General features: G+C 36.5%; 52 protein-coding genes (2 of these 52 cut by a window edge). 32 read left to right on the plus strand and 20 right to left on the minus strand.

Annotated features, from left to right (window positions below):
* On the minus strand, nucleotides 1–2,530 hold the 5' portion of the coding sequence (gene leuS, locus V7S76_RS07705; protein ID WP_459509488.1) for a leucine--tRNA ligase. 293 nt of this gene lie to the left of the window's left edge; 2,530 of the gene's 2,823 nt are visible here — the first part of the coding sequence; its start codon is at nucleotides 2,528–2,530; the stop codon falls past the left edge of the window.
* A 129-nt stretch (nucleotides 2,531–2,659) separates the two neighbouring features.
* Between leuS and V7S76_RS07710 the strand changes: the two genes are divergently transcribed.
* Nucleotides 2,660–3,619 (plus strand): sulfite exporter TauE/SafE family protein, encoded by a 960-nt coding sequence (locus V7S76_RS07710; protein WP_459509489.1) that lies wholly within the window; start codon nucleotides 2,660–2,662, stop codon nucleotides 3,617–3,619.
* Between the two features lie 313 nt (nucleotides 3,620–3,932).
* Here V7S76_RS07710 and V7S76_RS07715 read toward each other — a convergent pair whose 3' ends face one another.
* The gene (locus V7S76_RS07715; RefSeq protein ID WP_459509490.1) at nucleotides 3,933–6,023 is read right to left on the minus strand and encodes an FG-GAP-like repeat-containing protein; all 2,091 of its coding nucleotides are present in this window, start codon (nucleotides 6,021–6,023) and stop codon (nucleotides 3,933–3,935) included.
* Nucleotides 6,024–6,124: 101 nt separating this feature from the next.
* Between V7S76_RS07715 and V7S76_RS07720 the strand changes: the two genes are divergently transcribed.
* The 9 genes from V7S76_RS07720 (at nucleotide 6,125) to V7S76_RS07760 (ending at nucleotide 16,574) form a co-directional block, all read left to right on the plus strand.
* On the plus strand, nucleotides 6,125–7,414 hold the full coding sequence (locus V7S76_RS07720; RefSeq protein ID WP_459509491.1) for a UDP-N-acetylmuramoyl-tripeptide--D-alanyl-D-alanine ligase: 1,290 nt from the start codon (nucleotides 6,125–6,127) through the stop codon (nucleotides 7,412–7,414).
* 103 nt (nucleotides 7,415–7,517) lie between these two features.
* Nucleotides 7,518–8,834 (plus strand): adenosylhomocysteinase, encoded by a 1,317-nt coding sequence (ahcY, locus tag V7S76_RS07725; RefSeq protein ID WP_459509492.1) that lies wholly within the window; start codon nucleotides 7,518–7,520, stop codon nucleotides 8,832–8,834.
* 93 nt (nucleotides 8,835–8,927) lie between these two features.
* On the plus strand, nucleotides 8,928–10,514 hold the full coding sequence (locus V7S76_RS07730; RefSeq protein WP_459509493.1) for a M1 family metallopeptidase: 1,587 nt from the start codon (nucleotides 8,928–8,930) through the stop codon (nucleotides 10,512–10,514).
* Nucleotides 10,515–10,576: 62 nt separating this feature from the next.
* Nucleotides 10,577–11,269, plus strand: coding sequence for a phosphoribosylformylglycinamidine synthase I (gene purQ, locus V7S76_RS07735; protein WP_459509494.1), 693 nt, complete (start codon nucleotides 10,577–10,579; stop codon nucleotides 11,267–11,269).
* Nucleotides 11,270–11,298: 29 nt separating this feature from the next.
* Nucleotides 11,299–11,739, plus strand: a complete 441-nt coding sequence (locus V7S76_RS07740; RefSeq protein ID WP_459509495.1) for an FKBP-type peptidyl-prolyl cis-trans isomerase — start codon at nucleotides 11,299–11,301, stop codon at nucleotides 11,737–11,739.
* A gap of 4 nt (nucleotides 11,740–11,743) precedes the next feature.
* Complete coding sequence (locus V7S76_RS07745; protein ID WP_459509496.1) at nucleotides 11,744–14,188, plus strand: hypothetical protein; 2,445 nt, start codon at nucleotides 11,744–11,746, stop codon at nucleotides 14,186–14,188.
* Nucleotides 14,185–15,075, plus strand: coding sequence for a YicC/YloC family endoribonuclease (locus V7S76_RS07750; protein WP_459509497.1), 891 nt, complete (start codon nucleotides 14,185–14,187; stop codon nucleotides 15,073–15,075). The genes V7S76_RS07745 and V7S76_RS07750 overlap by 4 nt, the downstream gene beginning before the upstream one ends.
* Nucleotides 15,076–15,126: 51 nt before the next feature.
* Nucleotides 15,127–16,065 (plus strand): SPFH domain-containing protein, encoded by a 939-nt coding sequence (locus V7S76_RS07755; RefSeq protein ID WP_459509498.1) that lies wholly within the window; start codon nucleotides 15,127–15,129, stop codon nucleotides 16,063–16,065.
* A 116-nt stretch (nucleotides 16,066–16,181) separates the two neighbouring features.
* Nucleotides 16,182–16,574: a GlcG/HbpS family heme-binding protein gene (locus V7S76_RS07760; protein ID WP_459509499.1), complete on the plus strand. Its 393-nt coding sequence runs from the start codon at nucleotides 16,182–16,184 to the stop codon at nucleotides 16,572–16,574.
* Between the two features lie 104 nt (nucleotides 16,575–16,678).
* Here the strand turns inward: V7S76_RS07760 and V7S76_RS07765 are convergent, their stop codons facing one another.
* The 7 genes from V7S76_RS07765 to V7S76_RS07795 all read right to left on the minus strand — a co-directional run bounded on the left by V7S76_RS07765 (nucleotide 16,679) and on the right by V7S76_RS07795 (nucleotide 25,396).
* Nucleotides 16,679–17,551, minus strand: a complete 873-nt coding sequence (locus tag V7S76_RS07765) for a helix-turn-helix domain-containing protein (RefSeq protein ID WP_459509500.1) — start codon at nucleotides 17,549–17,551, stop codon at nucleotides 16,679–16,681.
* 66 nt (nucleotides 17,552–17,617) lie between these two features.
* Entirely contained in the window at nucleotides 17,618–18,484 is an 867-nt protein-coding gene (locus V7S76_RS07770; RefSeq protein WP_459509501.1) for an EamA family transporter, read from the minus strand.
* A 2-nt stretch (nucleotides 18,485–18,486) separates the two neighbouring features.
* On the minus strand, nucleotides 18,487–19,497 hold the full coding sequence (gene hemH, locus V7S76_RS07775; protein ID WP_459509502.1) for a ferrochelatase: 1,011 nt from the start codon (nucleotides 19,495–19,497) through the stop codon (nucleotides 18,487–18,489).
* Between the two features lie 34 nt (nucleotides 19,498–19,531).
* Nucleotides 19,532–20,680 carry a DUF4249 domain-containing protein gene (locus V7S76_RS07780; RefSeq protein WP_459509503.1) on the minus strand — a complete coding sequence of 383 codons (1,149 nt, stop codon included), beginning with the start codon at nucleotides 20,678–20,680 and terminating at the stop codon, nucleotides 19,532–19,534.
* Between the two features lie 2 nt (nucleotides 20,681–20,682).
* On the minus strand, nucleotides 20,683–23,091 hold the full coding sequence (locus V7S76_RS07785; RefSeq protein WP_459509504.1) for a TonB-dependent receptor: 2,409 nt from the start codon (nucleotides 23,089–23,091) through the stop codon (nucleotides 20,683–20,685).
* A gap of 46 nt (nucleotides 23,092–23,137) precedes the next feature.
* A complete protein-coding gene (locus V7S76_RS07790) occupies nucleotides 23,138–24,229 on the minus strand; it encodes a complex I subunit 1/NuoH family protein (RefSeq protein WP_459509505.1) in 1,092 nt (363 codons plus the stop codon).
* 3 nt (nucleotides 24,230–24,232) lie between these two features.
* Nucleotides 24,233–25,396 carry a trans-sulfuration enzyme family protein gene (locus V7S76_RS07795; RefSeq protein WP_459509506.1) on the minus strand — a complete coding sequence of 388 codons (1,164 nt, stop codon included), beginning with the start codon at nucleotides 25,394–25,396 and terminating at the stop codon, nucleotides 24,233–24,235.
* 228 nt (nucleotides 25,397–25,624) lie between these two features.
* On the opposite strand from V7S76_RS07795, the gene V7S76_RS07800 reads away from it, so the two are divergent.
* The 4 genes from V7S76_RS07800 to V7S76_RS07815 all read left to right on the plus strand — a co-directional run bounded on the left by V7S76_RS07800 (nucleotide 25,625) and on the right by V7S76_RS07815 (nucleotide 29,617).
* Nucleotides 25,625–26,986 carry a 3-keto-disaccharide hydrolase gene (locus tag V7S76_RS07800; RefSeq protein ID WP_459509508.1) on the plus strand — a complete coding sequence of 454 codons (1,362 nt, stop codon included), beginning with the start codon at nucleotides 25,625–25,627 and terminating at the stop codon, nucleotides 26,984–26,986.
* 16 nt (nucleotides 26,987–27,002) lie between these two features.
* On the plus strand, nucleotides 27,003–28,343 hold the full coding sequence (locus tag V7S76_RS07805) for a Gfo/Idh/MocA family protein (protein ID WP_459509606.1): 1,341 nt from the start codon (nucleotides 27,003–27,005) through the stop codon (nucleotides 28,341–28,343).
* 198 nt (nucleotides 28,344–28,541) lie between these two features.
* Nucleotides 28,542–29,315, plus strand: coding sequence for a PASTA domain-containing protein (locus V7S76_RS07810; protein WP_459509509.1), 774 nt, complete (start codon nucleotides 28,542–28,544; stop codon nucleotides 29,313–29,315).
* Between the two features lie 11 nt (nucleotides 29,316–29,326).
* Nucleotides 29,327–29,617, plus strand: a complete 291-nt coding sequence (locus tag V7S76_RS07815) for a rhodanese-like domain-containing protein (protein ID WP_459509510.1) — start codon at nucleotides 29,327–29,329, stop codon at nucleotides 29,615–29,617.
* 44 nt (nucleotides 29,618–29,661) lie between these two features.
* Here V7S76_RS07815 and V7S76_RS07820 read toward each other — a convergent pair whose 3' ends face one another.
* Nucleotides 29,662–32,946, minus strand: a complete 3,285-nt coding sequence (locus tag V7S76_RS07820; RefSeq protein WP_459509512.1) for a PAS domain S-box protein — start codon at nucleotides 32,944–32,946, stop codon at nucleotides 29,662–29,664.
* Nucleotides 32,947–33,016: 70 nt separating this feature from the next.
* Here V7S76_RS07820 and rsmA point away from each other — a divergent pair, with 70 nt between their 5' ends.
* The 6 genes from rsmA (at nucleotide 33,017) to V7S76_RS07850 (ending at nucleotide 37,659) form a co-directional block, all read left to right on the plus strand.
* Nucleotides 33,017–33,799 carry a 16S rRNA (adenine(1518)-N(6)/adenine(1519)-N(6))-dimethyltransferase RsmA gene (gene rsmA / locus V7S76_RS07825; RefSeq protein ID WP_459509513.1) on the plus strand — a complete coding sequence of 261 codons (783 nt, stop codon included), beginning with the start codon at nucleotides 33,017–33,019 and terminating at the stop codon, nucleotides 33,797–33,799.
* 36 nt (nucleotides 33,800–33,835) lie between these two features.
* Complete coding sequence (gene mgtE, locus V7S76_RS07830; RefSeq protein ID WP_459509515.1) at nucleotides 33,836–35,215, plus strand: magnesium transporter; 1,380 nt, start codon at nucleotides 33,836–33,838, stop codon at nucleotides 35,213–35,215.
* Nucleotide 35,216: 1 nt separating this feature from the next.
* Nucleotides 35,217–35,666 (plus strand): D-aminoacyl-tRNA deacylase, encoded by a 450-nt coding sequence (gene dtd / locus V7S76_RS07835; RefSeq protein ID WP_459509517.1) that lies wholly within the window; start codon nucleotides 35,217–35,219, stop codon nucleotides 35,664–35,666.
* Between the two features lies 1 nt (nucleotide 35,667).
* Nucleotides 35,668–35,997, plus strand: coding sequence for a nucleotide pyrophosphohydrolase (locus tag V7S76_RS07840; protein WP_459509518.1), 330 nt, complete (start codon nucleotides 35,668–35,670; stop codon nucleotides 35,995–35,997).
* The gene (locus tag V7S76_RS07845) at nucleotides 35,994–36,938 is read left to right on the plus strand and encodes an NAD(P)-dependent oxidoreductase (RefSeq protein ID WP_459509519.1); all 945 of its coding nucleotides are present in this window, start codon (nucleotides 35,994–35,996) and stop codon (nucleotides 36,936–36,938) included. Before V7S76_RS07840 ends, V7S76_RS07845 begins: the two co-directional genes overlap by 4 nt.
* 268 nt (nucleotides 36,939–37,206) lie before the next feature.
* On the plus strand, nucleotides 37,207–37,659 hold the full coding sequence (locus tag V7S76_RS07850; RefSeq protein ID WP_459509520.1) for a hypothetical protein: 453 nt from the start codon (nucleotides 37,207–37,209) through the stop codon (nucleotides 37,657–37,659).
* Between the two features lie 38 nt (nucleotides 37,660–37,697).
* Here V7S76_RS07850 and V7S76_RS07855 read toward each other — a convergent pair whose 3' ends face one another.
* Nucleotides 37,698–38,372: a hypothetical protein gene (locus tag V7S76_RS07855; protein WP_459509521.1), complete on the minus strand. Its 675-nt coding sequence runs from the start codon at nucleotides 38,370–38,372 to the stop codon at nucleotides 37,698–37,700.
* 190 nt (nucleotides 38,373–38,562) lie between these two features.
* Here V7S76_RS07855 and V7S76_RS07860 point away from each other — a divergent pair, with 190 nt between their 5' ends.
* Nucleotides 38,563–39,078 (plus strand): hypothetical protein, encoded by a 516-nt coding sequence (locus V7S76_RS07860; RefSeq protein WP_459509522.1) that lies wholly within the window; start codon nucleotides 38,563–38,565, stop codon nucleotides 39,076–39,078.
* A 57-nt stretch (nucleotides 39,079–39,135) separates the two neighbouring features.
* Here the strand turns inward: V7S76_RS07860 and V7S76_RS07865 are convergent, their stop codons facing one another.
* From V7S76_RS07865 to V7S76_RS07900, 8 genes are all read right to left on the minus strand, one after another.
* Nucleotides 39,136–39,684 (minus strand): LutC/YkgG family protein, encoded by a 549-nt coding sequence (locus V7S76_RS07865; protein ID WP_459509523.1) that lies wholly within the window; start codon nucleotides 39,682–39,684, stop codon nucleotides 39,136–39,138.
* Nucleotides 39,681–41,042, minus strand: coding sequence for a lactate utilization protein B (locus tag V7S76_RS07870; RefSeq protein ID WP_459509524.1), 1,362 nt, complete (start codon nucleotides 41,040–41,042; stop codon nucleotides 39,681–39,683). The genes V7S76_RS07865 and V7S76_RS07870 overlap by 4 nt, the downstream gene beginning before the upstream one ends.
* The gene (locus V7S76_RS07875) at nucleotides 41,035–41,751 is read right to left on the minus strand and encodes a (Fe-S)-binding protein (RefSeq protein WP_459509525.1); all 717 of its coding nucleotides are present in this window, start codon (nucleotides 41,749–41,751) and stop codon (nucleotides 41,035–41,037) included. The genes V7S76_RS07870 and V7S76_RS07875 overlap by 8 nt, the downstream gene beginning before the upstream one ends.
* Nucleotides 41,742–43,127, minus strand: a complete 1,386-nt coding sequence (locus tag V7S76_RS07880; protein ID WP_459509526.1) for an FGGY-family carbohydrate kinase — start codon at nucleotides 43,125–43,127, stop codon at nucleotides 41,742–41,744. Before V7S76_RS07880 ends, V7S76_RS07875 begins: the two co-directional genes overlap by 10 nt.
* 18 nt (nucleotides 43,128–43,145) lie before the next feature.
* Nucleotides 43,146–44,417: a TIM barrel protein gene (locus tag V7S76_RS07885; protein ID WP_459509527.1), complete on the minus strand. Its 1,272-nt coding sequence runs from the start codon at nucleotides 44,415–44,417 to the stop codon at nucleotides 43,146–43,148.
* A gap of 15 nt (nucleotides 44,418–44,432) precedes the next feature.
* Nucleotides 44,433–46,556, minus strand: coding sequence for a bifunctional aldolase/short-chain dehydrogenase (locus V7S76_RS07890; RefSeq protein ID WP_459509528.1), 2,124 nt, complete (start codon nucleotides 46,554–46,556; stop codon nucleotides 44,433–44,435).
* Nucleotides 46,557–46,633: 77 nt separating this feature from the next.
* Nucleotides 46,634–47,974, minus strand: a complete 1,341-nt coding sequence (locus V7S76_RS07895; RefSeq protein WP_459509529.1) for an amidohydrolase — start codon at nucleotides 47,972–47,974, stop codon at nucleotides 46,634–46,636.
* A 76-nt stretch (nucleotides 47,975–48,050) separates the two neighbouring features.
* Nucleotides 48,051–48,974, minus strand: a complete 924-nt coding sequence (locus V7S76_RS07900) for a sugar phosphate isomerase/epimerase family protein (RefSeq protein WP_459509530.1) — start codon at nucleotides 48,972–48,974, stop codon at nucleotides 48,051–48,053.
* Nucleotides 48,975–49,100: 126 nt separating this feature from the next.
* On the opposite strand from V7S76_RS07900, the gene tsaE reads away from it, so the two are divergent.
* Genes tsaE through V7S76_RS07915 form a run of 3 tightly spaced genes read left to right on the plus strand, consistent with a single transcriptional unit; the run spans nucleotide 49,101 to nucleotide 51,146 of the window.
* The gene (tsaE, locus tag V7S76_RS07905; protein WP_459509531.1) at nucleotides 49,101–49,535 is read left to right on the plus strand and encodes a tRNA (adenosine(37)-N6)-threonylcarbamoyltransferase complex ATPase subunit type 1 TsaE; all 435 of its coding nucleotides are present in this window, start codon (nucleotides 49,101–49,103) and stop codon (nucleotides 49,533–49,535) included.
* Complete coding sequence (locus tag V7S76_RS07910; RefSeq protein WP_459509532.1) at nucleotides 49,517–50,740, plus strand: alanine dehydrogenase; 1,224 nt, start codon at nucleotides 49,517–49,519, stop codon at nucleotides 50,738–50,740. The genes tsaE and V7S76_RS07910 overlap by 19 nt, the downstream gene beginning before the upstream one ends.
* 4 nt (nucleotides 50,741–50,744) lie before the next feature.
* On the plus strand, nucleotides 50,745–51,146 hold the full coding sequence (locus V7S76_RS07915) for a hypothetical protein (protein WP_459509533.1): 402 nt from the start codon (nucleotides 50,745–50,747) through the stop codon (nucleotides 51,144–51,146).
* A gap of 32 nt (nucleotides 51,147–51,178) precedes the next feature.
* Here V7S76_RS07915 and xerD read toward each other — a convergent pair whose 3' ends face one another.
* Nucleotides 51,179–52,084: a site-specific tyrosine recombinase XerD gene (gene xerD, locus V7S76_RS07920; protein WP_459509534.1), complete on the minus strand. Its 906-nt coding sequence runs from the start codon at nucleotides 52,082–52,084 to the stop codon at nucleotides 51,179–51,181.
* A gap of 93 nt (nucleotides 52,085–52,177) precedes the next feature.
* On the opposite strand from xerD, the gene aroQ reads away from it, so the two are divergent.
* The 8 genes in view from aroQ to mog are tightly spaced (at most 48 nt apart) and all read left to right on the plus strand, a layout consistent with a single transcriptional unit that may run on beyond the window.
* Nucleotides 52,178–52,603 carry a type II 3-dehydroquinate dehydratase gene (gene aroQ, locus V7S76_RS07925; protein WP_459509535.1) on the plus strand — a complete coding sequence of 142 codons (426 nt, stop codon included), beginning with the start codon at nucleotides 52,178–52,180 and terminating at the stop codon, nucleotides 52,601–52,603.
* Between the two features lie 3 nt (nucleotides 52,604–52,606).
* A complete protein-coding gene (locus V7S76_RS07930; RefSeq protein ID WP_459509536.1) occupies nucleotides 52,607–53,677 on the plus strand; it encodes an aminotransferase class V-fold PLP-dependent enzyme in 1,071 nt (356 codons plus the stop codon).
* Nucleotides 53,674–54,243, plus strand: a complete 570-nt coding sequence (locus V7S76_RS07935; RefSeq protein ID WP_459509537.1) for a MarC family protein — start codon at nucleotides 53,674–53,676, stop codon at nucleotides 54,241–54,243. The genes V7S76_RS07930 and V7S76_RS07935 overlap by 4 nt, the downstream gene beginning before the upstream one ends.
* A gap of 2 nt (nucleotides 54,244–54,245) precedes the next feature.
* Nucleotides 54,246–54,866, plus strand: coding sequence for a ribonuclease H1 domain-containing protein (locus tag V7S76_RS07940; protein WP_459509538.1), 621 nt, complete (start codon nucleotides 54,246–54,248; stop codon nucleotides 54,864–54,866).
* Entirely contained in the window at nucleotides 54,853–55,569 is a 717-nt protein-coding gene (locus V7S76_RS07945; protein WP_459509539.1) for a tRNA1(Val) (adenine(37)-N6)-methyltransferase, read from the plus strand. The genes V7S76_RS07940 and V7S76_RS07945 overlap by 14 nt, the downstream gene beginning before the upstream one ends.
* A gap of 48 nt (nucleotides 55,570–55,617) precedes the next feature.
* Entirely contained in the window at nucleotides 55,618–56,571 is a 954-nt protein-coding gene (locus V7S76_RS07950; RefSeq protein ID WP_459509540.1) for a glycosyltransferase family 2 protein, read from the plus strand.
* A 2-nt stretch (nucleotides 56,572–56,573) separates the two neighbouring features.
* Nucleotides 56,574–57,368 (plus strand): tRNA threonylcarbamoyladenosine dehydratase, encoded by a 795-nt coding sequence (locus tag V7S76_RS07955; RefSeq protein ID WP_459509541.1) that lies wholly within the window; start codon nucleotides 56,574–56,576, stop codon nucleotides 57,366–57,368.
* On the plus strand, nucleotides 57,368–57,671 hold the 5' portion of the coding sequence (mog, locus tag V7S76_RS07960; RefSeq protein WP_459509542.1) for a molybdopterin adenylyltransferase. It continues 221 nt past the right edge of the window; only the first 304 of its 525 coding nucleotides appear in the window; the start codon lies at nucleotides 57,368–57,370; the stop codon falls past the right edge of the window. The genes V7S76_RS07955 and mog overlap by 1 nt, the downstream gene beginning before the upstream one ends.

Genomic DNA, 57,671 nt, shown 5'->3' on the forward strand with positions numbered 1-57,671 from the left:
AAGGAGATAATAAAATAACTAATTCTCGTAAAACTGATTTTTTAGCACATTTCAACTGCGTTAAATCATTTACACAAATCATCAATGTGGAAACAACCGTATTGAAAGAATACCGTTCTAAATCATCTTGAACCTTTCGAATGGCAGTATGCAAGACCTTTAATTCTTCTGGTTTTGCCGCTTCATCACTAAGCTTCAATTTAAAATTAACATCATCAAAAAACAAACGCCAAACCTTTCTCAAGAAATTATGTGAACCCGAAATACTATTGGTATTCCAAGGTTTAAATTGCTCCAATGGTCCCAAAAACATTTCATACACCCGCAAGGTATCAGCCCCATATTTGGCGATTAAATCGTCTGGATTAACTACATTGAATTTAGATTTCGACATTTTCTCAACTTCCCAACCACAAATATATTTTCCATCCTTTAAAATGAATTCCGCATCCGCAGGCACATCATTTCGGCTAGATTTGAATGCTTCCACATCCAATAGGTCATTTTCGACAATATTTACATCGACGTGCAAAGCGGCCACATCATATTGATCTTTTAATCCATGAGATACAAAAGTCACCTTGGCTGCATCTTTCACTCGGTAAACAAAATTTGACCGACCTTGAATCATACCTTGATTGATCAATTTCTTAGCAAACTCCTCTTCTTTCACATAGCCCAAATCTTTCAGGAATTTGTTCCAAAAACGCGAATACAACAAATGACCTGTAGCATGTTCAGAACCTCCAATGTATAAATCGACCGCTTGCCAATATTCAATGGATTCTTTACTAGCAAAGAAATCCTTATTTTGAGCATCCATGTATCGATACCAATACCAAGAAGAACCCGCCCAACCTGGCATAGTTGACCATTCATAATCATATTTACCTTGGTACTTCCAAGACTCAGCAGCTCTTCCTAAAGGTGGCTCACCGGTTTCTGTAGGCAAATATTTATCTATTTTGGGCAATTCCAAAGGTAATTCTGATTCCTCAATTAAATAAGGCAATAATTCACCAGTAGAGGTAGGTTTGAAATATACAGGAACAGGCTCTCCCCAATAACGCTGACGAGAAAATACTGCATTACGCATTCTGAACTGAATTTTACCTTTCCCTATTCCTTTTTCTTCCAACCAAGCAACTAATTTCTGAGTCGCAGCTTTATAGCCCAAACCATTGATCATACCAGAATGAATGTAAAGTCCTTCTTTGGTATTATCTGCTTGAGAATCAATTCCAACTTGCGCATCTAAAATGGGGATAATGGGCAAATCAAAATGTTTAGCAAAATTCCAATCGCGTTGATCACCAGAAGGAACGCCCATGACCGCACCCGTTCCATATCCCGCCAATACATAGTCTGCTAAGAAAATAGGCACTTTTTCATCATTCAAAGGATTGATGACATAAGACCCTGTAAAGACACCCGAAACTTGTTTTACTTCCGATAAACGATCTAATTCGGAACGAGATTTTGCCCAATTTATGTATTCGTCGACAGCTGATTGTTGCTCAGGCCTTGTCAAATCCAAAGCCCATTCATGTTCAGGAGCTAAAACCATGAAGGAAACGCCGTAAATCGTATCCACACGAGTGGTAAATACTTTAATTTTCTTTCCTTGCAATGATGTTGGAGCCTGATCAATATCAAATTCTACTTCAGCGCCTGTCGACTTACCAATCCAATTTCTTTGTTGTTCTTTCAATGAATCTGACCAATCAATTTCATCTAAACCACGCAACAAACGATCAGCATAAGCGGTAATCCGCATGGACCATTGTCGCATTTTCTTTTGCTCAACTGGATAGCCTCCTCTTTCAGAAAGACCATCTTTGACTTCATCATTAGCTAAAACGGTTCCTAAAGCTGGGCACCAATTTACCACCGAGTCATCTAAGTAGGCCAATCTAAAACCTAACAAATAAGCATATTTTTCTTCTTCGGAATAACTGTTCCAAGTCAAAGCATCAATGCGAGGCAATTCTTCGTCACAAACTGCTTTTAAACCAACAGAACCCTTTTGAGATAATATTATTTTCAAAGAATCAATGGATTCCGCTTTATCCGCTTCTTGGTTGTACCAAGAATTAAACAATTGCATAAATATCCATTGCGTCCACTTATAATAAGAAGCATCGGATGTACGAACTTCCTTTGACCAGTCGAAAGAAAATCCCATATTTTTCAGTTGCTCAATATAGCGAGTGATATTTTGCTCAGTAGTAATAGCGGGATGTTGGCCAGTTTGAATAGCATATTGTTCAGCTGGTAAACCAAAGGAATCAAATCCCATTGGATGCAAAACTTGGTATCCTTGCAATCGTTTGTAACGTGCCACAATATCAGAGGCAATGTATCCTAGCGGGTGTCCAACATGTAGCCCTGCACCTGAAGGATAGGGAAACATATCTAACACATAATATTTGGGTTTATCCGGATTGATATTGGCTTGAAAGGTTTGATTACTTTCCCAAAACTGTTGCCATTGCTTTTCGATTTCACGAAACTGATACTCTGTACGCATGCGATTCTTCTAAATTTTTAAAAAGGATTGCAAATTACGGCTTTTTATTGAAAAAATATTTACTCTACTTTAATGATAGATTAAGTAAAGTCTATTAACTTTGTAGGTAAATATCAGAATCAACCCTTTATGTCGGCTGAATCCAACAAAGAACAGAACGAATCTAAATCGCATTTTCCAAGTGTATTTAAGGCATTAAATACGATTTGGAGCAGAGAAAGAAGCATCACAGAAGTGATTATTCACATCAGCAATGCGATTGCTTTGATGATTGTTGGACATTTATTGTTTACCTACTTTACTCCAGAAAAAATATCCGGATTATGGACAGAACTTACCCCGGACGTTTTGTATTATGTCATGGGTGGATTTATCGCGCAAATGATTGATGGTGCATTGGGGATGGCTTATGGTGTAACGGCTACAACTTTTCTATTATCGGTTGGCATAACGCCTGCGGCTGCATCGGCGAGTGTACATGCGTCTGAGGTTTTTACTTCTGGAGTTTCGGGCTACATGCACTTGAAATTTGGAAATGTGAATTCCAAATTATTCAAGACTTTGGTAATTCCAGGAATCATAGGAGCCATTTTAGGGGCTTATGTCCTTTCCAGTTTAGAGGATTATGCGGGTTATATCAAACCCATCGTATCGGTGTATACCTTAATTCTAGGCGGAATTATTATTAAAAAAGCTTTGATCAAACGTATTCAAAAGAAACCTACCAAACGTTTAGGTATTTTAGCCTTGTTTGGCGCCTATTTAGATTCCATCGGTGGTGGCGGCTGGGGGCCGATTGTTTCTTCTACCTTGATTGCATCAGGCAGACATCCTAAATACACCATTGGTTCAGTTAATTTAACCGAGTTTTTCGTTTCTCTAGCCAGCTCAATTACCTTCTTTACCGTTATCGGTTTAGGTTATTGGCAAGTTATTTTTGGTCTTATTCTTGGCGGAGTAATCGCGGCACCGATTGCAGCTAAATTGGCTAATAAAATCCCCGTTAAATCGATGATGATTTTGGTGGGATTAGTAGTCATCATTGTGTCCATCAGACAAATTGTTTTAGGTATACCGAAGTTTTTTTAATGTAATTGTCTAATCATTTCGATGGACAATTTCTAATCTATTTAATGCCTGCTGGTAAACCTCTTCCGGTCTAATGAGTTTAATTTCCATTGTTTAAATTTTAAAATACCAAGACTTTAATTATTGTTCAGAGACTGGATATTTTATCCAAAAATCTTTTAAACCTTTTTTAGAAATCAACCTCAAAATCTAAGATGTTTAAAAATAAATAAACAATTCCCAAAACGGGAACAACTTATTTGCCTCTATAAGGACTAATAAATTATTTCGATTTTGGGAATTATCTTATCAAGAAATTGATGAAAAACGGATACTATTCTAGGAGTAATTTTTGCGAGACTCGATGACCATTTTCTCCTAAAAACTCGACAAAATAGACTCCTTTATGGATAGGATTAATTTGCAAGCTTTTTGACTCATTCGCCCTTATCCTAACGTTTTCTAGAATTATTCTACCTAATAAATCAACCATTTTTAACTGCCCATTTTCATAAGTACGGACATAAAATTCACCTTGATTGGGATTAGGCCAGATTTGTATGTCTGCTTCCTTTTTTTCAAATATGGGAGAAGTTGAAGTGTTTTGAATGAGTCGAACTCCTCCTCCACCTGTCCCTATCACCAAATCTGCTTTTCCATCTTGGTTCCAATCCACCGATTGAATAGACGAATTTCTACCGACATTGCCTGATAAACCAGTAGGCATTTGTTTTTCTACTATTCGATTGTTAACCAAATCCATTTCGGCTATATGAAAAAAGCCCAATTTGTCGGTGCCAATCCATTGTTTTTTTCCGTCTCCAAATTCATCAACCAAATCAAAACTTTGTAAAGACCAGTTTTTTATATTGGTCATCGACAAAAAATCAGGGTTAATCAATTCCCATTCCAATTCTCCTAAAATATTTTCCTTGAGTTGAAAACGTTGAATTTGTCCGGTTTTAGTTAATAATAACCCATCCAATATTCCATCTTGATCCACATCTTTAAAATATGGAATTGTACCAGGATTCAGGGATTTTAAATCATAACTTTTCAGAATGGTTTGGCCTGCTAAAAGAACCTGCATTTGAGGATTGACAAAAGTTTCATAGTTGATTAACAAATCATTTTTTCCATCTGAATTCCAATCAGCTAATTGTAAACGAAGATCAGTTGCCTGTGTTTTTTCCGAAAATTTCAAAAAGTCATTGCTTCGAAATACAAAAGAAGATGAACTTTTACTCCCAACATTTTCATAGAAAAAGATAGACGCCCTCACTCCTTTTTCGCCTCTAATTCCTGAATTGCCTATCAATAAATCTAAATCTCCATCTTCATCCATATCCCAAAATACCGGACTTGCATTTTCCCCCACATCTATCATATCTTGTTGCAAAAATCCGTTCGACATTTTCGATAATTGAGTTCCATCCTTTTGAAAATAGACCAAATTTTGTTGAAAATTTTGAGTATAATTCACATTATCAGTCGTATTGGTAGAAACCAACAAATCCATATTTCCATCAAAATTCACATCCAGTGGACTAGCATAAGCGAAGGCACTTACTTGAATAGCTTGTCCGGAAGGAAAATTATACAAAGGAATAGAAAAAGAAGGGGTCAATCCAGATCCTTGGTTTTCTAAATGCACAAGATTTGAGCAAGAAATATGACCAAACAACAAACCAAATTGACCGTTTTTGTTGGTATCCCAAAGCGATACCGCATTTCCTACATGAAGAATTTTCTCTACACTTTTCAGGGATTGAGTCTGAACTGTATTACTTAGTGGTGAATTAAAAACGATATCTCGACAATCATTGTGAATAAAATTACCCCATCCTTGAACCGTCCGTTTAAAAACAAGTCCTGCTTTCGCCCCATTTTCAACACTAAAATTTTGATGTAATTCCAAGAAATGGCCGCCAGGCTCAAAGGCTAAAATATCGATGTCTCCATCCTTATCTAAATCGCCAATGGCAGGAATATCACTTGGTGCCACGTACAAATTAATTTTTCCGGAAAAACCTTCCGAATAAAGAGGATCCTGAAAAAGGGTAAATTGATTGACTTTACCTTGTCCCGTATTCCTAAATACTTTGATGCCCGCGGCTGTATAGGTAAATAAATCTTTCTTTCCATCACCATCAAAATCAATCAAATGCATCCAATTTTCCAAGAAAGGGAATGCATTTTCATAGATAGATGAATATTGGTAAGTGATGGATGAAGCCGTTATTTGTACCAAAAAAGTACTTAATTTTTGACAAGTCCGATCAAAAACCACTAAATCCTCAACACCGTCACCGTTCAAATCGATAGATTCTACTTGTGCTGAATTAAAACTACCTGAAAAAGGCATCTGTAGTGTTTTTCCATTTTGCTCGACTGGGAAATTGGGTATTTCTTTCCACTCTGCCATTTGAGAGAAAATTTTCGTTGGCAAGAGCAAGAAAAGAAGAAATACTAAAATTTTCATTCGATATTTGTGAACAATTTTGGAATAGGCATTGTAAAATTAAAATGAAGATCAACAATTCAACACTTTTATCGAAATTTTTATCCTGTACAGGAGTATCAACAGATACAAGAAAAGTTCAAAAAGGAAATCTCTTTTTTGCCTTAAAAGGGCCTAATTTCAATGCCAATCAATTAGCTGAGGAAGCAATTCAGAAAGGAGCTCAATTTGTTGTGATTGATGATGCGGAATTTGATGTATTTCCTGAAACCTTATTGGTAGAGGATAGCTTGAAAGCCTTGCAAGATTTAGCGAGTGAATACCGAAGAACACTAAAGATTCCTATTATTGGTTTAACAGGTTCCAATGGTAAAACAACTACAAAAGAATTGATTTTTTCAGTTTTGTCTCAAAAATTCCATTGTTATGCCACTATTGGCAATTTAAATAATCACATTGGTGTCCCCCTATCTATTTTAGCTATTCGACCTGAACATCAAATCGCTGTGATTGAAATGGGTGCAAATAAGCAAGGTGACATAAAAGAATTAGTCAATATCGCACAACCTACTCATGGCTTAATCACTAATATTGGGAAAGCTCATTTAGAGGGTTTTGGAGGAATAGAGGGTGTTAAAAAAGGCAAAGGTGAATTGTTCGAATATTTAGCTGAACATAATTCCACGGTTTTTATTCCTAACAATCAAAATGCCATTAGGGAAATCTTTGACAAATTCAGATTCTCGACAGTGGTGGAAGTAAATGAGGGAATACCTACTGAATTGATTGAAGCCAAACCTACTGTTGTTTATCAAACATCCACAGGCGAAAAAGTGACCAGTCATTTACCTGGCATTTATAATTTTGAAAATATTCAAATGGCTTTGACCGTTGGTCACCATTTTGGAATAAATGAGGCAGCATGCCATGAAGGCGTATCGGGCTATGCCCCAACTAACCATAGAAGTCAATTTTTAAAAATTGGAACAAATCAGGTTTTGATGGATGCCTACAATGCCAATCCATCCTCCATGGCGGCGGCAATTCAACATTTCAATGAAACGGACCATCATCCCAAAATTGTAATTTTAGGTGATATGTTCGAATTGGGAGAATCTTCTCAGGAGGAACATCAAGCCATTGGTCAACTTCTAGCCACATGTCAATTGGAAAAAATATTGTTAGTTGGCACCCATTTTCAACATGCATTGGTTCATTTACCTCAAGCATTTTATTTTCCAGATAAATTTGGCTTGCATAATTGGTTACAAGACAACCCAATTCATAACAGCTTTATATTAGTAAAGGGATCCAGAGGTATTCAATTGGAAAGCGTATTGGCTTTTTTGGAATAGGTAATAGGTAATAGGTAATTTAAAAATCTTACATCTTACATCTTACATCTTACATCTTTTTTGTATTTTTGCACTTTATTAAGAAATCGACATAAAAATCAATATGGCAAATTCATCCGGTACTTACGTACCATTCAAAGTAAAAGACATTGCATTGGCTGATTGGGGCCGCAAAGAAATTCAATTAGCCGAAGCAGAAATGCCAGGTTTAATGGCTCTTAGAGCAGAATTTGGAGCAGCACAACCCTTAAAAGGTGCAAGAATTGCAGGTTGCTTGCACATGACAATCCAAACAGCCGTTTTAATTGAAACCTTAACTGCTTTAGGTGCTGATGTAACATGGTCATCTTGTAATATTTTCTCTACTCAAGACCACGCAGCAGCAGCCATCGCAGCAGCTGGAATTCCTGTTTATGCTTGGAAAGGTATGAACGAAGAAGAATTCAACTGGTGTATTGAGCAAACTTTATTCTTTGGAGAAGAAAAACAACCTTTGAATATGATTTTGGACGATGGTGGCGATTTAACCAACATGGTTTTTGATGAGTATCCAGAATTGATCGAAGGTATTAAAGGGCTTTCTGAAGAAACCACAACCGGTGTACACCGTTTATACGAACGTATGAAAAACGGCACATTGCATTTACCCGCTATTAACGTGAATGACTCGGTTACTAAATCGAAATTTGATAACAAATATGGTTGTAAAGAATCATTAGTCGATGCGATTCGTCGTGCTACCGATTTAATGTTAGCTGGAAAAGTGGCTGTGGTAGCAGGTTATGGCGACGTTGGAAAAGGTTCAGCTGAATCGTTACGTGGGGCAGGTTGCCGAGTTTTAGTGACAGAAATTGACCCAATTTGTGCTTTACAAGCAGCAATGGACGGGTTTGAGGTTGTGCCGATGGATGAGGCCGCTTCTCGTGCCAACATTTTTGTTACAGCGACAGGTAATGTTAAAATTATCCGTGATCGCCATTTCAAAGCGATGAAAGACAAAGCGATTGTTTGTAACATTGGTCACTTTGATAATGAAATCGACATGGCATGGTTAAATGGAAACTATGGTTCTACCAAGAATCAAATCAAGCCACAGGTAGATATGTACACCATTAATGGAAAAAATGTCATTGTTTTGGCTGAAGGACGTTTGGTAAATTTAGGTTGTGCGATGGGTCACCCTTCATTTGTAATGTCAAATTCATTCTGTAATCAAACATTGGCGCAATTGGAACTTTGGGCAAATTCAGCTAATTATGAAAACAAAGTGTACATTTTGCCAAAGCATTTGGATGAAAAGGTAGCCTTTTTACATTTGGCACATATTGGCGCTAAATTAGAAAAACTAGAAAAAGAGCAAGCTGATTACATCGGTGTAAACGAAAATGGGCCGTTCAAACCTGAACATTATCGTTACTAGTCTTTATATATCTGAAATAAGATAATGACATATTTTTAAAAGCCTTGGGAATCCCCGAGGCTTTTTTTATATTTAATTTTTAATTAAAAATAAATGAAATACCTTTTAACCTTCTTGTTAATACCCGCTTTCTTTTGCTCATCCGCTCAAAAATTTACTCATGCGGATAGTTTAAGAGGAAACTTGAGTCGGGAAAGATCTAGTTTTGATGTTCAACATTATAAGCTTTCAGTTCGATTAGATATACCGAACAAATCGATACAAGGAAGCAATGAAATTAGTTTTCAAGTTGTTCAAGCAACTCCAAAAATACAAATCGATTTATTTGCGAACATGGACATTAAAGGGATTTCAGAAGCTGGAAAACCATTGAAATACCAAAGAGATGGAAATGCTATTTTCATTGAATTTGGTAAAACCTTAGCAAAAGGAGAAAACCATAAAATCTTGATTCGCTATTCTGGTCAACCAAGGGCTGCCGTTAGGCCACCTTGGGATGGCGGTTTTTCTTGGACCAAAGATCCAGAAAATAATGATTGGGTAACGGTTTCATGTGAAGGATTAGGTGCCTCTGTTTGGTGGCCTTGCAAAGACCATCCGTCTGATGAACCCGAATCCATGGATATACATATTGAAGCACCTAAAAATTTAACAGCTGTATCCAATGGCAATTTAGTTAGTCGGACAGAAAATAAAGAATCAGCTAAGAGTCATTGGAAGGTTTCTTATCCAATCAACACTTATAACGTATCTTTAAACATAGCAAACTATGCCCATTGGCAAGAAACACTAACGCAATACAATGGGAAAGATCTAAATTTAGACTACTACGTTTTAAAACCCAATTTGGACAAAGCACGAGCACATTTCCAACAATCAAGAGAAATGTTATTGATTTTTGAAAAATATTTTGGCCCATATCCTTTCCCACGTGACGGTTATGCTTTAGTAGAAACAGATTATTGGGGAATGGAACATCAAAGTGCTGTTGCTTACGGAAATCACTACAAAAACAATTCCTTTGGATTCGATTTTATCATCATACATGAATCGGCACATGAATGGTTTGGCAACTCTATTTCTTGTAAAGATCATGCGGATTTATGGATCCATGAAGCCACAGGTACATATGCAGAAGCTGTTTATTTAGAGGAAAAATCTGGAAAAGATGCTGCTCAGCGCTATTTAAATGGCCAAAAAAATAGCATCAAATATCGATTCCCAATCGTTGGACCTTATGGTGTCAATTATCAGAGTCCAGATTCAGACATGTATTTCAAAGGCACGTGGATGTTTCATACCTTAAGGAGTATTGTGAACAATGATGAATTATGGTTCAAAACAATTAAAGGATTCTGCGAAAAATTTTATCATAAAAATACCGATACCAAAGAGGTGTTGGACTACTTTGACAGCCAACTACATGCCTCTATCAAAGCCATTATGAACTTTTATTTATTCCGAACGGATTTACCTCAATTGGAATACAAAAGTGAACAAAAAGAAGGCAAATGGACATTACAATACCGTTGGGCAAATTTGGATGACAGCATAAACTTCCCTATCATTTTAAAAAATCAAAAGCAAATTACTCCGAAATCCAGTTGGCAGGAAATTATAATGGATCAAGAACCTAAAATTGATGTAGAACATTATTTAATAAATGTAGAAAAGCAATAATATTCGGCGGAATAATAAACAAAAAGCCGTATTTTTGCTCAAATTTTTAAAAAATTAGCATAATGAAATTTGGTGTAGTAGTTTTCCCAGGGTCAAATTGTGATGATGATACTGTAGGAGTGATTGAAAGTTTAGGTCATCAAGCTGTTAAGCTTTGGCACAAACAAACAAGTTTAGAAAATTGTGATTTTATCATAGTTCCAGGAGGCTTTTCCTATGGCGATTATTTGAGATCAGGAGCTATAGCTCGTTTTTCACCCATCATGGACAATGTCATTAAACATGCCAATGAGGGTGGTTATTTAATGGGTATTTGCAATGGCTTTCAAGTATTAGTAGAGGCGCATTTAGTACCTGGAGTTTTATTAAGAAATAATACTCAAAAATTTATCTCTAAAAATATTTATTTAAAGGCTGCTACCAATCACTCCTTGTTAACCCAAGAATTAGATTTAACAAAAGCCTATAAAATTCCGATTGCTCACGCAGAAGGAAGATATTTTACCGATGAGCGCACTTTGGCATCCTTAAAAGACAATGATCAAATCTTGTTTTATTATTGTGATGAAAATGGCCAAGTGAATGAAGCATCCAATCCCAATGGAAGTTTATTGAACATCGCAGGAATTTGCAACGAAGGCCGCAATGTATTTGGTATGATGCCACATCCAGAGCGTGCAGCAGATCCAGATTTAGCTAATACCGATGGTTTAGAAATCATCAAGCAATTGGTTATTTCTCATCAATTAGTTTAATTAATTTTTAACATTCAGATATTACAACAATGGATTTAGCGCAACAAACTGCAAAAACAGGCGATAAAGTAGCAGTACATTATACAGGAAAACATTCAGATGGTTCTATTTTCGATTCATCCGTAGGACGTACACCTTTAGAATTTCAATTAGGTTCAGGTATGGTCATCAAAGGATTTGATGATGGAGTAACAGGAATGAACATTGGCGACAAAAAAACCATTATTATTCCCGCTGTAGATGCTTATGGAGAACATTCTCCAGAAAATACGGTTACGATTGATCGTAATCAAATTCCTGCACATATGGAAATTGAAGTTGGTATGTCATTAAATATGCACCAAGATGGAGGTCAAGTGATTGAAGTTTTAATTACGGATTTGACAGAAACTCACGTTACTTTAGATGCAAATCACCCTTTAGCAGGAAGAGACTTAACTTTTGAATTGGAATTAGTTTCCATCAACTAATAAAATGAAAATAAATTGGCGTTCATTGGTACCTCATGCTTTGGTACTGATTGGTTTTTTGGCGATTGCATTTATTTATTGCAGTCCCGTATTACAAGGAAAAGTGTTGGTCCAACACGACGTAATGCAAGCACAAGCAGCAGCTCAAGAAAACGTTCAATTTAAAAATGAAACAGGTCAGGATGCTTGGTGGACCAATTCCATGTTTGGAGGTATGCCAAGCTACCAGATTGCAGGCTCCTACCCTAATAGCATTTCTAGTCGCTTAGGCGCCTCTATTACACCAATTTTACCCAATCCAGTTAACTTAATTTTCCTACAACTCATCGGAATGTATCTCTTTCTTTGGGCCATGGGTGTGAGTCCCTTGATTGGATTTGCAGGAGCCATCAGTTATGCTTTTGCTACCTATAATATGGTCATTATTCCAGCGGGACATACATCCAAAGTGTTAGCTTTAGCCTATGCACCCGTTGTTTTAGCCGGATTACGCTTATGTTGGGGGAACAAAAAATGGATGGGTGCGGCTATTTTTGCCTTAGGAATGTCTTTAGAATTATATGCCAATCACATTCAAATTACCTATTATTTATTTTTCATCATTGCTGCTTTCCAGATTTACACCCTGATTCAAGCTTTTCAAAACAAGGCACTAAAAAATTGGTTTGGAAGCGGACTGTTGTTGGCCTTGGGTTTAGTTCTAGCATTGGGAACCCATTCGATGCGTTTATTGAACAATTATGTTTACAGCAAAGAAACGACCAGAAGTGCGTCCGAATTAATTGAAAATAAGGCAAAGGGCGATGGATTAGACAAAAATTATGCCTTCGATTGGTCATACGGAATTGCTGAAACAGGGACCTTGTTAATCCCAAATTTCATGGGTGGAGCTTCGCAAGGTAATTTAGGAGGCGAAAAATCAGCCACTTATCAAGTCATGACGGAGGCTGGAATTCCAGGAGAACAAGCTTTAGGATTTGTTGAAAAAGCGCCAACCTATTGGGGAGAACAAAGTTTTACCGCAGGACCAGCCTATGCAGGAGCTTTGGTCATTTTTCTATTTTTATTTGCAGCATTGTATGTAAAATCCAAAGAAAAATGGTGGATTATTGCTCCTACCCTATTGTTTATAAGTTTTTCTTGGGGAAAGAACTTTGGATTCAACAGTTTTCTTTTTGATTATTTCCCAATGTTCAATAAGTTTAGAGCCATCACCATGGTTTTATCTTTCGTTCAATTTGGATTTGTTGCATTGGGTTTTTGGGGACTATTTAATTTTGTCAAAGAAAAGCCAAGCTTTCAAGAAATCAAAAGACCTTTATTTATATCCGCAGGCCTAAGCGGTGGTTTATGTTTGCTTTTCGGTTTACTACCTGATCTATTTTTAAACTTCAAAGGCTTACAAGATGGTGTTCAAATCATTCAGGATAATGCCTTAAATGATGCCATTTGGAACGCAATTCGTCAAGATAGAATTCAACTCTTTAAATCCGATGCGTTTAGAAGTTTCTTTATCATTTTATTGGCATCAGCATTCATTTGGGCAGCTTCAAGTAAGAAAATCAAAGAATCTGTTTTGGTGATTGCCTTAGTCATTATTAGTGTTTTCGATGTAACCTTCGTAGCTAAAAGATACTTTACCAATGATGCATTTATCTCCAAAAGTGCAGCAGAAGAACAAATTCAACCCACTGCTGCCGATGCTCAAATCATAGCAGACAAGAGTCAATACCGAGTATTGAACTCAGCTGTATCTTTCATGAATGATGCTACCACCAGTTATTATCATCATTCCATTGGAGGTTATCATGCTGCCAAATTGAGAAGATACCAGGAGTTAATCGAAAAAGAATTCCCGAAGAATCCTGGACAAATGAATATTTTGAATATGTTGAACACCAAATATGTGATTGGAACAGATTCAATAGGTCAATATAATGTTCAAACAAACATGCAAGCATTGGGTAATGCTTGGTTTGTAAAATCCATTAAAGTAGCTAAAACAGCAGATGAGGCTCTAGGTAATGTCGGAACATTTGACCCGAAATATACGGCCATTGTTGAACAAAAAGATTTAACCAATATTACTCAAAAATCAATCGATTCAAGTCAGGTAGGATCCATTCAATTAACAAAATACACCCTGAATCATTTAACCTATTCAAGTGATTCTAAGCAAGATGGATTTGCTGTATTTTCAGAAATTTATTACCGAGGAAATAAAGATTGGAAATCCTTTATTGATGGAAAAGAAGTGCCGCATGTAGCAACCGATTACATTCTAAGAGGCTTATCCATTCCAGCTGGAAAACATCAAATTGAATTCAAATTCGAACCTGAAACAGTTATTTTGGGTAATAAAATCGATGCGATTGCTTCCATAGGATTATTACTTTTCATGGCATTAGCCTTAGGAATCACCTACAAACAAACGAAAAATACCCTATGATATATTCCATGACAGGATTCGGAAAATCCCAAAAAGAAACGGCCGATTTTCAAATCCGTGTTGAATTAAAAAGCCTAAACTCCAAATTTACTGATCTATTTTGTCGGGTTCCTCGTTCGATTTCATCCAAAGAAATTGAAATCAGAAATTACCTTACTCAGCAATTAGAAAGAGGTAAAATTGAGTTGAATGTCAATATCCAAAAGAATTCTGAAGCCGAAGGGACTACAAATATCCTTCAAGAAGCCAAGATTGAAAGTTATTATCAAGAATTAAAACGAGTGGCCATTAATTTGGGCATTACACCCAATGAAACGGAATTATTTCGGCAAGCATTAAGTATGCCGAATGCCATGCAAGCAGAGACATCTGCTGATCTAGAACCAGATGTAGAGGCCCTATACCAAGTTATTTTTGAAGCGATTGAAGAAGCCACCAAGGAATGTAAGGAATTTCGATTACGGGAAGGAAATGTGGTAGAAAACAAATTCAAAGAATACATTGCTTCCATCAAAACTGGATTATCGGAAATTATTGAACAAGATAAAATTCGAATGCCCAATATCCGTGAAAGAATGAAAAAATCATTATTGGATCTTGGTTTGAATGAAGATTTTGATCAAAATAGATTTGAACAAGAAGTAGTTTACTACATTGAGAAATTCGACATTTCGGAAGAAAAAGTTAGACTTTCCACTCACTTAGAATATTTTCTTGAAGTTTTGAAAGAAGGTAATGGAAAAAAACTTAATTTCATGTCGCAAGAAATTGGTCGCGAAATAAATACCATAGGTTCAAAAGCCAATGATTCCACCATTCAACGATTGGTCGTTAATATGAAAGATGAATTAGAAAAAATCAAAGAACAAACGGCTAATGTGCTATAATGAAGCATTCAAAAATTACTTAACCCATAAATCAACTCAACCTTTTATCTCATGATCACAAGCATTATTTTATTCGTAGTTGCTGGAGGAATTATCCTATCCGGCTTGGTAACTGTACAACAAGGAAACATAGCGGTAATAGCCATGTTTGGGAAATTCAGAAGGATTTTACATCCCGGATTAAATTTCAAAATTCCAATTATTGAGAATGTATTTAAAACCATTTCCATCCAAAACAGATCCATTGAATTAGAATTTCAGGCCATCACAATGGATCAAGCAAATGTATATTTCAAGTCCATGCTTCTTTATTCTGTCATTAATCAAGAAGAACAAACCATCATCAACGTTGCCTATAAATTCATTGATGAGAGAAGTTTGATGCAAACAATCGTTAGAACGGTAGAAGGTTCCATTCGATCTTTTGTGGCAACAAAGAAACAAAATGAAATTTTAAGTTTAAGGAAAGAAATTGTTGAATACGTAAAAGACCAAATTGACCAAGTAATGGAAGAATGGGGTTATCATTTACAAGATTTACAATTAAATGACATCACATTTGATGAAGTAATTTTGAAATCAATGAGTCAGGTGGTGGCATCGTACAATTTAAAAGCAGCCGCGGAAAATGAAGGACAAGCCTTATTAATTACCAAAACCAAAGCAGCAGAAGCAGAAGGAAATGCCATCAAAATTTCTGCAAATGCCGAAAGAGAAGCCGCTCAATTGAGAGGTCAAGGTGTGGCATTGTTTAGACAAGAAGTGGCTAAAGGGATGTCGGATGCTGCTAGAGAAATGCAGCAAGCCAATTTAGATACATCGGTTATTTTGTTTTCTATGTGGACAGAAGCGATCAAACAATTTGGTGAACAATCGAATGGAAACGTAATTTTCTTGGATGGCTCAGCTGATAATATGCAAAGAACCATGCAACAAATGATGAGTGTGAATCAATTAGAAACGATTAGAAAAAAATCGAACAGCAAATAGTTTTTTTTAAGCAACTAAAAAAGTTCAATAATTATGAGCCAATTTCATAATTACTTGAACTTTTTTAGTTAATACAACCATGTAGTTTTGTGCTATTAATTTCAACTCTTAATACCATGATAATTACATTAGAGCAAGCGATCAAAGCTGCTAAAGAAAAAGCTGAGGATTTAAATACCAAAATGAATATTTGCATTGTTGATGCTGGTGCGAATATCCTAGCCTTTATTCGAATGGACGGTGCCTGGTTAGGTTCAGCAGACATTGCACTTAAAAAAGCAAAAACAGCTCGTTTTTTTGACATGAATACAGGTATCATTGGAAATTTATCACAACCTGGTGCTGCACTATTCAACATTGAACATTCCAACAACGGCTTAATCACCTTTCCTGGCGGTATTCCAATCAAAAACTCAGTTGGTGAAATCATCGGTGCGATTGGAGTTTCCGGCAGTACCGTAGAAAATGATCAAATCGTTGCAGAGGCTGGAGCGGCTGCTATTTATTGATATTTATTTTTACCAACCACTAATGATAAAGCACATCACGCCTTTCAACATGACAGGTATGATGTGCTTTACTTACAAGATAGCATGTTCATCTAAAAAACAAATTACTTTTTACTTGCTAAGACATCTTTTGGATAAATACCAAATTCCTTTTTAAATGCGCTACTGAAATTCGATAAATTCTCATAACCATAATCTCGAAAAATTTCAGATGGCTTTTTGTTCTCCTCCAACAATCGAAAACGCGCGTGTTGTAATCTTTTTTGCTGAAACCATTTACCTGGACTTACTTGATATTCTTTAAAAAAATGTCTCTTAAAGGTCGATAAACTCATATTGCATAAAAATGCAATTTCATTTAGATTCAAATGAGTTTTATCATTTGCCTCGATAATTTTCCGAAACGAAATATTCTCCCAGTGACTATTACAAATCAGGGAGTGGATATAAGCTACAAATCGACTTTGGTATTTATTCAACAAATAGAGCATAATCTCTTCCAACTTTAACTGTAAAATGAGGGCATAAGATTTCGAATCAATCAACAAAATGGAAGATAAACTTTGAACAAAAGAATGGATAAAATCATCATTTTCAATGACAAATAAGGCAGGACTTCGGCTTTCAACGCCACACATGGTTGGCTTTTCTAATTGATATTTGGATACAAAATCAGAAACGTGCTGAGAAGTAAAAAACAAAAGTTTACAAAAATAAATTTGATCATTTTCTAGAAGTTCTGTCATTAAACAATTCCCTGATTTAATTAAAACAGATTGTTTATTATTTACTTCAACAAAAGAATCCTCTAAATGTACCTTTTTGTTTCCCGTTTGTAAAAAACTGAACATATGAGAAGTTAAATTGACCCTACTGTTGATAGCATCTTGAGTCATTTTAAAATCATAAATATAGATGTCATTTACATCGAATGGAGATCTTAAAAAAGATTCTGGAATGTTGGCAATTGACGACATATAATTTAATTAGTAACAAGGAACTAATTCCTTTGGTTAGGTATTGAACTCGAAAATTATTAAAAACTATTTATTTAGTAATAAAACTATGGCCATTATCCCAAACAATAATCCAATCAATTGTTTACTATTTAGCTTCTCCTTAAAAAATAACCAAGCGACTAAAGCAGTTGTTGCAATTACTCCAATGTTATAAACGGGCAACACAATGGCTAAATCATTTTGATAGAAATCGAGCGCCTTTAATAAAAAATAAAAAGAGAAAAAATTTGGTAAACCTAATGGTATAGCCGCTAAAACAGATTGCTTATTGAATACAATTTCATCTTTTGCGAACTTCACGTTTAATACAACAAAAGAGGTGACAATGGAACCCACCAGCAGCATTAAGGTAAAAGGGATTGTACCTCCTACGATTTGAGATAAAGAAGCATTAAGATAACTAAAGGCAGTATTGGTAATTCCATAACCAATAAAAACGGCTATCAAGGCAAGATAAGAACCCTTGGCCGAACTTGCCTGAATCCGTGGATTAAACATATAAATAGCTCCAAATGCCAACAATAATCCAAGCGAAATTTGCCAAGTTATGGTAGCCAATTGACCCATAAAAAACAAGCCAAATAATACTGGAATGACCAATGACAAATTATTTGCCAAAGAGGTTACGGCCATACCATTTTTTTGCGTTGAAATACCAGAAAATAAAAAGGTAATCACAAAACCTATTCCCAAAGCTAGAATGCCGAGAGATGAACCTAATCCAGGCCAATTAAATGGAATCGCGTCCAATTGATGAAACCAACCTGTCAAAAAACAAACAGGATAATTCAAAAGAATAGCAACGGTTGTATTTACTTTCCATTTTTCATGTAAACGAAAATTAACTAACAACAAGACGGAAAATAATATACTTAATAGTAAATAAACCATTTCTAAGATTTTTTGACCAAATCAGATAAAATTTCAACAAATTCCATTGAATTATTTAGGCATTCAACCAATTGCCAATGTTCTCCACCCTCCTCTTCAAATAATTCTTTGTATTCTTCTCCAACCTCGATAGTCGTTTCTAAACAATCAGAGACAAAAGCAGGTGAAAATGCTAATACTTTCTTTTTCCCTTCCTTAACAAGTTTCTTAATCGTATCATCCGTGTAAGGTTGCAACCAAGGATCTCGTCCTAATCGACTTTGAAAAGCAGTACCGTAAGTTCCTTCTTTCAAACCCATTTCTTTGGCAATTAAACGAGTCGTGGCAAAACACTGTGCGCGGTAACAAGCATGATTTTTATCCGTAATTTGATCGCAACAGGAACCCAAAATACATGTACTTTTGCTCACATCGCCTTTCCGAATATGACGCTCTGGCACACCGTGATAAGAAAAAAGGTAATAATCGAAATCAACTTCTTTTTGATATTTTTGAGCTTTTTCAGCAAAAAATTGAGCGTATCCTGGATGATTGTAAAAATAATTGACAATCGAAAAACTAGGCATTGTTTGCCACGTTGACATCAACTCCATAACTCTTTCATACACAGAACCTGTTGTAGCAGAAGCATATTGTGGAAAAAATGGCAAAACAATTAATTTATGTAAATTCAACTTTTCCATCTCCTTCATAGCAGTAGCTAAATCTGGATTTTGGTAACGCATAGCAAGTTTAACTACATATTCATTGCCCAAATGTTCTTGTAAGTCTCGGCAAATATCTTCCCCATAAAATTTTAAAGGTGAACCACGGTCTTCCCACAATTCCTGATAGGTTTTTGCCGATTTTGGAGCCCGAAAAGGTGCAATGATCCCATTGACCAATAGATATCTGAATGGATACGGAATATCAATTACTCGACCATCCATCAAAAATTCACGTAAATATCTTCTAACTGAAGAAGTATCAGGACCATCTGGAGTCCCTAGATTAACTAATAAAACACCTATCATATCAATATTTCAAAGCGCAAAGATGGCTAAAAACTTAGAATTTCCACTCTTCTGGAGTAATCTTTGTTCGAGTATTTGATTCAAAACATGGAACCAAATCTTGACAAGTATTACTGGCAGGTGGACAAACAAAAATATCACCGATTAATGGAGAAATAATGGCAGATTCACTAGCTGGAATATTGGTTTTACGATCAATGTAAAAAATCTTTTTACGTACAGAAAACACATTGAATAATCCCAAAATTCGTTCAGATGGATTGGCAACTGATTTCAAATTGACACTAAAACGTGTTTCCGCAGGAACATCAAATAAACTTCCACTGGATTGCACCGCTGAAATCAGTGATTGATAAAAAATATGGGCATTTTTGGTGATTGCTCTTTGTTCTAAACGAAAATAGTAAGAAGTATATCCATTAAACGGAGCTCTAGCCACTTGTCGACCCACTACCCGTTGTCCATTGGTTAGGACATCCGAGAATACATTCAAATCCACATTACGAGTGATGTCCCAACAATTACCATTGCAGCGATAATTCCAAATTTGTTCGGTAGGTGTTCTGGGTACTTGACAATCATTGGTTCTGAAATTATAGGTCCCTCCTCCCTCACAAGTTGCACAAATGTTAATTGGCTCATAATGTGTCCAATTCCACATATAAAAATCGCCTTCTGTAGGATTGTCTTTAAAATCTAAATAAACCGTAAATCCTGCTCTCCGATAATCCACCTTAGAGTATTGATCAAACGTTTCAAATCGAGTAATCACATTTTCAATTTCAGGAACGGCATTCATTTTTTCCGGACTACTTTGATATTCTTTCCCGTTCAAGGTTTTGATGTACAACTGATAGGTTGAACCCACTTTTCCGACAAATCCGGCAGGCTGTAAATAAACGCCAGCCGTCGTACTTTCTACAAACGTTGATTTAACATTGTTTTGATCGGATACAATCACAACAGCTTTAGAAACAGGCAAAGACAATGCCGATTGTATTTTATTCGCAGAGGTGGTAAGTTTGATTTTACACAATTTAGCATCATCGGCAATATCTGCCTCGATGGTCATAAAAGAAGTAGAATCGATTTGAACAAAATTTTCAACCGGATTAATACACGCCCAAGCGAAGAATCCAACGATCAAGGTTAAAAATATATAGGTAACTATTTTTTGAGGCATTTCTATAAAAATTTAAAATTATAGGTCAATGAAATAAACGGAGAAGCGAAAACGCTTAACTCATAAGGCCTTAAACCCTGTTTAGTGGATTTAAAGAACAAGGAATATGGGTTTTGACGGCCGTATAAATTATAAACGGTAAATACCCAACTTCCTTCCCAACGTTGTTTTTTCATGCTTGGATTGGTGATTGTCCAAGAAAAATCCAAGCGATGGTAATCCCTAATTCGATCATTGTTTCGTTCTGTATATACCGGATATTTTTTATCCGCAATCTCATAACTTCCAGAAGGAGATGAAAACGGACGACCTGTATTGTATGCGAAAGTGAAAGAGAAACTGTGGTGTGTTGTTGGCTGAATATTCAACATCATATTCACCGAATGAGGTTTATCATAATTGGTAGGAAACCAATTACCTGAATTGATGGATTGATATTCTGGAAAATCACCAATCATCTGATTAAAGGCTCTTGCATAGGTATAAGAAATCCAACCCGACATTTCACCTTTCTTCTTTTGAAGCATTAATTCAACTCCATAGGCCTTACTTTTTCCGGTTATTAATTGAGTTTCTATGTTGGGATTCAATTGCAAATTGGCTCCTGAAATAAAATCCAAGGTATTTCTAGTATCTCTGTAATATGCTTCCAAAGAAACCTCAAACACATTTTCATTGATGGTTTTAAAATATCCTAAAGATAATAAATCGCTTTGTTGAGGCTTGATAAACGAATCAGCTGATTTCCAACGAGATGTTGGTAGAGGTGTGGTATTATTGGATAGTAATTGGAAAAATTGCTGCATTCGATTGTAACCAAACTTGATGGTTTGATTTTCTCCAATGGAATATTTCATTGTTACACGAGGTTCAAATCCTCCATAACTTGCCATAACCTCCCCATCTTTATAGGTCTTTTTACTAATGATGGAATTAAGCGAGGGCATTTGTCCAGCGGTGTATTCATTGACAATTCCAGCACCAATTCGCCAATATTGAGCGTACCGAATTCCAGCTTGGATAGTCAGTTTCTCATTAATTTTCCACTCATCATCGACATAAATAGCCGCTTCTCTTGATTTTTCATCAGGTAAAATAACAGTGGCCACTCTAGACAAAACACCATCATTCAAAGCTCCTGGTTTGATATAATATTGTAAAAAAGAAGCACCAAAATTCATTTTGTGTTGATCATTCGGTTGATAATCAAAACTTGCATGTAAATTTTTATAATCGATCGAACTATTTAATTCAATCGTATTGACCGTATCAGGCGCATATGTTTTTGTTTTGTACAAACTCATAGTTGCACTCAACATCATGTTTAATTTGGGCGAAAAATAATGATTCCAATGGACTGCATAATTTTGGTGCCCATAATCGAAAGAGGTCCGTTTGGCCACCACATTTTCAATACTAAACAAAGAATCCACCCGGTAAAAATCCTGACTCAAATAATTAGAAAATGAGATGGTATTTTTGGCATTGGGACGATAATACACCTTGGTGGCCACATCCATAAAATTGGCTCGGATATTTTTCAAATAATCGGGGGCAAAAAGCTTGAACAAATAATCATTGATAGAAACACGCCCTGCAACCAATACGGAAAGTTTTTCTTTAATAATAGGAATCTCGGCCATAACACGATTGGATACGACACCAATTCCACCTTGCATTTTGAATTTTTCAGTATTGGGTTCAATCATCTTAATATCCAAAACCGCTGCTGTTCGACCACCAAAACGAGAAGGAACACCCCCCTTGTATAATTCCAAATCACGAATCGCATCGGAGGCAAAAACCGAAAATAAACCAAACATATGCGTTGGATTGAAAATCGGAGTATCATCTATGTAAATTAAATTCTGATCAACATTGGAACCTCGAATATTTAAGCCATTTGAGCCTTCTCCAACGGAAGAAACACCTGGTAAAGATTGTAAACTACGGATAACATCTACCTCACCCATCATTGTGGGCAATTTTTTGATTCCTTTTAAGCTCAACACCGTTACTCCCAAGGAAGGTGTTTGAATATCTCGTTTAGTCGCAGCACTGGAGACAATAACTTCTTCCAATTGTTTGGTAACGTTGTTCAATTCTACATCCAGTTTAATATCGGATTTTTTCATCAGAACTTTTGTCCGAAATGGATTATAGCCAACATAACTTACCTTAATGACATATTCACCCTGGGGTAGAAAAATTTCATACATGCCAAGAGAATCCGTAATCCTACCCGATTTCTTAAAATCAATTGAAATATCGGCTCCTTTTAAGGGTTCCCCAGTCTGAGCATCAATGACTTTACCAGATAAGGAAGGGATTGTAAAATTTTGTGAATAGCTAATATGGGATAGTAATAATACTAAAAACACATAAAAGACTCTAGTAAAGAGTTTAATCATTAAAATATTGGTTTAGAAAAATTCAAATTACTAATAATCGAATAGACTAACTATTCAATAGCGACCAAATGGCTGAAAGTGCGACGAAAAACAAAGCGATGGGAGTTAATACTTTCCAACAAAGGAACATCAATTGATCTACTCGTAAACGAGGTAAAGTCCAACGAACCCACATCTGCAAGGCAATCAATAAATAAGCCTTCAACATTAACCAAACAAAACCAATCACCGTACCAGATAATGTTCCTGGAACTCCATTTGTCCAATCAGCCAATTTCAAAACAGAAATATTTGGCAAGGGGGAATACCAACCACCGAAAAACAAGATAACTCCCAAAATGCTAACCAAAAGCATCATTCCATATTCAGAAAGAAAAAGCAATGCCCAACGCATCCCAGAATATTCCGTGTGAAAACCTCCAACTAATTCAGATTCTGCCTCAGGAATATCAAAAGGGGCCCGATTGGCTTCGGCCAGACTAGCTATAAAAAAAATGATAAAAACAACGAAAAAGAAGGGCATACGAACAATGTTCCATGTTAGAAACCCACCAATTTGACTGACATCTACTTGTAAAAATTTAATTCCAAATAAGAAATTCGTCTCATCTGTAAATATGCCTTGTTGAAGAACGATTGTTTGCAAATTCAAACTAGAACTGAGAATCACAACGCATAAAATGCATAATCCCAAAGGTATTTCATAAGAAATCAATTGAGCCGCCGATCGAATGGCTCCTAATAGGGAATATTTGTTGTTAGATGTCCAACCCGCTAAAATAATTCCTAAGCTATCCAATGAAACAATGCCCATCAACAACATCAAACCCATTTCGGTTTCTGAACCTTGTAACCATGAACCAGAACTTAAGGGAATAACCGAAAAACCACCAAAAATAGAAATGAAAATTATCCAAGGTGCTATCAAAAAAAGTTTTTTTTGAGCCATTTTTGGCACAATATCCTCTTTTTGAAACAATTTTAATAAATCAGCAAAAACTTGCAATACCCCCCATTTGCCTACCTCCATCGGCCCCAATCGATCTTGCATAAATGCGGAAAGTTTTCTTTCTACATAAACGCCAATGATCACATTGACCGATAATAATCCAAGACAAACCAGCAGGGCTATCCACATGAATTACAATTGGTTTAAGGCTTGTATAAAATCATTTTTCAAATCCTCAATCGCTTCCAATCCTACCGCAACACGCACCAATCCGTCGGTAATGCCAACGGCCGCTCTTTCCTCTTTACTCAACTTGGAATGCGTTGTAGAAGCTGGGTGAGTCAAAATGGTTCTTGTATCTCCTAAATTGGGAGAAATGGAAACGATTTTTAATAATTGACTTAATTTTTGAACCTTTTCAAAACCTCCTTTGATATCCAAAGTTAGAATTCCACCTCCATATTTCATTTGTTTTTTAGCTAATTCGTATTGTGGATGCGAAGGTAAAAATGGATAATTCACAGCCTGAATAGCTGAATGTCCTAACAATGCTTCTGATAATGCCATCGCATTTTCAGAATGTTTTTGCATGCGAAGATCCAACAATTCCAAACTTTTAGACATGACCCAAGCATTAAAAGGCGAAAGTGAAGGACCCGTATGACGAGCAAAAAAACGTATTTCTTGAATAAACTCTTTCTTACCACAAATAACACCGCCTAAAACTCGACCTTGACCATCGATGTATTTGGTAGCGGAATGTATGACTAAATCAGCACCTAAGTCCAAAGGCGTTTGTAAAATAGGCGTAGCAAAACAGTTATCAACAGCCAAAACAATATTTTTACCTTCTTTTACTTTGGCTAAGGCTTCTAAATCAATTAATTCTAAACCTGGATTTGAGGGACTTTCACAAAAGAAAAACTTGGTATTCGGCTGAATAGCAGCTTCCCATTCGGCTATATTTTGACCGTTTACAAAGGTGCAATCAATGCCCCATTTCTTGGTAATTTTAGTTAAAATTTGAATCGCAGAACCAAATAAAGCATTGGACGCAACCACGTGATCACCACTTTGTAACAATCCAGCCATGGATGCAAAAATGGCAGCCATGCCTGTAGAAAAGGCAATTCCGTCCTCTGCATTTTCCAACATACACATTTTGGATACAAACTCATCTACATTGGGATTCATGTAGCGAGAATAGATATTTCCAGAAATTTCTTCTGCAAATATAGCTCTACCTTGTTCCGCATCTTCAAAAGTAAAACTCGAAGTTAAATACAAGGGAACAGAATGCTCTCTATTTTGAGACCTTTCGGCCTGAATGCGTATCGCTTGTGTCTGTTTGTTCATAAAGGCAATTTTAGTCCACAAAAGTAATAGATTACCAAAGAAAACCCAAGTTTATTAGGCTATTCTCAGATTTAATTGGGATTTGTTCGAAGAGATATGGATGATGAATTTTGGGTTGTGGGTTAAGAATTATGAGTTAGGCATTCAAACTTTATAATTAGAATTTTTATTGAGTATAAATTCCAAAGCTCCTTCTTTTATATTATATTTAAAAATTCCTAAATAAACATGAAAAAATACTTACTTGGCTTATTAAGCATTTTGGTTTTCAGCCCCGCTTTTTCTCAAAAGCAAAATTGGACAAATCTTTTTGATGGCAAGACCTTAACTGGTTGGAAACAATTAGGTGGTAAAGCCACTTATGAGGTCAAAGATGGTGCCATTGTTGGCACAACAGTTGAAAAAACGCCCAATTCATTTTTAGCAACAGAAAAAATGTATGGCGATTTTATCTTGGAATTAGAATTAAAAGTAGATAGCAAAATGAATTCGGGTGTTCAGTTTCGTTCGAATTCTCTATCAGACTACCAAAATGGAACAGTTCATGGATATCAATGCGAGATAGACCCTTCAGATCGAGGATGGTCTGGCGGTATTTACGACGAATCGAGAAGAGGCTGGTTGTATACCAATGAAATTCACGCAGAGGCAAAAAAAGCTTTCAAACGCGATCAATGGAACAAATACCGTATTGAGGCCATTGGAAGTATCATTCGTACTTGGATCAATGACCAACCAGTGTCTTACTTGGTAGATGACATGACCGCTTCAGGTTTTATTGCTTTGCAAGTTCATGCAATATATGCCAACATGACTCCAGGCATGCAAGTAATGTGGAAAAACATCCGTATTCAAACAGGAAAAGATATACAGGCACGACCTTTAGATGGAACTACTCCTGTTGAAAATTATACCCAAAACACCATTTCTCCACAAGAACAAGCATTAGGTTACAAATTATTATTCAATGGAAAAGATTTGAACAATTGGAGATCTGCTTTTAAGGAAACCGCTCCTCCAAGTGTTTGGACAGTTGAAGACGGCATTTTACATGTAAATTCATCAGGTGGTGCGGAGTCAACGAATGGTGGCGATATTATTTCAAGAGATACCTTCAAGGCTTTTGAATTGGATTTTGATTTCAAATTAACCGAAGGCGCCAATTCAGGTGTAAAGTATTTTGTGAATGAAACCTACAATTCTGGTAAATCAGCAATCGGTTTAGAATTCCAAGTTTTAGACGATGAAAAACATCCAGATGCGAAATTAGGAACAGAGGGAAATAGAACATTGGCTAGTTTATATGACTTAATTCCTTCCATTAAAATTGAAAAACGTTTTCAAAAGAAAATTGGCGAATGGAACAAAGGCCGTGTAATTGTTTATCCAAACAACCATGTTGAACATTGGTTAAATGGATTCAAAGTATTGGAGTATGAAAGAGGGGGTCCAGCATACCGAGTTTTAGTTGCACATTCCAAGCACAAAGTATGGCCAGGATTTGGTATGATGGAAAAAGGACCTATTTTGTTACAAGAACATGGGGATTCCGTCTTTTATAAAAATGTAAAAATCAGAGAAATCAATTAATATAAAACCTATTATAATTATGCAAAGAAGAGAATTTATTCAAAAAAGCGCCATTGCTTCTTTAGGTTCTTTGGCATTTAGTCCAAAATCATACAGCAAGATTATCGGTGCAAATGACCGAGTTCGTGTGGCTTGTGTTGGATTTTCGGATCGACATAGAGCATCACATGTACCTCCATTCAAAGCCTTGGCAAAAGGCATGAACTTTGAAATGGTCGCTTTATCTGATCTTTGGAACAGAAGAAGAGAAGAAGGAAAAGCATTTTTAGAAAAAGAATTGGGTGGAAATATCACTACCTACCGAAATAACGATGAATTGTATGCTGCCAAAGGAATAGATGCAGTATTCATTTCTACAGCCGATTTCCAACATGCTTTACATACCATAGAAGCGGTAAAAGCAGGTTGCGATACATACACGGAAAAACCATTGGCTGAAACCATGGAAGATGCTAGAGCTGTGTTAAAAGCAGTGAAAGAATCTGGGAAAGTGGTCCAAATTGGTTCTCAAAGAAGATCAGGTGCCAATTATTGGGCAGCAGATGAATTTATCAAATCAGGTAAATTTGGAGATATCAAAATGGTTGAATTACTTTGGAATGTAAATCAACCCGGAAGATGGAGAAGACCTGCATTATGCAAAGATTTGAAAGAATCTGATATCGACTGGAAACGCTTCTTGATGAATCGCCCGGCTGACACCTTTGATCCAAGAAAATACTTAGAATATCGTTTATTCTGGCCTTATTCTTCCGGAATTCCAGGCCAATGGATGTCACATCAAATCGATACTGTACACTGGTTTTCAGGCTTAGCTCATCCACGTTCTGCGGTAGCTAACGGAGGAATCTATCAATGGAACGATGGTCGTAAAAATGCCGATACATTAACGGTTGTTTTTGATTACGGTCCAGCCAACGACTTAACTAAAGGCTTCCAAGTTCAATTTACATCTCGTTTCTCTAATGGAGCCGGTGGTACCAAAGAAATTTACTACTCGAACGGTGGTGAATTGAATTTAGATACCAACATGATTTCCCCTAATGGAGGATTGAGTGAAAGAGAAGCAAAAGCAATGGGAATGCAAGCCAATTTATTACCAAGCATGAAAATTGAGGGTGCAGCTCAAGTGGCAACAGATGCGAATACAGGCGGTGATGAATTAACGTTCAGCCATATTAAAAACTGGATGGAATGTGTGCGTTCACGTAAAACTCCAAATGCTCCAATTGAAGCTGGTTACCAACATTCTATCGCAACCATCATGTCCAATGCGGCTTACCGTACTGGTCAACGTGTTACTTTCAATGAAAAAACACAAGAAGTTATGGCGGGTGATAAGGTGTTTAAATACTAGAATTTAGGTAAAAGGTAATTAGGTAATAGGTAATAGGTATTAGGTAATAGGTATTAGGTAAAAGGTACTAGGTAAGTAAGAACAATTTTTCTCTTTTCTCTTTTCTCTTTTCTCTTTTACTTTTTACCTTTTAGCTATTACCTTTTACCTCTCATATCTTTTTATTATCTTGCCAACTGATTTTTGAAACACAAAAAAATGGCAATTATTCCTACTAAAACCAAGAAAGATTTATATACCCATCTCGGGATTATCGTTGCACTTTCGTTGGTATTATTCTTTGGTTTCTTTTTTGTTTATTTACCTTGGAGCACACATCACGGTGAAACGATCAAAGTGCCTAATTTAAAGGGAATGAGCATGGAGAAAATGGAAGAATTAGTAGATGCAAACGATTTGACCTATGAAATATCAGATTGTACCTACACAGCAGATCGTCCACCATTGACCATATTATCTCAATATCCTTTACCTAATTCTTTGGTAAAATCAGGGAGAAAAATTTACATCACCATCAATTCAGAAACCCCTCCTACCATCAAAATGCCCGGTTTAGTGGGTTTATCCGTACGTAGTGCGGAACAACAATTATTAATAGCCGGATTGAAAAAAGGAATTGTGCATGAAATAAATGATCCGAGAATCAAGGAGGTAATAGACATGCAAGTAGATGGCCGTAAAATAGAGGCCGGTTCAAGTATCCCAAAAGGATCTGTCATCGATTTATTTATCGGAAACGGAACAGCCAATGTAGAAATGGAAATGCCAGATTTAATTGGAAAGCCTTTAGATGAAGTGAATATTATTTTGGCAGGCATGACATTGAAAGTAGGCAAAGTGACTTACGAAGCTAATTCAGAACAGAGTCCTGGAACAGTATTTAAACAAACATGCGCATCATGTACAGGAACCAGCATACATCCTGGTGATATCATCGATCTTTGGATAGTAGGCGGAGAAGAAAATCAATAACAATATTTACCATGGATATTACTGTAGAAGAATTAAAAGATAGAATCGAAAAAAACGAACAATTAAACTTGATTGATGTTCGAGAAGAGCATGAGTATGATGAGTTTAATATTGGTGCTACTTTAATCCCTTTGGGAGAAATAGCTGATCGTTTGGATGAAATTGAACATTTAAAAAATGAAGAAATCATCATTCATTGTCGTTCAGGCGCCCGTTCTGGTAGAGCTCAACAATACCTCGAATCTGAAGGCTTCACCAATGTACGTAACTTAATTGGGGGGATGTTGGCTTGGCAAGGGTGATTATTAGGTAATAGGTAATAGGTGATAGATAATAGGTATTCCTATTACCTACCCACCACCTTCTCAAACCGCCCCAACGCACTACTCAACTCCTTTATTTCCGTTTCAAACAAACTGAATTCACAAACTTTGGCTTTTTTCTCAATGATTTCACAAAGGTGGTGAACTTCCGCTGCCCCGAGTGTACCTGAATTTCCTTTCAAGGTATGTAATTCTGATTGGACACCTTTACAATTGTTTTGCTTGTAAGCCTGTATCGCTAATTCAATTTGAGACTTTGCTTCTGAAATAAATTCACTTAACATTTCATCTACAAAAGACTGCTCCCCACCTACGGCATCTAATAAGGAATTTAAAATTTCTTGATCGACAACCGGGATTTTCACTTCCTTTTTCACGACTATTTGTTCCTCGGCTGACTTTCCTGAAATCCATTTAGCCACTACATCAATCAATTGCTTCGCTCTGATAGGTTTCGCTAAATAATCATCCATTCCAACTGCTAAAAACCGCTCTTTATCCTCCTTCATGGCATAGGCGGTCATCGCAATGATGGGTGGCAAATATTCCAATTCCGCCTTTTTCAAAAACTGAGTGGTCTCCATCCCATCCATCCCAGGCATCTGAATATCCATCAATACCAAATCATACGTATGCGCTACCGACAATTTATCAATCGCTTCTTGTCCACTTGCGGCCGTGTCTACCAAACAACCTGCTTTGATTAAAATCTGACTCGCCACTTTACGGTTCGTCGAATTATCATCCACCAATAGAATTTCTGGCTTTAAACGATCCAACATGCCCTGAATTGCAAATTGCTTTTTCTCCTTAGAAGATGCAGCAAGTGATTGATCTCCAATGGCTAATTTCATGGTAAACCAGAAAATACTCCCCTCTCCTATTTTGGATTCAACACCAATTTCTCCTAGCATCATTTTGCAAAATTCACGGGAAATGGCAAGGCCCAAACCCGTTCCTCCATAGACTTTTTTGGTAGAATTATCCAACTGCTGAAAGGCACTAAACAACTTATTGACATTCTCATCACTAATTCCAATACCTGTATCTTTTACTTTTACCAACAATTCAACCTGATCCTGAGTAATGGAAGTGGAACTCACTTCAATATCCACTCGACCATCTTCCGTAAATTTCAATGCATTAGAGGTCAAATTGGACAATATTTGCAATAAACGGGTTTCGTCAGCCACCAAAACTCGTGGAATATCTTTAGCAATTTGATAAGAAATTTGATTTCCCTTTTGTTGGGCTACCTGTGAGAATAAGGCCATTAGACGCTCAAAAACCTCTTCAAATACCACATCCGTTGGATGAAGGGCCATTTTGCCTGCCTCAATTTTGGCTAAATCTAAAATATCATTTAAAATATGTAATAGCGTTTCTGACGACTTTTTAATCGTTTGAACATAATCCATTTGCTCTTCCTCCAAAGAAGTTTCTGCCAACAAATCAATCATTCCAATAACACCATTCATTGGCGTTCGGATTTCATGGCTCATGTTGGCTAAAAATTGTTCTTTGACTTTCAAAGAATGGACTGCCTGTTCTCTAGCTTCCACCAAATCCCTTTGATATTTTTTTAAATCAGTAATATCTCTTGCTATTCCTGAAACCTCCTCAATAGAGCCATTTTCTAAAAATATGGGATTTAAATACACTTCTAGCCACTTTTCTACCCCAGTTTTGGTAGACAATTCCAATTCGAAATGCTGCTTTTGACCTTTAAATGCTGATTTGTAATGATCTTCTAAAATCCTTCGTTGATTGCTCACCACAATCTGAAAACCCATTTTTTCTGTACTGTAATTTAACTGCGGTATTCGATTCAATTCAGTTTGCAATAATTCAGAATATTCGCAATTGAAACTGGTTAATAAAAGTCGCTTATTCACTGACCACATCAAGTGAGAACTTCCTTCAAATATGGCATTTAACCGAGCGGTTTCTCTAGCCAATGCTTCTTCAGCTTGCTTTCTGGCTATCGCTAAAGCAACTTGGCCAGAAATAAAGTCCAATAACTCCAAATCTCGATTTTCATATTTATTTGCACGTTCATAGGACTTAACCCCAATGATACCCGTCACACGGTCGCCAATCCGCAAAGGCACACAAAGCATTACTTTGGGTACAACGCCATATAAGTAGATTTTCTTTTCTTTTGCCAACTGATGAATATCGTCATCATGTAAAATCAAAGGTTTATTGGCCATGATGGCATATTCCGTCAATCCATTTCCCAATTTTCTTCTGGTAAAATGTACCCTTGAATTAAAGTATTCATCAATGTAATACGGAAAATACAAATAACTTTTTCCCGGGTCATATTGAGCAATAAAGAAGTTTTTCACATCGATAACCTCGCCCAATTCTTTGTGAATATTGCTGTATAAATCATCCAAATTGGATGAATTAATGGCCACTTGTGCAATAGAAGAGAATAATTTACTGGCTCTTTCAGCACGAACTTTTGCTGTTGAGTTATGTAAAATAAATCGAAAAGCCGTAGGAACATCTTTTTCAAAACGACAAGAAACCGAACCGCTGACGTACAAACGTCGTCCATCTTTACGCTTAAATACACCTGAATACTCATCCAATGCACCACCTTTGACCAATTGATCCAATTGCTCATTGGTTAAATGCGCAAATTCCGGATGCAGCACATCTGTCAAACGTAAATCCTTCACTTCTTCTTGGGAATAACCCATTGTGTCTGCCCAAGCTTTGTTGACAAATAAAAACCGACCGGTTGCGCCGATGATTTGAATTAAATCGGTCGTATTATCAATTAAATCTTGTAATTGAGCATTTGATTTGCTTAAGGCCTCTGATACCTTTTTACGTTCGCTGACATCCTCACCAATGATACTCAAATATTTTTGTCCATCCAGCTCACTAACAATCGTAGATGCGACTTCTACCCATTTAATTCCACCATTTTTGGTAATATAATCTCTTTCTCTTTCCTCAAATAAACCACCGTGGGCAACAGCCTTTTCAAAAGAGGCTCTGCGGTGTTCCTTTTCGCCTTCTGGCAATAAAGTGGTAAAAAAATCTTTACCATTTAGTTCATCTGGATGATAAGCAAGAAATTTATGCGTGTAGTCGTTAGCGTAGACGATTGTCCCGTCCAATGACATGATGATTCCAAAAAGTTTGAGGCTACTTAAGGTGTTGATCAAGTTTTGTTTGGTAGGACTTTCTGAATTACTTTCAAAGTCGTTAGGATGTTCATTCAAACGCTTTTTCAGCGATTCAATTTCCTTTAATAACTCCTCTTTACTTTTGTGAACCAAACTCGACATAGCTTAATTTCAAATTTTTGTTTAAATGTACAAAAAAGGGCTTAATTTTACTCCTTAAAGCCCAAAGCCCGTGCAAGTAAGAGCAAAAAAGAATTTAGGACAACATTTTTTAAATGATTTAGACGCTGCCCAGCGAATCGTCAATGGATTACAGCCCAACGGTGCTTATCAAAAAGTGTTAGAGATTGGGCCAGGTATGGGAGTTTTGACACAATATTTAGTCAAAAAAACTGATTACGAAACGCATTTAATTGAAATTGACACCGAATCGGTACGCTATTTGCGAAAAAATTATTTGGAATTTACAGGCCCTCGACTGATTGAGGGTGATTTTTTACGAACTCCTTTAGAAAACATTTTTGGGGATGAAAAATTTGCCATCGTTGGCAACTTCCCTTATTTCATTTCAACCCAAATATTTTTTCATGTCTTGGACTACAAAGATCAATGTGTGGAGGTAGTTGGAATGTTGCAAAAAGAAGTTGCGGTTCGTTTGGCTGCCAAACCGGGAAACAAAGATTACGGTATTTTAAGTGTTCTTTTACAAGCCTATTATGACATAGAATATTTATTTTCATTAGGACCCGAGGTATTCACACCACCACCAAAAGTAAATTCTGGTGTCATTCGTTTGGTCAGAAATTGGGATAAAAAATTAGCTTGTGACCCTAAAAAATTCAAGGCATTGGTTAAAATGGCTTTTAATCAAAGAAGAAAAACCCTCCGAAATGCCTTAAGAGCTTTGCAATTACCAGAGCATGAATTGTTAAATAAACGTGCCGAGCAGCTTGGAGTGGCCGAATTTACGGTTCTAACAGAACTTTGGAAAGAGCAAGGTTATGTGGGTAATTAATCGTAAATTGCGGACAAATTAAATTCCCCCTCAATCATGGAAGTAGCCAACAAACAACACCTTCCGTTTGAACTGACCAAAGAGTTCCTAGAGGAAATCCGAATTTTGATTGAATCAAAATCGGAGGAAGATTTATTACTCAAAATCGAAGATTTATTCCCTGCCGACATTTCAGCCATATTAGATGAATTGTTGGGTGAGGAAGCGAAATATTTAATTCAATTACTTGATCCGAAAATTGCAGCGGAAATCATTTCCACCTTAGATTCAGATGATCGGAAAAAATTCTTAAAAAATTTCAACTCCAAAGAAATTGCTGTTTACATCAATGTGATTGATTCAGATGATGCAGTGGATATTCTTAACGAACAACCCGTTCGAATTAGAGAAGAGGTAATTGCCTTATTAAAAGATAGAGAACAAGCTCGATTTATCATTGATTTAATGCATTATGATGAAGATTGTGCAGGCGGATTGATGCAAAAGGAGTTAATCAAAATTAATGTCAAACAAACTGTTACGGAGTGTGTAGAAGAAATTCGCCGACAAGCGGAAGATGTGGAAAAGGTGTATTCTGTTTATGTGGTGGATGATGATGGTTTATTACTAGGAACTGTATCTTTGAAAAAAATCATTTTAGCGAAAAGAGGCTCTAAGATTCAAGACGTCTACGAAGCAGATGAAATCGTTTCCGTTCAAACGTATATTCCTGGGGAAGAAGTGGCAGATTTAATGCAAAAATACGATTTAGAGGCTATTCCTGTGGTTAATATCCAAGGTCGCTTATTAGGCAGAATCACCATTGATGACGTGGTCGATTTTATTACCGAATCAGCCCAAGAAGACATTCAGGTCATGGCGGGTATTTCAGAAGACGTAGAAGAAGATGACTCCATTTGGCTATTGGTACGTTCGCGTTTACCTTGGTTAATAGGCGGAATGGTTGGGAGTTTTTTAGCTGCAAAAATCATTGATCGATTTGATTCGACCATTGCGATAATTCCTGCCATATCAGCTTTCATTCCATTGATTGGATCAACAGGAGGCAATGTAGGAATTCAGTCGTCTTCATTAATTGTACAAAGTTTAGCCGATAAAAGTGGTTTAGATACAACCTTAGGCAAAAGACTTCAAAAAGTTATCATCGTGGCATTTATCAATGCTTTGATTGCTGCTATTTTCGCTTTTGGTTGTTCCATGTTGATTGATAATGGAGCCATCATGCTCTCTATTACCGTTTCTCTTTCCCTTTTTGCGGTGGTAATGCTTGCCTCTTTGATGGGAACTTTAACACCTTTGGCATTAGATAAATTAAACATAAACCCAGCCATAGCAAGTGGCCCTTTTATCACCACAACCAACGATATATTGGGTTATGGTGTTTATTTTTTAATTGTCTATTTCCTTTTAGGCTAAGATGTTAGTGGTCATCCAAAGAGTTTCGGAAGCACAATTAAGCATTGATGGACTAATCTATTCACGCATCAATCAAGGTTTTGTTATCCTCTTAGGAATTCATGAAAGTGATGATTTGTCAGATGTGGAGTATCTAGCCAAAAAAATAATTGGTTTACGCATATTTGCAGATGAAAACGATAAAATGAATTTAGACATTTCGACCGTCGATGGGGAAATTTTATTGGTGAGTCAGTTTACTTTATTTGCTCAAACTAAAAAAGGAAACCGTCCTAGTTTCATTGAAGCAGCCAAACCAGAAAAGGCTATTCCCTTGTACGAATCAATGATACAAACTTTAACAGATCAACTGGGTAAAGGTATTCAAACAGGTAAATTTGGAGCAGATATGAAAGTCCAATTATGCAATGATGGACCTGTGACCATCATAATCGATTCTAAAAACCCTTGATATGAGCATAGAAGAAGCACAAAAGATCGTAGACAAATGGATCCAAGAAGTGGGAGTTCGTTATTTCAATGAATTAACCAATATGGCCATGTTAACTGAGGAAGTCGGCGAAGTAGCCAGAATCGTTGCTAGAAGATATGGAGAACAATCGGAAAAAGAATCGGACAAAAATAAGGACCTAGGGGATGAAATGGCGGATGTATTATTTGTTTTGATTTGTTTAGCGAATCAAACAGGAGTTAATTTGGAAGAAGCCATGATTCGAAATTTACAAAAGAAGACAGAAAGAGATTTTGATCGACATAAGAACAATCCAAAACTTACCTTATGAAAATTGCAATTTTAGACGGATTCACCTTGTTTCAACATGATATTGATTGGAATTCACTTTCCGATTCGGATGAAATTCTATATTTCGATCGAACAGATGCGAAGCATATTCCTCTAAATATATTAAATGCCGATGTACTAATCACGAATAAATTTTTGCTCAACGAGAGTAATTTAAACCTCTTTAATCAAGTAAAATTAATCGTTGTTTCTGCGACAGGATATAATTGTGTCGATGTTCAAGCATGTAAATCGAGAGGAATTCAAGTTTCCAATGTACCCAACTATGGTACCTTTTCAGTGGCCCAACATGCCTTAGCCATGTTATTAAATTGGAGTAATTTCGTTGACATACATCAAGAATCGGTCAAAAATGGCGATTGGGTAAAATCCAAGGATTGGTGTTATACCGTAAAGCCTTTGATCGAATGGCAAGGAAAAAATTTGGGCATTATTGGTATGGGGAATATTGGCAAATGTTTTGCTCAAATGGCTGCTAGCCTAGGAATGAATGTCTACTATCATCATACGAAGGATTTAGGAATCCCCAATTACCAGTACGTTTCAAAGGAGGAATTGGCAAAAATTTCTGATGTTATCAGTCTGCATTGTCCACTCAATCCAACTACAGATAAATTAATCAATAAAGATTTTTTGGCATTCATGAAACCGAATTCCATTCTAATCAATACATCTAGAGGTGGATTAATTCAATCAGAAGATTTAGCTGTTGCTGTTCAAAATAAACAAATAGCAGGAGCATTGTTGGATGTCTTAGAAGTGGAACCACCCATTGCCAATCATCCGCTTATCGGCATTGAAGGAATTCACATAACGCCTCATATCGCTTGGATTAGTTTTGAGGCAAGAAGTAGAATCTTGAAAACCATGCAAGATGTATTATATGGATTTAAAACAGGAAAAAAAATATGTGAAGTATAATTCCTTCAATACAGCCTTTAATCATAGCAAATTTAGATTGGGATAAATAAAATTTATTTATACTTTTGCGATGAAATTAACCCTAATAAAAATGAGCAATAGGCATACTAACCAGCTAATTTTCCATTATCACCTTCGTATTCTTTTTAGTTTAACCCGCAAAATGCTGTCCTAGTATCGTTAATGATAAAATGGAGTCTAGCAACCATTCAAACGGGGCGTATTCTGAAAAGCCATATGAGTAAGAACCAATTAAAATTCCAACAAAATGAAAATGTTAAAACCACTACTATTTGCTACTTTACTTTTCAGTAGCTTCATGGCAACTGCCCAAGAATTCAAAATAGTAACCATTGTAGAATCCATTGTACCGATGGGTTTAGGCCGATCAAGAATTATTGAAACTCAAGGTAAAGCGGATGTGAATGCATTAACTACCTTTAGAGAGGGCAATAAATCAAGCCAGGGAAATGTAGACCGCGATGATATCAAGGAAATGGGCGAGAATATGAAAGAAACTAAATTGTTGAATTTTTACAGTTTGGTAGGTATCAATTTTGGAAATATCGCTTCTAATGATGCAGTTATTGCAGCCAAAATCAATGAAGTCATTAAAGAAGGTTGGACAGTCGCATTTATCACGAGTGGCGTAGAATCGGATGCGGGTGATAAAGACGGAAAAGGACTTTTCATCACAAGAATTTACTTTACTAAAAAATAATCTACCTATTTAGTAACTAGGGAAAAACTCCCTAGTTACTATTTTCTTTTCTCAATTTGACTTTTCTCAATCATATGTCCCATATTTTTACCTTCTGATTGGTTAGGAACATATGGAGTCACAATGGAAATTTGATCCAATAGAGGATTTAATTTTTGAATCAAAGGATGACGAACATCAAATTCGGTTTGTCCTGAAATCTGTTTATACTCCTCTTCTGAAATATCTACATGTTGATTATTTTTATTACTAAATGAAGCCACATGGCTCAATTTATCGCCACCTAGTTTACCGCCTTCCCAACTTACCACTGTCCCACCGTGTGCCCAATTAAATCCAGAAATGGTAAAATTTTTGGTATTAATTTTTTCAACTTCCGTCAAAGTCATACCAAGTTCTAAACCAGTTTCCGTTTTCCAATCTGATTTTTCACCCATAATTGTGACGTCAATGATTTGGTCATTATGGTAAAATACCAAAACTTGATTATTGGATTTAGGATACAAAATCGTTCCGCTCAAACTATCATCTCCCATTACAATGATTGTATCAGCTATTAAGTTTTCCACTCCAAACTTATTTTTCAATCCAGGTAAATCCTTGCAATTAAGCACTTCATTTAGGTTTTTTGACGCCTGAGATGCACTTTTTTGAGAATTTTCAGAACAAGATAAAGCAATGATTGCCAACAAGGAAAGTAGTATATGTTTCATTTTAGGGGGGTATTAATGCCTAAATTTAGCTATTTCGGCACGTAAAAAAAAATTTAGAAATTTTATAAAAAGTTGCAAAATCACAATTTGAGGTAAAATTCCACACACTACTTTTGCGTATAGATATCAGCGTTACCACATGAAGATATCAACAAAATAAATACAACCACAATTTTATACAACCACAAAAATGAAAAAAGTTATTTTTACCATCCTTGGATTATCATTGTTTCAATTTGCAAATGCTCAAAAACAATATCAATTTCGAATTGGTGTTGAATTAGGTCAAGCCATCCCAACCGTAGGATCCGCAAATACCTTATTTGCCGTTGAAGCAAAATATAATCTAAAGAACAATTTAAGTGTAGGATTAAGAGAAATCCTAACCACTGGCGCTAGTACCAATTCCGCTTTCCTATTAACAAGCGATTATTATTTCCACAAATCAGGTAATAAAATTGCTCCATTCGTAGGATTAGGTGTTGGACCTTATCTTCCGGGAATCATCAAACCATCTAAAGATGCATTCCAATATGAAATTACGGACAAGGATAACACGATACGTTTAGACGGTACCGTTAGAGCAGGATTTGAATTCAGCAAATTTCGTTTTACAACTGAATACAATTTTGTTCCTTCAGCTAGCGAAAAAAATTACTTAAACGTTTCTATCGGAGTGTTCCTTGATGGAGGAAGATGGAAATAAGCCTAAACACTACTCTCAATTATTTAATACTTTGCCAAAATTTGAATTTAACAACCACTATTGATAAATAATAACCACTAAACTTCTGGCACCATGTGCTCCAATTACCAAAGATTGCTCAATATCAGCCGTTTTGGAAGGTCCAGATAAAAATAAACCAAAACCTGAACTCGCCTTTTCTATTTTCAAATAAGCCTCGTGCAAATGAGCAACTAAATTTACCGCTTTCAAATGGATCACTAAATGCTGACAAATAAAAGGGGCCACCCGATGAGGAAAATCATCATCATTTAGCCAAATAGCCCCATTCTCAGCCACACCAAACTGTCCATTGATTTCCAAAACTTCCACCTCAGCTAAACTCAATCCATCTTCAACTTTCTCAACCGATTGATAACGAAGTACCTGAGGAAATAACTTATCCAGAGCATCATTGGCTTCTTCGACAGTTTTTACCTCCAGATAATGAGCTCCTACTGTTTTTAAGGACGCTATAAACGTCTGGTACTTATCTTTCTTACTATCCAATTCATAGGTCTGAGGTAAATCTTTTTTTTCGACATTTACCTTCGCGATGGCCTGCAATATTTCTGATCTACTACTCATTTCCGATTCGATTTAACCCATTCCTGAAAACTTTGTTTCGGTACTTCCGGCATTTCTCTTTGTTTATACCAAGGATTTAAACCATTGTTGATGGCAAAAGGAAATACCTTCATGGTACTTCTCAATACCTTACCAAGAAGCTGATAAATTTTGGGATGCGCCAAAACCCAAGCCATTCCTTGCATACTTATTTTTTTGGACAAAGGAGATAAACCATCTTTCATTAAATCTTGTCTCCAAAACCAAAGTTGTTCATGAATGTTGATTTTTACTGGACAAACGTTTGAACAGCTTCCACAAAGCGTACTAGCAAAAGGTAAATCAACATTCGCTTTTTTATCAAAATTAGGTGCCAAAATTGACCCAATTGGTCCAGCAACTGGCTGATGATAACTATGTCCGCCACTCCGACGATACACCGGACAGGTATTAAAACAAGCTGCACAACGGATACATTTCAAAGAATTCCGATATTCATCTTGTGCCAATTGTCGTGTTCTACCATTATCCAATAAGACAATATGCATTTTTTGGCCCTGACGTGGCTTAGCAAAATGGCTCGAATACGTGGTAATCAATTGTCCGGTAGCACTTCTAGCCAACAATCTCAAAAACACACTTAAATCTTCTCTACGAGGAATAACCTTTTCAATTCCCATGCAAGCAATGTGTACATCTGCTAAATGTGCACCCATATCTGCATTCCCCTCATTGGTACAAACCACAAATTCACCCGTATCCGCAACGGCGAAATTAACGCCCGTAATAGCCAATTTGGATGCTAAAAACTTTTCACGCAAATGCTGACGAGCCGCTTCCGTTAAAAATTGAGGATCTTTATTGCCTTTTGGAGTTCCCAAATGTTGATGAAAAGTTTCTCCAACATCTTCTTTTTTCAAATGTATAGCAGGCAAAACAATGTGACTTGGTGCTTCATTTCTAAATTGAACAATTCGTTCTCCTAAATCAGTATCAACTACATCAATCCCATTTTTCAATAAATAATCGTTCAAATGACATTCTTCTGTCAGCATTGATTTGCTCTTCACAATGGTTTGAACCTGCTGTTCTTTTGCAATCGCTAAAACAATTTGGTTTAATTCAGCAGCATCTTTGGCCCAATGAACTTCTATACCATTGGCCTGAGCATTGGATTCGAATTGAATCAATAATTCACTTAAATTAGCTAAGGTATAATCTTTTATATCAGAGGCTTGATTTCTCAAGCGCTCCCAATCCTCTACATTTTTACTAGCAACATCTCTTTTTGAGCGAACAAACCACAATGTTTCATCATGCCAATTGGTTCTTTCCTCATCAGCAATAAATTTCTCGGAAGCCTCTGAATGACTAAGCATGTGAATTTAATATTTCAACAATGTGAATAACTTTAATAGGAGAATTTTGACGACGCAAAATACCTTCCATGTGCATTAAACAGGAGGTGTCTGTCCCTGTTATGTAATCGATTTCATTGTTAGCATGTTCCTGAATTCGGTCTTTACCCATTTTAACTGAAACAGCTTCTTCTGACACACAAAATGTTCCACCAAAACCACAGCATTCATCCGATCTTTTGGGATAAACCCATTGCATATCTTTCACCAAATCCAATAAATTAGATACTTTGGTATAGGATGGTGCATTTAATTCTGACATCGAACTTAACCCTAAACCTCTTTGTCCATGGCAACTTTGATGTAAACCAACTTTAAACGGAAAAGTTGCCTCCAAGGATGTAATTTTTAGGACATCCGATAAAAACTCACAAATTTCAAAAACTGAATTTCTGATTTTTTCGGAAGGGTGGTGCTCTTTGATATGTAAAATACAAGACCCTGACGGTCCGACGATATAATCAAAACCTTCAAAATTTTGTGAAAAATTGGTATCACAGCCTTCCGTTGTATTGGCGAAACCTGAATTTGCCATCGGTTGACCGCAACATGTTTGATTTTCAGGAATGATCACCTCACAACCCAATTTTTCCAACAATTCCAAACTCGCAATGGCGACTTGCGGATAAAATTGATCAATATAACAAGGTACAAATAAGGCTACACGCATGGTAAAAACCTTTTTAATTGAACTAAATCCGAGGGAATTTCTTTTTCATTCCAAGTGGAATGAATGGCTAATGCTGCACCTAATGCACTTGCCTGAGCCACTTCGGCACCATAAACCTCCAATCCTTCGAATGTATTAGCTAAGAAATTCATATAAATTTGATTATGACTAAATCCACCATCTACTAAAATTTTAGAAACCGGTTTTGTGTCAAATACCAATCGCAAAGAATAAATTTGTTGAACCATCAAATCTACCATTAATTGGTGATATGCCTCTTCAAAAGTCAAAAATTGCGACAAATCTCTTTGATCAAATCCTGAATTCAAGAGAAATGGCATATTGGATTTTTGTAAATCGGGCATGGTCTTTTTCAATTGTTCCTGAAAAATGGCAAGCCATTTTGAATCATATGCCACATTTCTATGTGATTTTGCGGGCAATGAATAATGTTTCGCCAAACGTTTCGTTTGAATTTCATGCTCATTACCTGCAAACAAACGCGAAGCTTTTACCGGTTTTCCATCCATTTGCATAAAACAAAGCACATCATTTTGAAGCTCCACATCCGTTAATAAGGTATCATTAAATGGATGAAGAGAAATACACCAAGTACCTGTCGACAATAAAATAAACTCTTCCTTTACTGTCTTCAAATAAGGAAACAAAGCAGAAGAAGAATCATGTAAACCGACACCAACAGGAATTTGTGCACCAGGAATGGCCATAGGAAAAGATTGTGTTCCTTCAACTAACTGTGGTAATTTTTCTGAAATTTTTTCTTGGTAGACCCAACGATGGTAATCATTTTTACTAAAATCCCATAATTGGGTATGACAACCAATCGAAGTTAATTCAGCAACATATTTTTTGGAAAATAATGAAGACAAAAAATTAGGCCAATGTAGAACCCATTTGATTTCATTCCATTTTTCAGGCTTCAAATACTTGATCGAATAAACCTGCATACCTGAATTCAAATGCCCCAACACGGGTGAAGCAGTTTCCTGAGCAACAACTGCCTCCGCACCATAAGTAGCATAATAGTTCGAAGAAAGAGATTCAGGAAATGGCTTTAGGTAATTATATAAGGGCAAATTGGCATCACCATGTTGATCTACATAAACGATACTCGCACCATATGCGGAAAAATTCAAGGCTTTTACTTCGAAATCGATTAACTGATTTACCTCCTCAAACGTTGATAAAACCCAATGGATAACGGAGGATAAATTCTCTGTTTGGAATCCATCTTCATCCATTATCTCTTCAAAATTTTCCGATTTTTCAAAAACAATTTGATAATCCTGATCCCATAAAAACACCTTTTTGTTGGTTTTACCAATATCAAATACGGCAATAACTGGAGTTTTCATGTCATCCAAATTTATGAATTATAAACCTGTAGCTTGCGTTTTTTCGCCTCTTACTTTGATTAATTCCGCCCGAATATGTTCGTTTCTGAACAAAGAAATAGGTTGTAGAGCACCCCCTAATTCCAATCTAGCTTGCGCAACCAAAGGTCTCAAATCTGTTCTAAAGGCTGTTTGCAAAATCTCCTGGCATGCTACCACATCATTTGCTTCACGAGCAGCCTCCAAAGCAGAACGATCAACCATAAGAGCTTGTGCATAAGCCAATTGAATAGCCTCCACTGATTGCAATAAGTCTTCCAATGGATCTTTGACATTATGAGAAGCATCAATCATCCAACCCAAATCCGATGCATGATTCATACCTCGAACGTCCATCCCCTCTACCAATTCATTGAAAATCAAAAATAATTGATAGGGTTTAATTGATCCAGCCGTTAAATCATCATCACCATATTTGGAATCATTGAAATGAAAACCTCCCAATTTACCTTCCATCAAAAGCAAAGCGACAATTTGTTCAATATTCGCATTCGGTAAATGATGACCTAAATCCACTAAAGTAAATGCTTTTTCGCCTAATTTATTCACCATGGAATAGGATTGACCCCAATCGCCCACGGTAGTGGAATAAAAATTAGGTTCATAGGCTTTATATTCTAAAAACAACTTCCAATCACTTGGTAACGCTGCATAAATTTCTTGTAAGCTATCAACAGTTCGCTGATAGGCTTGTCTAAAATTCAATTGCCCTGGAAAACAAGATCCATCTGATAACCAAACTGTTAATGATTTTGATCCTAATTCAATCCCTTGTTGAATGACTTCAATATTGTGTTGAATTGCTTGCTTTCTCGTAGCAAAATTAGTATGTTGTAGAGAGCCAAATTTATAAGAATGAGCCTGCTCTGCTTGATCTTGAAACGTATTTGAATTAACAGCATCAAAAGCTAAACCATGTTGCGCTGCTAAATTTCGAATTTTAGCAGGATCTTGAGGAATATCCCAAGGAATATGCAAAGAAATCGCTCCAGATGATTGATTTAAGGCATGTAAAAGTCCAACATCTTCAATTTTCTCCTCTAAATTTCTAGGCTCACCACCAGCTGAAAATCGACCAAAGCGAGTCCCTCCTGTTCCTAAGGCCCAAGAAGGAATAGCAATTTGAAAATCTTTTAATTTCTGTAGTAAATCACTTGGTACGGCAACCTCCGATTGCAAAAATGCCAACTTTCTCTCGTGAGAACCAATCAATTGACTATTATGACTACTTAGTTTATCTTGTAAATTCATGGTTTCAATGGGTAATTAACGTAAAAATCCTGCTGCCACTCCTCCATCAACATTCAAGGCATTTCCTGTTGATTTACCTAATAATCCACCAACAAAAGCAAAACAGGCATTCGCGATATCCTCAGGCAAAATGGATTCATTCAATAAAGTACGTTTGGCATAAAAGGCTGGTAACTCTTCTACTTTAATTCCATATGCTTTCGCGCGTCCTTCCGCCCAACCGCCAGCCCAAATATTGGAATCAGCAATAACAGCGTCGGGATTCACGGTATTTACACGGATATGATCAGGGCCTAATTCGGCAGCTAATAAACGAGTAAAATGAGCTTGGGCTGCTTTCGCAGAACCATAACCCACATTATTCGGGCCAGCGACAAAGGCATTTTTCGAAACAATATTGACAATATCACCGCCTAAACTTTGTTGGCGCATCACCGCTACAGCCGCCTGACTCACGATAAATTGACCTTTCACTAAAATATCGTACAATTTATCCCAATCAGACATCGTATGTTCCAATATACCTTTTGAAATACTTATACCTGCGTTATTTACGACTAAATCTACTCCGCCAAAAGCAAGTGAAGTGGCGGCAATGGCATCATGAATTGAATCAACGCTTGTTACGTCTGCAATTGTGGTAGCGACGGAATCTTTTCCAAACAAGGCAATAAACTCAGCGGAAGCCTCCTGCAGACGATCTGGATTTACATCATTTAACATGACACAAGCACCTTCCTGCGCCATTTTCTTGGCAATTGCTTTACCAATACCGCCTGCACTACCAGTTACAAAAGCGACACGGCCAGACAAAGGTTTTGGTTTTGGCATTCTTTGTAATTTAGCCTCCTCCAATAACCAATATTCAATATCAAAAGCCTCTTGACGAGGAAGTGAGGTATATTTAGAAATGGCCTCCGCCCCTCTCATCACGTTGATCGCATTCAAATAAAATTCATTTGCAACCCGAGAGGTTTGTTTGTCCTTGGCAAATGTGAACATTCCAACACCTGGATAAAGAATGACCACTGGGTTAGGGTCACGCATGGCCGGACTATTCGCTCTTTTGCAAGTCGAATGATAATCAGAATACATGGCACGATAGGCCTCAAATTCAGGCAGCAAAGCAGCTTTAATGGCATCTAAATCAGATAAATCTTGATCTGGACTTAATTTCAACACCAATGGTGAAATTTTTGTTCTTAAAAAGTGATCCGGACAAGAAGTTCCCAAAGGGGCTAAAACATCTATATCATTGGAATTAATGAATTGTAATATTCGCACATCATCCGAAAAATGTCCAATCATTTGAACATATGATGAACAAAAACCTCTTAAAATCGGAGCAATTTTAGCAGCTTGTTTTTTTCTATTTTCAGCATCTAAGCTAGTCACGCGTTGACCACCAAAAACCGGTCTATTTTTTCCTTCATTTTGAGCAATGTATTCCGCACATTTTTCAATAATGTCCAAGGTATTTAAATAACAATCATAAGATGTATCGCCCCATGTAAATAATCCATGTGAACCCAACATGATACCTTTCAGCTGAATACCTTTATCAGCCGCCTTTTGAAGGCAAGCACGAAGCTGTAAGCCTAAATCAAAGCCAGGACGTTGCCAAGGCACCCAACCAATTTGACCTTCAAATAAATCCTCTGTAATTTTTTCACCATCTGCCGCAGCTGCTATGGCAATCGCCGCATCAGGATGAAGGTGATCAATGTGTTTGAATGGCAAAAAACCATGCAAAGGTGTATCAATGGAAGGGGCTTTTGAATTTAAATCAAAAATACAATGATTGAATAATTCCACCATTTCATCCTCATGCGCTAAGCCACGATAGACCTTTTCCAAATTTTGTAAACGTTCCAAATACAAAGCCGCACATCCCGATTTTTTCAAGGTACCAATATCTCCTCCAGACCCTTTAATCCACATTACCTCGGTATCTTCTCCTGTCAAATGATCCTTATCGATGATTTTAACAGATGTATTTCCTCCACCATAATTGGTGATTCGTAAATCTGCTCCTAGTATGTTTGAACGATAGATGAACAAATCTACCTCATTGCCTTTCAAAGCGTTAGCTTTTTCATCGTCCCATAAATAGGAAACATGCTTGTAAGTTCTTGACATTGCTTCTTTTTTTTAACAAAAATAATCCACTACTAACTCCGAACAATCCTATTTTAAATAAGGACAGCCAGAAAAATCTATTTTTTACTTTTATTTGTAATTTTATTCATTTCCATGTAATCTGTCACCAAAAGACTTAAAGCCTTTACTCCTACCTGAAATTCTGATTCATCCAAATAAAAATCAGGTGTATGGTGCGCAGCAACCTCTAAAGCTGTTTTATTTTGAGGTCTGGCACCTAAAAAGAAAAAGAAACCTGGAACTTTTTCTTGAAAGAAACTAAAATCCTCTGCCCCGGTGTGAGCGGGTATTTGACGAACCTTGTCTTTTCCGTTTAAAGAAATTAAAGTGGGTAACATTTTATCAACCAACTCAGGTTGATTATAAGTAACAGGATAACCGGTTCCAATGTTAACATCAGCATTTGCTCCTGCACTTAACGCAATATTTGTTGCAATTTCTTTGATTCTTTTATGAACCAATGTTCGTTGATCTTGATCAAATGTGCGAATCGTACCAATCATTTGAACTGATTCAGGGATAATATTTTGACGAATACCTCCATGAATGGCACCTACCGTAACAATGGCTGGATCTTTGGTTATGTTCACATTTCGACTAACAATGGTTTGAAGTCCTAACACAATTTGTGAAGCAGTAACTATTGGGTCAACGCTCATCCATGGATTTGCTCCATGTGCTTGCTTTCCATTCACTTTGATATTCAATTGGTCAACACCTGCCATGGTGGCTCCAGGGCGATATTCAATAACACCCACATCCGATCCTGATGCGATATGCAAACCAAAAATGACATCTACCTTAGGATTTTCCAACACACCTTCTTTTACCATTAATTCAGCACCAGAAATAATCTTATCTCCTTTTGAATCGTAAACCCCTTCCTCAGAGGGTTGAAAAATAAATTTGACTGTACCAGCCAAATTAGCTTTTTCAGCACTTAAAATTTGTGCAACAGCCATCAAAATAGCCACATGACTATCATGGCCACAGGCATGCATGACACCCGTTTTCTGACCATTGAATTCGGTCACCACTTTTGATTTAAAAGGCAAATCACCTCGCTCGGTTACAGGTAAGCCATCCATATCCGCTCTCAAAGCCACCACTGGTCCAGGCTTTCCTCCTTTTAAAATTCCGACTACGCCTGTATAGGCAACTTTTTCTTGTACCTCAATTCCTAAACTTCTCAAATGCTTAGCGACAATCTCAGCGGTGCGAAATTCTTGATTACCCAATTCTGGATGTTCATGGAAATCGCGACGCCAAGTAATGACTTGTTCTTTCAATGCATCAGCCTTTTGAATAATCGTCGATTTTAAATTGCTTTGAGCAAAAATAGTAGTGGAGGAGAAAAGGAAAACAAACACGAGTTTGTAAATAATTGGGTATTTCATGTGAATAATTTTTTAGTAGTTTGGACAAAAAAAAGAGAAGGAAACATGTTCCTTCTCTCCATAAGAACACTCTAAATTAAGAGGAATATCCCCAATTTTTCATGATTTTCAAATCTTGTTCAACACAATCCAAAGGTTTTAAACCTTGATAGGATTCTTGTTCGATGATAAAATGCTTCGTACCTCCAACGGTATCTCCTAATTTCACCATGTCTAAAACGCTGATAATTCCTTTTCCGAGAATGGTACTTTCGTATTTTTCACCATGACCTGCAGCAGCAAGAATTTCATCTTTCACGTGCATGGAAATAAAACGACCTGGGTATTTTTTCAAAATATCGCCTGGTACTCCTCCTCCATTGATCATATTACCTATGTCCAATTGTTGAGTAACCAATTTTGGATCAGTATTTGTTAAAATCAAATCAAACAAAGTAACACCATCCAATTTTTCTGAAAATTCAAAATCGTGATTATGGTATCCAAATCGCATACCAAACTTATTGCAAAGTTCTCCCGACTTGTTGAAAATATCCATGTATCGTTTGAAATCGCTAGTTGATTTACGTATGGATGAGTCTAAAGAAGGACTAATTACGATTTCTTGACCTAAAACAGCAGCATCTTCTACGGTGTATTTCCATAAATCCGTAAAATCTTTTTTACTTTCATCCCAATGCGGTTTTCCTAAAACGGTGTGGCCACTTGGCATTGTGAATCCTAAATCATCTAAGACTTTACGGAATTCTTGTGCCGACCAGCCGTAAAATTTACGATTAACGTAATTGGCATGTTCTAAATATTTGTAACCCATTTTGGACAAGGCTTGAAGCGTTCCCAATGGATTAGCCTTCATGTCTTCACGAATCGAGTACAATTGAACCCCAACTATTTTCTTTGTTTTTGCATTTGCTAACGCTTGGAAGGCAGATGAACCTAAAGCTCCAGCTCCCAAAAACATTGCTCCTTTTTGCAAGAATGAACGTCTTGTTGATTTCATAGTAATTTGGTTTGAATAAGAAAGTAAATTTAAAATTCTTATTTAATTTTTGATACTTTTTCGATTAAAATATTAATTCTATAAATGAAATTAAGTTTTTAACTTCGCATTTCAAATGAATCTAACTTGAAAACTTGGCCCTCCTATAATTTATTGGAACTTCCGAAAGTGGTAAAAGAACTTTTAGCAATGAAGGAAAATTTACCCAAGATTTGGTTATTTCGCGGACAAATGGGAGCTGGCAAAACGACATTGATCAAAGAAATTTGTGCCCAATTAGGTGTGATACATGCTGTTCAAAGTCCCACCTTTTCCTTGGTAAATGAGTATTCAACTTCACAGAAGCAGATCATTTATCATTTCGACTTATATCGTTTAAAAAATACCCGTGAAGCCTTGGATATCGGTATTGAAGAATATTTAGATTCAGGAAATATTTGTTTCATCGAATGGCCAGAACAAGCGGAAGACCTTTGGGATATCCCTCACGCCAACTTCCAACTTTCAGCCATTGATTCAGAACATCGAAAATTAGTTGTAGAATGTCAGACATCCATTTAAATCCTTTTCAAGAATTATTATCGCAACAAGGTTTAGCTCCTTTGGAGGCGATGTCGTGGACCAAACAAAATGCCGCTAGCATCCGAATTGGAATTCCCATGGAAAACTCGGTGCATGAAAATCGAATTGCCTTAAGTCCGGAGGCTGTCAAATTATTGGTTTTAAACGGCCATGAAATAATCATCGAATCAAATGCAGGGGTTCGAGCAGGGTTTAGTGATTCGGACTATATGTTAGCTGGAGGAACGGTAACAAATGACCCTTTGCAAATTTGGGAAAGTGTGCTAGTTATTAAAATTGCTGCACCTACTTTATTAGAATTAGAGTTTTGTAAGCCAGAAATTTGTCTAATTTCTTGCGCCAACTATCAAGCCCTAAATGCTAAACTTATTGACAAGATCAATCAAAAGAGAATCATGGCTATTGGTTTGGAATATGTGGAAGATAATGGAGGTGGTTTGCCTTTTGTGCGGATGATGGCAGAAATTGCCGGACAATTAATTTTACCGATTGCAAGTCATATTCTTAGTTCACAACAAATTGCTGGAACATTATTAGGCAATGTGACGGGTGTTCCACCTATTAATATGGTGTTGTTAGGTTCTGGCCAAGTTGTTGAACAGGTTTCCAAAGCTGCTTGGCATGCAGGAATACAAGTACAAGTGTTTGACAAGGACATTTATAAATTGCAACGACTGAAACAAAATTTGGGATTCCCACTGATAACCCAAGTAATTGATTCTGAGAACTTAGCGAATGCGCTTCAAAATGCGCAAGTGATTGTTGGGGCCTTGCGTTCTGAAAATGGGATTACTCCATGTATCGTTACAGAAGAAATGGTCAGCAATTTAAAACCAGGCACCTTAATTATGGATGTCTGCATTGATCAAGGCGGATGTTTTGAAACGTCAGAAACCACCCAATTGAGCAATCCAACCTACAGTAAATACGATGTTATTCATTATTGTGTACCGAATATTGCCTCTAAGGTTGGAAAAACATCTAGTTTAGCTATTAGCAATTTATTGACCTCCTTTGTGCTGAAAGCTGGTAAAACAGGAGGAATTGATGAAATGTTGTGGCAGGGTAAATCCTTTATGAAAGGTATCTATTGTTACAAAGGACATGTTACTCAAAAAAACATCGGAAGGTTGTTCCAAAAACCAGTAAAAGACATTCAATTATTATTACTAAGTAAAGGTTAACATTATGATCGAAGATTATCAAGCCATATCCAATGCCCCAAATTCGCCAGATTTGAATGGAAAATATTTGGGATTAATTTCAAGTGATTTTGCGATTGTGGCAGAACCTCTAAAGGAAGCATCTTACCAAATCAAAAAAAGAGGATTTTCTGATTTCCCTATTTTTGTTACGTCCCAAAGGGTCATTGAAATAGGTCAAAAATTGATTGGCGTTGGTGAATTGAATGAAAACAAATGGAATTATCATGCATCCATGCTAGAAGAATTCGTTCAAAGAAATCTCATTTCACAAGAAAATATTGAGCTTTTCATCCAAAATTACAAAGATATTGAGGAGTTTTGTTGCTTATTCGTGGTGGATGGACAATTCACCAATTTTGTATTTATACCATTTCCAGAGGAGTAAAATTTAATATTTGAACAAGAGTTAAGAATTAATCACCTTTTATTCAAAGGATGAAAATCTTGCACAATTTGACTTAAATAGGCTCGATCTAAATGGGTATAAATTTCTGTGGTTAGAATGGATTCATGACCTAGCATTTCTTGAACTGCCCGCAAATCTGCCCCACCTTCTATCAAATGAGTCGCAAAGGAATGCCGGAAGGTATGTGGACTGATGGATTTGTGAATACCCGCTTTTGCAGCTAAATCTTTGCAAATCAAAAATACCATAACTCTACTCAAGGCGCCTCCTCGACGATTCAAGAACACAACATTCATTGCTTGTTTTTTAACCGAAATGCTCGACCGGACGGTTTCAACATACAATTTCAAATAGTAAAATGCATCCTTACCAGCAGGCACCAAGCGCTCTTTATCGCCTTTTCCACGTACCTTCAAAAAACCAATATCTTCATAAATATCGGTCAATTTTAAATTAATCAATTCCGAAACTCGCATTCCAGCGCCATATAGCATTTCCAACATAGCTCTATTGCGCAATCCCTCATTACTGTGTAAATCGTTCTGATCCAATAAACTCACTATTTCATCATACGACAAGGTATCTGGTAATTTACGAGCCTTTTGTGGACTTTTCAAATGAACAGTAGGATCTGATTTGACCAAATCTTCAAAAACCAAATATTGAAAAAAACTTCGGATTCCGGATAAACACCGTGCTTGCGTACTAGCTTCAATACCTAGGCTATGTAAATCCTTCAAAAAAGCCATCAAATGTAGTTCTTGGACATCTGACAAGGCTAATGCTTTCCAATCGGATTGATCTATGTAATTGGCAAATTTATGAATATCCCTCAGGTAAGCCTCTAATGAATGGGGAGATAAACCACGTTCAATTTTTAAATAATTACCAAAAGATTGGATTTCTTTATCCCACATGCATTTTTTGAAAACAAACATGTAAATTTAAGGGAATTACGTATTTTTACACTGTAAGTGAAGAGATAAGTATTGATCTAAAATTAATTTATCATGAGTAAGAAGAAAATCATCATCCTAAATGGCCCAAATTTAAACCTTTTAGGCACTAGAGAACCTGAAATTTACGGTCATCAAACCTTCGAACAATACTTATCAATTTTACAAAATACATTTCAAAATGAATTAGAAATTACGTATTTCCAATCGAATGAAGAAGGTCAATTAATCAATAAATTACACGAAGTTGGTTTCTCCATGGATGGAATTATCATCAATGCTGGTGCCTACACTCATACTTCCATTGCCATTGCGGATGCCATTTCAGCCATCACTAGTCCGGTGATTGAAGTACATATTTCAAATGTACATGCCCGTGAAAGTTTCCGTTCACACAGTTTTTTGAGTCCAAAATGCCAAGGAATTATCGTAGGATTTGGCTTAAAAAGTTATGAATTAGCTTTACAGTCTTTCCTATAATACATGTTATCCTTTTATCCTGGCCCTTCCAAAGTTTACCCTCAAAGCTTGAATTTTATTCACGAGGCTTATGATCAAGGAATTGTCAGCATCAATCATCGAAGTGAACGATTTGAGATATTGCTCAAAGAAACACTCGAATCACTCCATGAAAAATGGAACATTCCTGCTGATTACACCATTTATTTCATTTCCTCGGCTACTGAAGCCTGGGAGATTGTGGCTCAATCATTAATCAAGTCCAAATCCATGCATCTTTATAATGGGGCTTTTGGTAAAAAATGGGCCTATTATACCAAACAAATCAATTCAAATGCACTAGAAATGGCTTTTGAAGTGGAGGAAAGTTTGAGCGATTTCATGCTTAGATCGCCCAATGAAATATTAGAAAACGTGGACACTCTTTGTTTGGTACAAAGTGAAACTTCCAACGGTACTGGACAAAAAATAAGACGAAAAGATTTCACAGATAATGACGATTTAATCATCGCCGTAGATGCCACTTCTTCCATGGGTGGAATAGAGTTAGATTGGTCAGAAGCGGATGTTTGGCTTGCCTCTGTGCAAAAATGTATGGGTATTCCGGCAGGATTGGGAATCATCATATGTTCCCCTTTGGCTTTAAAAAGAGCTGAATTATTAGGCAAAAAAGACCATTACAATTCCATTTTATTGATGGAAGAAAATCGAAAATTATACCAAACTCATTATACTCCAAATGTTCTTGGCATCTATTTATTAAGCCGTTTAAGTCAAACCTTACCCAACATCACCGAAATTGCGAAACAAACAAATGCAAAAATGCAGGTTTGGGAAAATTTCTGGAAAAATGAACAAAAATTTCAATTTGATTTTTTGGTTAAAAATCCGACACTTCGCTTGCCAACTGTTTTGGCTTTAAGCGGAACAAGCAATAAAATTGAAGAAATACAAGAAATTTGTAAGCACCACCAAATCGAATTAGGAAAAGGATACGGAGAATGGAAAAACAGTTCCATCCGCATTGCCAATTTTCCTAGTCACACCTTTGAAGATATCGAATTACTTATCCACCTCTTAAAACAAGCACCATGAACTTCGATTTAAAAGAAATTCTTTCATCGTCTTTAATTCTATTTTCAGTAATTGATATTTTGGGTTCTATCCCCATTATCATCGACTTACGTAAAAAAAATGGTGATATTCATCCAGAACAGGCTACCCTTGTATCCGGATTGATTATGATTGGCTTCTTTTTTGCTGGAAAGTTTATTTTAAAATTATTGGGAGTAGACATCAACTCCTTCGCCGTGGCAGGTGCCATTATTTTGTTCTTAATTGGTTTAGAAATGACCTTAGGTCGAAATATTTTTAAATCGGAAGAAATAGAAGGAGGTTCGCATTCCATTGTACCCTTAGCATTTCCCATCATTGCAGGTGCAGGGACCATGACCACCTTGATTTCACTGAAATCACAATTTGAGGAAGAAAACATCATTATCAGTATCTTCATCAATTTGGTATTTATTTACCTCGTGTTAAAATCCAGTACTTGGATTGAGAAAAAACTTGGAAATGCTGGCGCACAAATACTTAGAAAGGTATTCGGAGTCATTCTAATCGCCATAGCCATCAAAATTTTCAAAACGAGATTATTATAAGCATGGCAAAAAAACAGAAATATTATGTGATTTGGTCAGGCCATCAAACGGGTGTTTTTGATTCTTGGAAAGAAGCTGAAAAACTCATAAAAGGATTTCAAGGAGCCCAGTACAAATCATTTGATTCCCAAAAAGAAGCAGAAGAAGCCTTTAAAAAAAATTATTGGGCGAGTATTCAGCCGAAACAAGTCAAAATAAAAACTAGCTCAAATACAAGACCCATCATTCCAAGTTTATCGGTAGATGCTGCATGCTCAGGCAACCCCGGAATATTGGAATATCAAGGAGTTAATACCGAAACAAAAGAAGTCTTATTTGCACAAGGTCCATTCCCTCAAGGAACTGTAAATTTGGGAGAATTTCTGGCCTTGGTACATGGATTGGCCTATTTAAAGAAACAAAATTATGCCATTCCTATTTATTCAGATTCACGGACAGCCATTGCTTGGGTGAAAAAAAAAGCTATAAAAACCACTTTAGAACGCAATTCGGTCAATGCTGATTTATTTAGTCGGGTCGATAAAGCTTTGGATTGGTTACACAGTAACTCGTTTAGTACGCCCATTTTAAAATGGGAAACAGAAGATTGGGGCGAAAACCCGGCGGATTATGGCAGAAAATAGATCTATTTTTCAGTTCAAAAAATTCCAATTATCCCATGGAAATCCGGGTTTGAAGATTAGTACGGAGGCTTGCTTATTCGGAGCCATAGCGAGTGATTATGCCAATGGAACAATTCTAGACATTGGTACTGGCTGTGGATTATTAGCATGTATGTTGGCTCAAAAGGCTGAGCATTCAAAGATCAAAGCCATTGAAATCCATCCTGATGTTGCAATTCTTGCCAAAGAAAATATTCAAAATAGCCCTTTTTCGAACCAAATCAATGTGATCAATATTGACTTAAAGGAATTTCAACATGATACCTTATTTGATTTCATCATTTGCAATCCTCCTTTTTTCAGTAATCATTTGGCATCCCAAAATGAAAGTAAACAGATCGCCATTCATGATGATTTATTGTCAACGGAGCAATTAGCCGATGCCATTAAAAAACATTTGAACGAAATGGGAAAAGCCATGGTCCTTTATCCACCTTTAAATATGCATCATTTTGAATTTTATTTAAACAATAAAAATCTACATATTAATCACATAATCAACATACATCCCAAGCCAAATAGCCCGATTTTGAGACAAATAGCTCTCATTTCAAGTTCTCAAACTGAAAAAACTATGGAAAAATGGGAGATAAAAAATGAGCAAAATGAATATTCAGAAAAATTTAAAACAGTCCTTCAACCTTACTATTTGATTTTCCCTTAAGAAATAACCGCAGGTTTTTGTATTTTTGTTTGTTTGACAATCCAATCTATGTTGCAAATTTCAATTATTGTTCCTTTATACAACGAAGCAGAATCGCTTCCAGAACTTTGTGCATGGATCGACAAGGTGATGAAAGAAAATCAATTCAGCTATGAAATGATTTTCATCAATGATGGTTCAAAGGACGATTCATGGGAAGTATTGCAACGTTTAAAATCAACCTATCAAGAACTCAAGGCCTTATCTTTTGCTAGAAATTACGGCAAATCAGCTGCCTTGCACGAGGGATTTTTATTGGCTCAAGGGTCTGTGGTTATCACCATGGATGCGGATTTACAAGACTCGCCCGATGAAATACCAAGTTTATATAAAATGATTGTGGAAGATGGCTATGACTTGGTTTCAGGTTGGAAACAAAAAAGGTTTGATCCCATATCCAAAACCATCCCAACCAAACTTTATAATGCCGCAACACGTAAACTTTCTGGTGTTTATTTACATGATTTCAATTGTGGATTAAAAGCCTATAAATTGAAAGTGGTAAAAACATTGAAATTATATGGGGAAATGCATCGATATATTCCCGTTCAAGCGAAATGGAATGGATTTACCAAAATTGGAGAGAAAGTTGTGCAACATCAATCGCGAAAATATGGTGTAACCAAATTCGGATTAGAACGATTCTTATATGGTTTCTTGGATTTATTATCAATCACTTTTGTTCAAACATTTGGTAAAAGACCGATGCACCTTTTTGGTAGTTTAGGTATATTATCTTTTTTTTCAGGAAGTATCATTACACTTTGGTTAATTATTGAGAAATTATACAATATTTCTCAACATTTAAAGTATCGTAATGTGACGGATAATCCGCTATTTTATTTAGCCTTGGTCGCGATTATCTTAGGCGTTCAATTATTTCTAGCAGGTTTTATTGGCGAGTTATTAGTGACCAATTCTGATAAAACCACTCAATATCAAATCAAGGAAGACATATCCTAATTATGAGTAAAAAAGATGTAAGCTGGTTAAGTCGTTCAGAACTATTAATCGGCTCTGAAGGTATTCAAACATTGCAAAATGCTCACGTTTTAGTGGTTGGATTAGGCGGAGTTGGCTCCTTTGCAGCGGAATTTATCGCTCGAGCAGGTGTAGGAAAAATGACCATTGTGGATGGTGATGTGGTAGACCCTAGTAATCGAAATAGGCAATTACCTGCCCTAGCGACCAATCATGGAATGGCTAAGGTTAAAATCATGTACGAACGATTGATGGCCATTAACCCAGAATTGGAATTAATTGCTCATGAGACTTTTTTGAGTCCTGAGGCAGCCAAAGATATTTTGGAAGCCACTCCATATGATTATGTAATGGATTGCATTGATTCGGTTACACCCAAATTGACCTTGTTGAAAACCGCCTTTGATTTGAATTTGAAAATCGTCAGTTCCATGGGTGCTGGTGGAAAAATGGATCCAACTAAAATAAGAACAGCAGATTTATTTGATACAAGAGAATGCTATCTAGCCTCATTGGTTAGAAAAAGGATACGTAAATTAGGTGTCAAAAAAGGCATCAAAGCTGTTTTTTCTCTAGAGAAAGTCAAAGATGAGTCTTTGATTTTAACTGACGGTTCCAATTTCAAGAAATCTGCTTACGGGACTATTTCGTATTTGCCCGCAGCATTTGGTGGTGCTTGTGCTTCGATCGTCATCCGTGATTTACTCAATGAACCTATTCCGATGGAAAAAAGGCCGAAAGCCTTTGCGAAAATGGAAAAAAGAAATCCCAATAAATAATGATTCAAATCGGAGTAATAAATATTTCAGACAGAGCAAGTGCTGGGATTTACGAAGACATTCCAGGTAAAGCTGTGGTCGAAATATTAAAAGAATATTTAGTCAACGAATTTGAAGTCATTTATGCAGTAATTCCAGATATTCAAGAGCAGATTGAAGATACTTTATGCAAAATGGCAGATTTAGATAATTGCTGTCTTATTGTAACAACAGGAGGAACAGGACCGGACCCTAAAGATGTTACTCCAGAAGCGACTGAAGCAGTTTGTCATAAAATGATGCCAGGATTTGGTGAATTAATGC

The organism is Aquirufa sp. ROCK2-A2, assembly GCF_054558485.1.

What these genes read in the sequence shown, in the direction of transcription:
- V7S76_RS07710 (WP_459509489.1), top strand. Translation starts at nt 2,660, where the DNA reads ATGTCGGCTGAATCCAACAAAGAACAGAACGAATCTAAATCGCATTTT.
- V7S76_RS07715 (WP_459509490.1), bottom strand. Translation starts at nt 6,023, where the DNA reads ATGGCAGAGTGGAAAGAAATACCCAATTTCCCAGTCGAGCAAAATGGA.
- V7S76_RS07720 (WP_459509491.1), top strand. Translation starts at nt 6,125, where the DNA reads ATGAAGATCAACAATTCAACACTTTTATCGAAATTTTTATCCTGTACA.
- ahcY (WP_459509492.1), top strand. Translation starts at nt 7,518, where the DNA reads ATGGCAAATTCATCCGGTACTTACGTACCATTCAAAGTAAAAGACATT.
- V7S76_RS07730 (WP_459509493.1), top strand. Translation starts at nt 8,928, where the DNA reads ATGAAATACCTTTTAACCTTCTTGTTAATACCCGCTTTCTTTTGCTCA.
- purQ (WP_459509494.1), top strand. Translation starts at nt 10,577, where the DNA reads ATGAAATTTGGTGTAGTAGTTTTCCCAGGGTCAAATTGTGATGATGAT.
- V7S76_RS07740 (WP_459509495.1), top strand. Translation starts at nt 11,299, where the DNA reads ATGGATTTAGCGCAACAAACTGCAAAAACAGGCGATAAAGTAGCAGTA.
- V7S76_RS07745 (WP_459509496.1), top strand. Translation starts at nt 11,744, where the DNA reads ATGAAAATAAATTGGCGTTCATTGGTACCTCATGCTTTGGTACTGATT.
- V7S76_RS07750 (WP_459509497.1), top strand. Translation starts at nt 14,185, where the DNA reads ATGATATATTCCATGACAGGATTCGGAAAATCCCAAAAAGAAACGGCC.
- V7S76_RS07755 (WP_459509498.1), top strand. Translation starts at nt 15,127, where the DNA reads ATGATCACAAGCATTATTTTATTCGTAGTTGCTGGAGGAATTATCCTA.
- V7S76_RS07760 (WP_459509499.1), top strand. Translation starts at nt 16,182, where the DNA reads ATGATAATTACATTAGAGCAAGCGATCAAAGCTGCTAAAGAAAAAGCT.
- V7S76_RS07765 (WP_459509500.1), bottom strand. Translation starts at nt 17,551, where the DNA reads ATGTCGTCAATTGCCAACATTCCAGAATCTTTTTTAAGATCTCCATTC.
- V7S76_RS07770 (WP_459509501.1), bottom strand. Translation starts at nt 18,484, where the DNA reads ATGGTTTATTTACTATTAAGTATATTATTTTCCGTCTTGTTGTTAGTT.
- hemH (WP_459509502.1), bottom strand. Translation starts at nt 19,497, where the DNA reads ATGATAGGTGTTTTATTAGTTAATCTAGGGACTCCAGATGGTCCTGAT.
- V7S76_RS07780 (WP_459509503.1), bottom strand. Translation starts at nt 20,680, where the DNA reads ATGCCTCAAAAAATAGTTACCTATATATTTTTAACCTTGATCGTTGGA.
- V7S76_RS07785 (WP_459509504.1), bottom strand. Translation starts at nt 23,091, where the DNA reads ATGATTAAACTCTTTACTAGAGTCTTTTATGTGTTTTTAGTATTATTA.
- V7S76_RS07790 (WP_459509505.1), bottom strand. Translation starts at nt 24,229, where the DNA reads ATGTGGATAGCCCTGCTGGTTTGTCTTGGATTATTATCGGTCAATGTG.
- V7S76_RS07795 (WP_459509506.1), bottom strand. Translation starts at nt 25,396, where the DNA reads ATGAACAAACAGACACAAGCGATACGCATTCAGGCCGAAAGGTCTCAA.
- V7S76_RS07800 (WP_459509508.1), top strand. Translation starts at nt 25,625, where the DNA reads ATGAAAAAATACTTACTTGGCTTATTAAGCATTTTGGTTTTCAGCCCC.
- V7S76_RS07810 (WP_459509509.1), top strand. Translation starts at nt 28,542, where the DNA reads ATGGCAATTATTCCTACTAAAACCAAGAAAGATTTATATACCCATCTC.
- V7S76_RS07815 (WP_459509510.1), top strand. Translation starts at nt 29,327, where the DNA reads ATGGATATTACTGTAGAAGAATTAAAAGATAGAATCGAAAAAAACGAA.
- V7S76_RS07820 (WP_459509512.1), bottom strand. Translation starts at nt 32,946, where the DNA reads ATGTCGAGTTTGGTTCACAAAAGTAAAGAGGAGTTATTAAAGGAAATT.
- mgtE (WP_459509515.1), top strand. Translation starts at nt 33,836, where the DNA reads ATGGAAGTAGCCAACAAACAACACCTTCCGTTTGAACTGACCAAAGAG.
- dtd (WP_459509517.1), top strand. Translation starts at nt 35,217, where the DNA reads ATGTTAGTGGTCATCCAAAGAGTTTCGGAAGCACAATTAAGCATTGAT.
- V7S76_RS07840 (WP_459509518.1), top strand. Translation starts at nt 35,668, where the DNA reads ATGAGCATAGAAGAAGCACAAAAGATCGTAGACAAATGGATCCAAGAA.
- V7S76_RS07845 (WP_459509519.1), top strand. Translation starts at nt 35,994, where the DNA reads ATGAAAATTGCAATTTTAGACGGATTCACCTTGTTTCAACATGATATT.
- V7S76_RS07850 (WP_459509520.1), top strand. Translation starts at nt 37,207, where the DNA reads ATGAAAATGTTAAAACCACTACTATTTGCTACTTTACTTTTCAGTAGC.
- V7S76_RS07855 (WP_459509521.1), bottom strand. Translation starts at nt 38,372, where the DNA reads ATGAAACATATACTACTTTCCTTGTTGGCAATCATTGCTTTATCTTGT.
- V7S76_RS07860 (WP_459509522.1), top strand. Translation starts at nt 38,563, where the DNA reads ATGAAAAAAGTTATTTTTACCATCCTTGGATTATCATTGTTTCAATTT.
- V7S76_RS07865 (WP_459509523.1), bottom strand. Translation starts at nt 39,684, where the DNA reads ATGAGTAGTAGATCAGAAATATTGCAGGCCATCGCGAAGGTAAATGTC.
- V7S76_RS07870 (WP_459509524.1), bottom strand. Translation starts at nt 41,042, where the DNA reads ATGCTTAGTCATTCAGAGGCTTCCGAGAAATTTATTGCTGATGAGGAA.
- V7S76_RS07875 (WP_459509525.1), bottom strand. Translation starts at nt 41,751, where the DNA reads ATGCGTGTAGCCTTATTTGTACCTTGTTATATTGATCAATTTTATCCG.
- V7S76_RS07880 (WP_459509526.1), bottom strand. Translation starts at nt 43,127, where the DNA reads ATGAAAACTCCAGTTATTGCCGTATTTGATATTGGTAAAACCAACAAA.
- V7S76_RS07885 (WP_459509527.1), bottom strand. Translation starts at nt 44,417, where the DNA reads ATGAATTTACAAGATAAACTAAGTAGTCATAATAGTCAATTGATTGGT.
- V7S76_RS07890 (WP_459509528.1), bottom strand. Translation starts at nt 46,556, where the DNA reads ATGTCAAGAACTTACAAGCATGTTTCCTATTTATGGGACGATGAAAAA.
- V7S76_RS07895 (WP_459509529.1), bottom strand. Translation starts at nt 47,974, where the DNA reads ATGAAATACCCAATTATTTACAAACTCGTGTTTGTTTTCCTTTTCTCC.
- V7S76_RS07900 (WP_459509530.1), bottom strand. Translation starts at nt 48,974, where the DNA reads ATGAAATCAACAAGACGTTCATTCTTGCAAAAAGGAGCAATGTTTTTG.
- V7S76_RS07910 (WP_459509532.1), top strand. Translation starts at nt 49,517, where the DNA reads ATGTCAGACATCCATTTAAATCCTTTTCAAGAATTATTATCGCAACAA.
- V7S76_RS07915 (WP_459509533.1), top strand. Translation starts at nt 50,745, where the DNA reads ATGATCGAAGATTATCAAGCCATATCCAATGCCCCAAATTCGCCAGAT.
- xerD (WP_459509534.1), bottom strand. Translation starts at nt 52,084, where the DNA reads ATGTGGGATAAAGAAATCCAATCTTTTGGTAATTATTTAAAAATTGAA.
- aroQ (WP_459509535.1), top strand. Translation starts at nt 52,178, where the DNA reads ATGAGTAAGAAGAAAATCATCATCCTAAATGGCCCAAATTTAAACCTT.
- V7S76_RS07930 (WP_459509536.1), top strand. Translation starts at nt 52,607, where the DNA reads ATGTTATCCTTTTATCCTGGCCCTTCCAAAGTTTACCCTCAAAGCTTG.
- V7S76_RS07935 (WP_459509537.1), top strand. Translation starts at nt 53,674, where the DNA reads ATGAACTTCGATTTAAAAGAAATTCTTTCATCGTCTTTAATTCTATTT.
- V7S76_RS07940 (WP_459509538.1), top strand. Translation starts at nt 54,246, where the DNA reads ATGGCAAAAAAACAGAAATATTATGTGATTTGGTCAGGCCATCAAACG.
- V7S76_RS07945 (WP_459509539.1), top strand. Translation starts at nt 54,853, where the DNA reads ATGGCAGAAAATAGATCTATTTTTCAGTTCAAAAAATTCCAATTATCC.
- V7S76_RS07950 (WP_459509540.1), top strand. Translation starts at nt 55,618, where the DNA reads ATGTTGCAAATTTCAATTATTGTTCCTTTATACAACGAAGCAGAATCG.
- V7S76_RS07955 (WP_459509541.1), top strand. Translation starts at nt 56,574, where the DNA reads ATGAGTAAAAAAGATGTAAGCTGGTTAAGTCGTTCAGAACTATTAATC.